Here is a 56,900-nt window from a genome sequence, read left to right on the forward strand (position 1 = left end):
CACGAAGTGGGAGGGGATGAGAAACGCCCCCGCCCCTACTTCGATTCCCCCTTCCCGCCTCTCTGGTCCTTCCTGCGCTTTCGCTCTCGAAGCACTGCCACCCGCGACGCATCGGCCGGCCGCCACCCGCCTCGCACCCCCCGCGGTTCCGCCGATTAGACGCCTATAGAGTTATTTTTAGGCCCGACTAATATCAGGCCGTCGGCCATCACTTGCGGGAGGAGCATGCATGACCACGGCTGAGACCACGTCCACGGCATCTGCGAACGGCAGTGCGAAAGCGCTTGGCTTCGGCTTCCTCGCACTCGGGGTGGCCATGGTGGCGATGGCGTTGCTCGCTCCCGTCGATTCGGGTGCGCGAGCCGCAGAGGCCGTCGGCGGAGCGTTGGCGGCAATGGGAGGCGCGTTGCTGCTAGCGCGCGGCGCGCACGCAGGGATGACGGCGGGAACGCTCACGCTGGCGGCCTCGCTCGTCTATCTCGCGGTCACGAACGACGAGTTCCACCAAGGCGGCGTCGGATACTCCATCGCGGTCGCTCAGTTCGTGACTGTCCCGATCGGCTTGGTGCTTGGCGGGATCGCCTTCGCACTTACCCCGGGGCCGCGGACAACCGGGCGGGTGGGGGACTTCATTCCGGACGGCGTGGTCCTCGTCGTCGGCACGATCTTGCTCGGGATCGGGCTCGGACAGATCGGCAACGAACGCCTGATGACGCCGATGTGGAACTGGATCAGCTTCCTCGGTCTGACTGTGACCGGGATGCTCGTGCTGGTCGTCGCGCGCGGGGCGCTGAAGGCCGCGGTCGGTGGAGAGCGACGGAGCAGACCCGCGTTCCGCTTCCTCGGCGCGCTCGCGACGGAGCTCCTGCTCGTCGGCGGCCTTGCCTTGATGATGTACGGGGCGCTGAACAATCTCGTGCTCGGAGCGAACGGATTCCGCACCGGATTCAAAGGCAACGGCGGCGGGCTGGCGCTCTGGATCGGGGCCGCCCTCTTCCTCGTCGTCGTGCGAGGAGGCTTCAAGTTTGTAGCGCGGAACCAGCAGGGCGCCGCACAAGCGGTCGTGAGGGAGCTTCTCTACTTCGCAGGCGTTTTCGCATTCATCGTCGGCGAGCGCTCCGTGCTCAGCGGAAAGCCGCCGGGCGTGCCGATCGGTGGTGCATTGCCGGCGGCGGCAGTCATCCTGCTCGGCGCGCTCTTCCTCCTCGTACCGGTGCGAATGGCCGCAAAGCAGGGACGACTGCGAGCTCGGCACGGATAGGTTGCAGCGTGCAGCGCGCCGCCACACCAGGATCTCGCCTTCCGTTGGTCGCTTTATCGGGGCGGACGGCCTCAGGTTCGGTGATCTGTGAGTGACCGACTCGTCGTGTGCAAACGAATGGGACGAGCCGCTTTGCTATCGCTACTGATTTCCCCTCGCCGGCTCAACGAAGTGAGAGACGAAGTGGGAGGGGATGAGAAACGCCCTGCCCTAGTTCGATTCCCCTCCCCGGCTCTGAGCGCAGCGACCCCTGCCTACTTCGATTCGCCTCCCCGCTCTGAATGCGCACGGCGCTAGAGGAGACCTTCGTCGAAGTCGCGCACCAGCTTCTTCGGCGCCTTCCGCCGCCACGACTCGATCAATACTTCCCGAAGCTCGTCGTCCGCGATGGCAGATAGCCGCGCCAGCATCGCGGGGTACCCGTCGTAGTGCGGGGTCGTGAAGAAGACCTCCGGCTCCGCCGCCAGCATCGCCTCCTTCTCATCGAGGTCGACCATCACCACGATCACATCGTCCTCTTTCAGTCGGACGAATGACTTGTCACGGACCTTCAGCGAAGGCGTCCTGAACCAGGTGGATTCCTCGACCTCTGGCAGCGCCAGTCCGATGGACCTGACGGTTTCCCACGTCGCCACCTACCCATCCTCCACTGTTCGCCACCGCGGGTCTTGGGCGACGTTCCTAGATCCGTTGCGCGTCCGGGAGGCGTGGGGGCGGGATCGGCATCACTCGAGGGCGGTGGTCACGACGATCCCGCAAATGAGCAGCAAGGTGACGCTGGCGACGATCACGCTAGCGCCGCCGACGAGCGACCGCAGCACCACTACTTTGTGCCAGAACAGCTCCGTGATCCCCAGGGCTAGCGCGACGCAGCCGCACGCGTAGAGCCAGAAGAATCCGACGAAGAAGCCGGCGCCTCCGGCGTCGAGGGTGCAACCCCACCCGATCCCGTAGCAGGTCGGCGGATTGACACGGTGCTCGAGCCACGTCCCCAAGATCGCAAGCAGCGCTGCGGGGACTGCCATGAGCGCGGCGATCCCCAACGCGATCCACGGAAACCACCTGGTTCGCAGCTTTGGGCGGAGCCAAGCCCACACGCGCCCGGGGCCAGTCGCTGTTGGAGGCGGTTCCACGGTTCTTTGGGGCGTGGGTTGCGCTGAGCGACCGCGTTGTCCCAAAGAACCCTCCACTTCGAAGTTAGGCGGCGCCTCCGGTGGGCGGCTTGATCTTGTCGCGCGCCATCTGGCGGGCGGCGCCGGCGGCGGCGCCGGTGAGCGCGATCCATGCGGCCTTCTTGCCCGCAGGCACGTCCATGTCCACCTGGGGTGGGTCCTCCCGCGTCACGAGGCGCCACAGGGTGGTGGCTACGTAGGTCGCCAGCTTGACCGCCAGCATCCCGGCGATCATCGCCCCGATCGTCTGGGCCAACGTGGGCTTCACGGGGATCGACCCGTCGGCCTGGACACCCGCGTCCTTCTTGATCTTGTTCTTCCCGATCTTGTGTTTGGCCATCACTGCTCCTTTCGCGGAGCAGTATGCCCGCCTTGCTTTGGACCTATGCCTCCGCGAGCTCGCGCTTCATGCCGACGAGGTTGTCGAGCTCCTCGGCCCCCTCGGCGGGCCCGACCGCGATGATGCGGTCACCCGGACAGAGCGTCAGCCCCGGCTTCGGCCGGTAGGTCCAGCGCCGCCCACGCTGCACCGCGAGGACGAACATGCCGGTCTCGGTCTCGATCGACAGCTCCTTGATCGTCTTTCCCTGGGCGGGCGAACCCTCGCCCACGATCGTCTCGTGACCGAACTCGTCGGATTCGACCAAGGCTGCGGCGATCACGGGATGGAGCTCTTCACCTTGCTCGACCAGCCGCGTCATCTCGCGCGCGGAGTCGAAGATGATCTCGGACGCGTGGGCGAGATGCAGCAACCCCCGGAGGTCGTCGGGGTTACGCGCCTCTTGCGAGCTCCGCAGCACCCACGATTCCAGCTCGTCGTGCACCGCGTCGGAACGCGCTTCGAGGTTCCCCACCTCGGCCGCCAGCGCGGGATCGTTGAAGAGCAGCGCCGAGTAGGCGAGCCCGACCGCTACTTCCGCCGAGTTCTTCATCTCGACCAACAGGTCGACGGCGCGATCGAGATCCGACAGCACGACGGCGGGAGGCTCCGGCGTCTCCGGCAGCTCCGGCGCGCCGAACAGCTGGCGCGCTAGCGCGACGCCGTCTTCGGGACCCTTGATCAACATCACGTCGTTCGTAGCAACCACGTAGTCGGGCCCGGGATCGAGATCCCAGTCGCCGCCGCGGCGGGTCGCGATGACCCACATCCCGATCTCCACCGGCATCGACAGGTCGCGCAACGAGCGCCCCACCGCGCCGCCGCCGTCGCGGACCTTGATACGCGACACGATCTCGTCGGCATACCTGAGGTCTTTCCGCAGGTCATCGAGGATGCCCATCCCCGAGTTGACGACGTGCGCGATGTCTTCGGCCGCGTCGGCGATCTTCTCGACGGCAGACGCGATCTCCAGCACGCCCGCCATGTGCTCCGCATCTTCTGGACTCCGCGCAGACAGGATGACGAGCTTTCGGAGTTGCCGGAGGTCCGAGAACATCCGTTCCTCTAGGCCCACGACCTCCTTGGCGAGGTCGGCATCCGCGTAGAAGACGGACGCGTAAGCGAGGTCCACCATGAGCTCCGACGAGTCTTTGATCTCAGCGAGGAGCCCCTTGACGGTGTTGGTACTTCGACCTTCTCCTGTATCCATGCCTCTCCGTTCCCCCTTCCGCATCAGGCTACTCCGAAGACGACGAGCGCGATCACGAGACAGATGACTCCGAGCAGGTCCATGCCGCTGGTTACGAGCGGGATCGTGTGGTTGTCGGGATCGAACCCGAACCGGTAGGTCGTCGTCGCCGCGTAGTAGCCGATGACCGCAGCCAGCAAGGTCGCCAGCGCGCCTCCCAGCAACGTGATCCCGACGAAGCGGAACGCGCCCGGGTACTCCGCGCCGATCACCTCCGCGAGGCCAAGAGTGCTGACGGCGGTGATCACGTACACCGTCAGCCCGAGCGCGAGCACGATGGTCGCGTCGAGCAGAGCTGCAGCCTCGGGACGGGCGCGAGGCGTCACGGCTCCCAGGTGCAGCTTCGAGCCGAGACGCGCCGCCAGCACAGAACCCAGCGCGCCCGTGTTCTCGAGGAAACCCGGCACCACGATCAGCAGAGCCGGGAACACGAGGAAGACCTCTTCGACGCGCGGCTGCACCACCGCACCCGCCAGGAGGTCCAGGACGATCGCGATGCACAACACGGGGAAGCTCTCGCGCACGATCCGGCGCGATACGACGCGCGCGGAGGACCAACCGCGCCATAACGAGAAGACCGCGATCGCCACGGCGAGCCCGCCCAGGATCGGGGTCAGGTAGTTGATCCCGACGAGGAACGAGGCGAGCAGGAGGAACGGCAGGGTAACCACGTCGCCGATCGCGGTGATCAGAGGAGAGCCCACGGAGTCGAGGTCCCAGCCGCGCCTGTAGGACACGATCGAGAGGTAGATCGTCACCGCCAGCACCACGGCGGACGACAGGAGCCCCCCGACGACGGCGATCACGACGAAATCCCACACCGACACGGTTTCGAGCCCCAAGAGCCCGCCGATCGCCCTCCCCAGCACCCCCATGGTGGCGGAGGTGGCGATCGTCAGCAGGGTGGCGGCGTATGCGTTCTGGTACAGCATCCCCTCACGGTCGTTGGAGACGTCGAAAAGACCCGAGTGGATCGAGGTGCCGAGTCGCGCCGCGAGGCCGCCGAAGATGTTCCCTCTCATCCCGATCGATACCGGGATCAGGATGAACAGTCCCTCCACGGCGTCGATCCGGTTGCTCATCCCGGCGAGCGTCACGCCCGCGATCAACGAGGTGAGCGAGGCGATGCAGACCGCGATGAAGCCCTGGCGCATCGTGACGCGCTCCGACGCCCAGTAGTCGACGACCTGGCGGGCCGGGTCGCCGACGATCCTGGCGCCGCCTCGGACCGCTCGTCCGGGCGCGCCCAGCATCGCCCGCGCCACGAGGCCGACCCAGCGGATCGGCAGCGCGAACCGGTCGAGTTGAGGGCGGCGGGGGCGGTTCATGGCCACATTTAATAGGCAACTCCAAACCGCTCGGCGGCGTCGAACCGAATAGAGGTCAAGAGACGCCGCCGCGCAGAGCGCGGCGCCGACGAGGTCTGGAGAGGAGCTCTGGGATGAGCAACGACAACGCGATCCGCGGGTCTCGCCCGCAGGCCGTGCCGCGGGCATCGCGCAAGTTCCCGGAGGGGCGGGTGTGTGCCGCCCCCGACTGCGTCACGAGATTGTCGACGTACAACAAGCGAGACAGGTGCTGGGCCCACGCGGAGATGAAGGTTCCCCGCCTCCGAGGTCGCAAGCCCGCAGCCGGATCGGCCTAGCGCTCCAGCCGTCGCTCGAACCTTCGTAATGCCGCGGTAGTCGCGAGATATCCTGCGCAGGTCCACTCCCGACGAAGACCGGAGGATCGCAACCGGATGCGCTGCCGGCTCGCACTTCTGCTCGTTGCCGCTCTCACGACCGCGGGCGTGCTCGCGCCCATTGCCCACGCTGCGCCGACCGTCTCAGCTCAGGTCGAGTCCGAAGCCGGACAAGATGTCGAGAACGAGGGGGGCGACCAGGCCGACGTTGGCACCGACACCGGTGAGGGCGCCGACACCTCCGAGGGCGAAGACGATCTCGGCGAGGGCGGCGAGGGCGAGCCGAGTGCCGAAACGGGCGCGGGCGCGGGCGAGCAGCTAGAGACCGAAGAAGAGGGACCGCAGTGGACCTACCAGATGTCCAAGATCACGCTCGTGCTGCTGTTGCTGTTGTTCCTCGCGATGGGCGGCCTGTACTACAAGATGATCGGCAGCCGCCAGCGCGGCCGGGTTTAACCCCCACTCCGGGGGGCAGCCCGCAACCTCTGATGAGGACCGTGCCATGGCGCGCCTGATCGAGCCGCGCATCGCCGTGGCCGTTGCCCGGCGCGTCGCGGGGTCGTCGGAGATCGACGACTCGTTTCTCCTCGAACGGTTGAAGCGGGATCTCTCCGATGCGGTCCCGCGCTCGGAGCAGCTGGTCGCCGAGTTCAGCGGGATTCCGGCCCCCCCACCCGTCGACTGGGGCATCATCGACCGCGCCACCTGGGCCGAGGTGAACATCAAGGGCATGACCGCTCTGCTCGCGCCGATCCACGAGAAGATCGGGCGTCGCCTCGACAGCGTGCCGTTGCCGGCCCGCCTCCTGCAGACCACCGCGGTCTCCGCCGAGATCGGCCTGCTTCTCGGCTACATCTCCAAGAGGGTCCTCGGCCAGTACGACCTCTTGGTGTCGGAGGAGGCCGCGCCGACGCCGGCCTCGCGCCGCGGCACGGCCCCCGGGCCCAACCTGTACTTCGTCGGCCCGAACATGGTCGAGACCGAACGGCGCTTCGGTTTCGTACCAGAGGAGTTCGCCCTGTGGGTGGCGCTGCACGAAGTCACCCACCGCTTCCAGTTCGAGGGCGTCCCGTGGCTGCGCCCCCGGTTCCTCTCGCTCGTGCACGACTACCTCGGAACGGTCGACCTGGATGCGAAGGGGCTCGCTCAACGGCTGGCGGGAGCGGGCCGGAAGCTCGTGTCCCGCTCGATCCCCTCCGAGGAGAAGAGCCCGATGTATCTGCTTGCGAGTGACGAGCAGAAGAAGGTCCTGGACGAGATCCAGGCGCTCATGGCCGTCATCGAAGGACACGGAAACTTCGTGATGGACGCGATCGGAGAGCGTGTGATCCCGTCGTTCCGTCAGATGCGGCACGTCTTCCAGCGCAGGCGGCAGCAACAGACGGTGGTTCAACGAGTGGTCGCGCAGGCGATCGGTCTCGAGATGAAGCTGCGCCAGTACGAGCTCGGTCAGGCGTTCTGCGAGGGCGTTGCGGCGCAGGGCGGCGTCGACGCGCTCCGTCACCTGTGGGTGAGCGAGTCCCACTTCCCGACTCTGGTAGAGCTACGGGCGCCGGCGTCATGGCTCACACGGGTAGCGGCATAAAAAGCGTGGACGCTGCCGGCGGACGTCCTTTGGGAGGCCCCGGTTTCGACCTCGTCGACTCCGTCCTCGCCTCGATATTGCGCCGGAGGATGCTCGCCGGTGGCGAATCCGTTCTCGTGGCGGTGTCGGGAGGGCCGGACTCGGTCTGCTTGCTGGACGTCCTGGCGCGGCTCGAGACGAAGCTAGACCTCGAGATCGCGGTCGCTCACGTGGATCACGGTCTCTCCGAGGAGTCGGCCGGCGTTTCGGCTCGCGTTGCTAGAGACGTCGCGGCTCTCGGCTACGACGTGCACGTGGCGCGGGCTAAAGACCTTGCCGGGCCGAACCTGCAGGCCAGAGCGAGGGACTTCCGGTACGCCTTCTTCACGACGATCGCCCAGGACATCGGCGCCGATCGCATCGTGACCGGCCACACGCTCGACGATCGCGCCGAGACGACGCTGGCGCGCCTGATCCACGGCGCGGGGACGCGCGGCCTCGCCGGTCTACCGGCCGTCGACGGTCCTCGGATCCGTCCGCTGATCGACGCGCGCCGAAGCGAGACGAAGGCGTACTGCGAGGAGGTCGGTCTCTTCTTCTACGAAGACCCGGCGAACCACGACGAGCACTTCGAACGAGTGCGGGTGCGGTCGCACCTCGTTGCTGCGGTGGAGGCGCAGTGGGGATCGGGCGCGGTGAAGGCGATCGCGAACTCCGCGGAGAAGCTGGCCGAGGACGCCGCCGCGTTGTCCTTGCTGGGCGAGCGTTTGGCCGCAGACCTCGTCCTTGCTGGGGACGAGGGGCCACGGATCAAGCTCGAGCCTCTGCTCGGGCTGCCCCGCGCGCTGAGGCGGCGGGTGTTGGAGGCCGCGCTCGGACGGGTCAGAGACCGATCGGGCGGGATCGACGCCGCTCTGGACGCTCTGGACGATGAGCACCTGGTGGCTCCTCTTCGGTTCGCGGTCGCGAGCGGCAAAGAGATCGTGATCGAGAAAGAGGAGCTCGTCGTTCGCGAGGCTCAGGACTAGGATGCCGCGATGACCGCCGAGGTACACCCAGATGTCGATCAGGTACTGATCAGCGCGGACGAGATCCAAGACAAGATCAACGAGCTGTCGAAGCAGATCACCGAGGACTACAGAGGCCGAGACCTTCTCTTGGTCGGCGTCCTCAAGGGTGCGTTCGTGTTCATGTCGGATCTGGCCCGAGGCATACAGCTTCCACTGGAGTTCGACTTCATGGCGGTGTCGTCGTACGGCTCCGCAACCAAGTCTTCGGGCGTCGTCCGCATCTTGAAAGACCTCGATTACGAGATCACCGACCGCGACGTGCTGCTGGTCGAAGACATCATCGACTCGGGACTCACGATCTCGTACCTCCTGCGCTACCTGGAGGCGCGACGACCCGCGTCGTTGGAGATCTGCTCTCTGTTCTGGAAGAAGGGCGAGCAGGCGGTTCCGATGGACGTGAAGTACCCGGGCTTCGAGATCCCTCCGGTGTTCGTCGTCGGATACGGCCTCGACTACAACGAGAAGTACCGCAATCTGCCGTATATCGGCGTGCTGAAGCCGGAGGCGTACGCGTCTCACAGCGCCTGACGTAGCCGGACTGCGCTGGTTTCGTACGTACTAGGGACTGCTACCCTTCAGTGACGATGAATCGCATATTCAGATCCGCCGTCTTCTACCTCGTTCTCATCGTTGCGGTCGTCTGGGTCTTCAACATCTACCGGCACGGTGCGGAGAAACCTCAAGAGCTCGCGTCGGTCAACGAGTGGGTCCGGCTGGTCGAAGACGACCAGATAGAGACCGCTCAGTTCCTCACCCGCGACGAGAAGGTCGTGGGCGATCTGCGCGACGGCGGGAGCTACGAGATCCACCTCCCGACCGACACGATCGATGAGTACCAGACACTCGCGATGGAGAACGAGGTCGCGGTCAGCGCCGACCCGCAGCAGGGCTCCCCGTGGCTCTCGTTCCTGTTCCAGTTCCTGCCCATCCTGATCATCGTCGGGTTCTTCTTCTTCCTGATGCAGCAGATGCAGGGCGGCGGCAACCGCGTCATGTCGTTCGGCAAGTCGCGCGCGAAGCTGGTGACGAAGGACCAGCCCAAGATCACGTTCGCCGACGTCGCCGGTCTGGACGAGGCGGTCGAGGAGCTTCAGGAGATCAAGGAGTACCTGGAGGCCCCTCAGAAGTTCCAGGCGATGGGCGCCAAGATCCCCAAGGGCGTGCTCCTGTTCGGCCCGCCGGGAACCGGCAAGACGTTGTTGGCCCGCGCCGTTGCCGGTGAAGCCGGCGTCCCCTACTTCTCCATCTCCGGGTCCGACTTCGTCGAGATGTTCGTAGGCGTCGGCGCCTCGCGCGTGCGCGACCTGTTCGAGCAGGCGAAGGCGAACGCTCCCGCGATCATCTTCATGGACGAGATCGACGCGGTCGGTCGCCACCGCGGCGCGGGACTTGGTGGAGGCCACGACGAGCGGGAGCAGACGCTCAACCAGCTCCTGGTCGAGATGGACGGCTTCGACGTCAAGAGCGGCGTGATCCTGATCGCCGCGACGAACCGCCCCGACATCCTGGATCCGGCCCTGCTGCGTCCGGGCCGCTTCGATCGCCAGATCGTGGTCGATCGCCCGGACCTCAACGGTCGCACGGGCATCCTCAAGGTCCACACGCGGGGCAAGCCGATCAACAAAGAGATCGACATCGAGGTGCTGGCGCGACGCACCCCGGGCTTCACCGGCGCCGACCTCGCCAACGTGATCAACGAGGCGGCATTGCTCGCTGCACGCTTCGGCAAGAACGAGATCGGCATGCAGGAGCTCGAGGAGGCGATCGACCGCGTGCTCGCCGGCCCAGAGCGCCGCAGCCGCGTCATCAGTGACAAAGAGAAGAAGGTCATCGCCTACCACGAGGCCGGTCACGCTCTCGTCTCGCACGCGCTGCCGAACGCAGACCCCGTCCACAAGGTCTCGATCGTCTCCAGGGGCCGCGCGCTCGGATACACGCTGACCCTTCCGACCGAGGACCGCTTCCTCGTCACTCGCTCCGAGCTGATCGACGAGCTCGCGATGCTTCTCGGGGGCCGGGTCGCGGAGGAGCTCGTCTTCGACGAACCGACGACCGGCGCGCAGGACGACATCCAGCGCTGCACCCGCATCGCGAAGCAGATGGTGACCCAGTTCGGCATGTCCGAGCTCGGCCCCCTCGCGCTGGGCGAGAACGAGTCGCAGCCGTTCCTGGGCCGTGACTTCGGTCACGTGAAGGACTACTCCGACGTTGTCGCTGCCAAGATCGACGAGGAGATCCGGAGACTGGTCGAAGAGGCGCACGACGAAGCGCGCGAGATCGTGATGAAGCACCGCGACAAGCTCGATCTCATGGTCGAAAGGCTCATCGAGAAGGAGTCGCTCGAGAAGGAAGAGGTCGCCGAGATCTTCGCCGAGGTTGCGAAGCAGTCGCCGTCGAACCCGCTCGAGCGCACGCGCATCCGTCGTCAGGCGCGCGACGCAGCCGATGCAGACGCCGCGGGGCAGGTGCCCGAACGCAAGCGTCTACCGCGCCCCCGCCCGACGCCACGTCTCGGCGAAGCCCCGAGTTAACCTCCGCACCTTTCTCGAGTTCACACGGCGCCATCCCACTGTCGAGCCCGCTCCGGGGCCGCCACCCGCGCCGAAATGCGGTAAGCGCAAAAACCGCGCCAACCGCAGCCGACCCGGGTCGCACGCCGCGGCTGGCCACTTAAGGTGGGGCCATGAGTGATCCCGAGAACGTTCAGCCCCTTAGGCGCGAGGGTGTCGACAAGGCCCGGATCGAGCGTGCCGTTGCCGAGATCCTCGATGCGATCGGCGAGGACACGTCTCGGGATGGACTACTCGAGACGCCGCGCAGGGTCGCGGAGATGTTCGAGGAGCTCTTCGCCGGGCTGCACAGGGACCCCGTCGAGGAGCTCGACGTGCTGTTCGAGGCGGGCCACGACGAGATGGTCATGGTGCGCGACATCCCGCTCTACACCGTTTGTGAACATCATCTGATCCCGTTCGTCGGCAAGGCCCATGTCGCCTACATCCCGAACAACAGTGGTCAGATCACGGGGCTTTCGAAGCTGGCGCGCCTCGTCGACACGTTGTCGAAGCGACCCCAGGTCCAAGAGCGGTTGACCACGCAGATCGCCGATGCGATCGAGCAGGCGCTGGAGCCACGCGGCGTGCTGGTCGTGATCGAGGCCGAGCACCTGTGCATGAGCATGCGCGGTATCCGCAAACCGGGCAGCACCACCGTCACCTCCGCCGTGCGCGGGCAGTTCCGCAAGAGTGACGCCACTCGAGCGGAAGCCATGGGCTTCATCGACCGGCGGTGACGCCCAACAGGAGACTTCGGTGCGGCCCTAAGACGTTGTCCCTCGACCGGCCGTTGTTGATGGGCGTGCTGAACGTGACACCCGACTCGTTCTCCGACGGCGGTATGTGGTTCGACCGCGATCGGGCGATCGACCACGCGCTAGAGATGGTGGGTCAAGGAGCGGACATCCTCGACGTCGGCGGAGAGTCCACGCGTCCGGGGGCGGAGTACGTGCCCGAGGAGGAAGAGCTCCGGCGGGTCCTGCCGGTGATCGAGGCTGTAGCGGATCGGGTGGACGTCCCCATCTCGATAGACACGAGGAAAGCATCGGTCGCGCGAGTAGCTGTCGACGCCGGCGCGACGATCGTCAACGAGACGGGAGGCGAGGATGCCGACGCGGAGATGCCCGCGGTCGCCGCCGAAACAGGGGCGGCGGTCGTCTTCATGCACTCTCGCGGCACGCCGGCGACGATGCGCTCGCTCACGGACTACGACGACGTCGTCGCAGACGTCGCGGCTTTCCTGGTGCGAGCCGCCGAGGGCTTGAAGGCGGCCGGAGTGGCCGAAGACTCGATCGTCCTGGACCCCGGCTTCGGTTTCGCGAAGACGCCGCAGCAGAACCTAGAGCTGCTCGATCGCCTCGACGAGATCGTCGCGTTGGGATACCCCGTCCTTGCCGGCACCTCTCGAAAGTCCTTCATAGGCGCGGTGCTGGACCTGCCCGAGAACGAGCGGGTCGAAGGAACGGCTGCAACCGTGGCCTGGGCCATCGCCAGGGGGGCGGACATCGTGCGCGTGCACGATGTCGGGCAGATGTCTCGCGTCGTTCGGATGTGCCAGGCGATCAGAGACCGCGGGCGCAGCTGATGGACTCGATCATCGTGCGCGACCTGCGCGTGCGGTCGCGCATCGGCGTCACGGAGGAGGAGCGGGCGGAGCCCCAAACCGTCATCATCGGCATCGAGATCGCCAGCGACCTGCGCCGACCGGGTATGAGCGACGACCTTGCGGACACCGTGGATTACGGGCAGGTGACTCAAGAGATAGAGGCGCTGGTTTCGTCTACGACCTCCGCGCTCTTGGAGAACCTGGCGGAGAAGATCGCGGGGCATATTGCAGCCATGCCAGGGGTGAACGGGGTTAGCGTAGAGGTGGCGAAGGAATCACCGCCGATCCAGCAGAGCGTCGGTTCTGTGGCAGTCAGGATCGAGAGGCTGTAGATGACGACCTCCTATATCGGAATCGGATCGAACGTCGGAGACCGGGCACGATTCTGCCGGCAGGCGGTTCAAGCGCTCGCCGACGCCGAAGGGATCGAGGTAGAGGCGGTGTCGAGCCTCTACGAGACGTCTCCGGTCGGCGGCCCTCCACAGCGGTCGTTCGTGAACGTGGTCGTGAAGATCGACACCACGCTGGGGCCGCGCGACCTCCTCGAGGCGTGCAAGCGGATCGAGCACAGGATGGGGAGGGAGCCGAGCGACATCCGGTGGGGGCCGCGCGTCGCGGACCTCGACGTCCTGCTCTACGGAGACGAGAAGGTCGGCGAGCCCGATCTGGAGATCCCGCACCCGCGCCTCAGGGAACGGCGTTTCGCGCTCGTCCCGTTGCTCGAGGTAAGCCCGGACGTAACCGACCCGTGGGACACGCGTCTGGCCGACAGTCTGGACGAGGCAGAAGGGGATGCGCAGCTCCTAGAGCCTTTCTGAGCCGCGTGCGCCTCCTCGTCGCGGCGCGGCCCTTCTATGCTCGTCGCTCGACCGGTACCCCCGAGGACTGGAGCGACGAGGATGACCCGCCTTCCTTCTGGCCGCCTGCGCGTCGCGCTCCTGGGGGCCGGAAGCGTCGGCACCGCGGTTGCTGCGTTGTTGAAGCGAAGCGGTCACGAGATCACCGGCGTGTCGTCCCGCACGTCACAGAGCGCGGCTCGCGCGGCCGACCTTCTGGAGGCGCGGGCGTTCGCGCTTTACGACCTGCCCCCGGCGGATGTCGTCCTGATCGGTGTACCCGAACCGGCTCTATCCGCGGTAGCTACCTCGCTCGCGGGGCGCCGCGACGCGGTGGCGGTGCACTTCGCGGGCTCTGCCGGCATCGCCCCGCTCGCATCGCTTCCGGCCGGCATCGCCCGCTGCGCGCTGCACCCGGTCCAAGCCTGTCCCGATGTCGTGACCGCGATACAGAGGCTCCCCGGCTCGGCCTGGGGCGTCACCTGCTCCGACGGCTCCACCTCTTGGGCGACCGAGCTGATCGAAGACGACCTCCAAGGGACTGCCTTCGAGGTAGCCGAGGAACACAGGCCCCTGTGGCACGCGGCCGCGGTCACGACCTCCAACGGTATCGCCGCCCTCATAGCGACGGGCGAAGCGCTGCTGCGGTCGCTGGGCGTGGATAGGCCCGGTGACGTGCTGGGGCCGATAAGCGCGGGGACCGTGGCGAACGTACGGGCGGCAGGCGGGGGCGCCGTGGCCTTGACCGGACCGGTCGTGCGCAAGGAAGCCGCGGCGATCGAGCGGCACGTCGCCGCTGTTGCCGGGACCGCACCGGACTTGCTGGCGCCCTACGTCAACGCGCTGCGGATGATCGTTTCCAGCGCCCGCTCGGCCGGGCGCATCGACGCAGCTGACGAGACGGCGCTGCTGAAGTCGCTGGAGGTTCGGTGAAGGTCGCGCGCACGGAGACAGAGCTGCGAGGGGCTCTCCGCGGGTCGCGCGCTCGCGGACGTTCGATCGGCTTCGTCCCGACGATGGGGGCGCTGCACCCGGGCCACCTGTCGCTCGTCGCGGCGGCGCGAGCGGAGACCGATGTCGTGGTGCTGAGCATCTTCGTGAACCCACTTCAGTTCGGTCCCAGCGAGGATCTGGCCGCTTATCCGCGTCCCGAGGGGCGCGACCTGCAGCTCGCTGAGCAAGCAGGTGTCGACGTAGCTTTCCTCCCGCCGGTGTCGGAGATGTATCGGCCGGGACGTTCGACCACGCTGTCGCTGGCGGGACCCGCAGTCGTCCTGGAGGGAGCTGCGAGACCCGGGCACTTCGACGGGGTCGCTACCGTGGTCGCCAAACTCTTCAACCAGGTCCAGCCGGACCGCGCCTACTTCGGACAGAAGGATGCGCAGCAGGTCGCCGTCATCAAGGCGATGGTGCGCGATCTGTCGATCCCGGTCGAGGTGGTTGTATGCCCGACGGTGCGCGAGCCGGACGGGCTGGCGCTGAGCAGTCGCAACGCGTACCTCGTGGGATCCGAGAGGACCGCCGCTACGGTGCTGTGGCGGGCGCTGCAGGCCGGCAGCCGCGCGGTGGAAGAGGGCGCCGCGTGGGAGGTCGCGGAGAAGACGATGGAGCAAGTGGTGGCAGGTGAGGCGGGTGTGTCGCTGGAATACGCGCGCGCCGTGGATCCAGAGACATTCGAGCCAGCTAGCGGTCGCGCAGCCTTGCTGGTGATCGCGGCGCGGGTCGGTCGCGCCCGTCTGATCGACAACCTCCCGATTGCGCGGTCCTAGTGCTGCTCGCGATCGACGTAGGGAATACCCAAACGCACCTCGGCGTCTTCGAACGCGAGAAGCTGATACACGAGTGGCGGGCCGCGACCGACCAGCGGCGAACCGCGGACGAGCTCGCGTTGATGTTCGGCGAGTTCTTACGCTTCGCGGACCTTTCTTTCTCCCGAGAGATAACCGGTGTCGCGATCGCGTCGGTCGTGCCTCGGGCTACACAGGAGCTACGAGCGATGACCGTGAAGTACTTCGGCTTCCCGCCGGTTGTCGTTGAACCCGGGGTCAAGACCGGGATCGTGATACGCATCGACAACCCCAAGGAGGTCGGAGCCGACCGCGTGGCGAACTCGGTGGCAGCGCGAGAGCTATTTCCGCATGAACCTGTGATCGTCGTCGACTTCGGTACCGCGATCAACTTCGATGTAGTCACGCGCGTCGGCGAATACATCGGGGGCGCTCTCGCTCCTGGTCTCGAGAGCTCGGCGACCGCGCTTTTCCAGGCGACCGCCCGTCTGCCGCGCGTGGAGCTGGTCGCACCGCCCACCACGATCGGCAAGAACACGGTCTTTGCGGTTCAGTCCGGGATCGTCTTTGGCGTTGCTGCACTGGTCGACGGGCTTGTGCAGCGCACGATGGCGGAGCTGGACGACGATGCCCGGGTCGTGGCGACCGGAGGACACGCAGAGACGGTGATCGAACACTGCAGGACGATCGAGAGGGTCGAACCAACCCTGACCTTGCTCGGACTGCGTCTGATCTTCGACCGCAATCCTCGGGGGGCCGCGTGACCGACTCCTATCCCTATAGGTACGAGCGGGACTCGACGATCGGGGATCTGAGGAGCCGGTTCGGCGAGCTCGAGTCGGGCGCCGAGACCGGGGCCGCGGCCCGCATCGCGGGCCGCATCATGACGATCCGCTCGCACGGCAAGGTTGCCTTCGCCGACCTGATGGATGGATCCGGGCGCATGCAGCTGTTCGCCCAGCACGCGGTGCTGGGAGACGACGGGATGGAGGCCTTCACCGGGCTCGGCGTCGGCGACATCGTCGGAGCCTCGGGAGAGGTCGTGATGACGCGGCGCGGAGAGCTGTCACTGAAGGTCACGCAGACGACGCTGCTCGCCGAGTGCCTCCGGCCCATGCCCGACAACTGGCACGGGATGAGCGACGTCGAGTCGCGCTACCGCCAGCGGTACCTCGACCTGCTCCTGAACGAAGACGCCCGGCGCGCGGTCCAGGCTCGCTCTGCCGCGAACTCGGCCATCCGCTCCTTCTTCGCCGAGCGCGGCTTCCTCGAGGTCGAGACGCCTCTTCTCCAACCGCTCGCGGGAGGCGCCGTCGCCAGACCGTTCGTCACGCATCACAACGCGCTGGACATCGACCTCTATCTGCGGGTCGCGCCGGAGCTGTACCTCAAGCGGCTGCTCATCGGCGGCCTCGAGCGCGTCTACGAGCTGAACCGCAGCTTCCGGAACGAGGGCGTCTCGACGCGGCACAACCCGGAGTTCACGATGCTCGAGGCCTACGAGGCATTCGTCGACTACGACGAGACGATGGCCTTGGTCGAAGATCTCGTGAGGGCGATCGCGCTGGCGGTCACCGGCTCTTCCGCCATCGATCTCTACGGCCAGGCGGTCGATCTCGCCGCGCCCTTCGAGCGGATCACGATGTTCGAGGCGATCGAGCGCGCAACGGGTCGCGACCTGTTGCCCTTGTGGAACGAGGCGGACGAGGATGGGCTCCGGACGGCGGCGGGAGAGCTCGACGTGCGGGTGGACCCCGAGTGGCCGCTCGGCAAGGTGGTGGCGGAGATCTTTGAGGGGGCCGCGGAGAAGACGCTGATCGCGCCCACGTTCGTGGCCGGGTTTCCGAAAGAAGTCTCTCCTCTGGCTAAGGACCATCGCACCATCCGGGGCTTCACGGAGCACGCCGACCTCATCATCGGCGGCGTCGAGGTCGCCCCCATCTACTCCGAGCTGAACGATCCCGCGGAGCAGAGACGGCGCTTCGAGCAGCAGGCGGCGGCGCGAGCCGCGGGTGACGAAGAGGCGACGGTTCGGGATGAGGATTTCCTCGAGGCTCTCGCCTATGCGATGCCTCCCGCGGGCGGGTTCGGCCTGGGGGTCGACCGGTTGCTCATGTTGCTCCTGGGCTTCGCCTCCATCAGAGAGGTCGTCCTCTTCCCAACGCTGCGACCGCTCGACCGCTAAGCTCACCGGCGCCGCGCGGAGCGCTGCAGCACCTCGTTGCTGCGGTTCGGTGGCAGGATGCCTTCGATGCGCTCGAGAGGGGTCGCGGCCGCGGCGTGTCTGTTGCTCGCGGCCGGAGGTTGCCGGGGGGGCGGGGACGCGGAGGGCTTCCCGTCGCGTTCGCCCGCGGCGTCTCCGACCAGCTCGAACACACTGGTGGTCGCCCTGGTCGGAACCTTCTCGGGACCCGGCGCCTGGCGCGGCGACAGTGCCTTCCGGGGCGCCGACCTGGGCGTCCACGAGCTGAACCAAGCTCGCGGTGACGATGACCCGGTGGTGGAGCTGGTGACGCTAGACGACGCAGGAGACGCCCGAACGGCAACAGAGCTCGTGATCGATCAAGCGGCGTCCACCCGCACGATAGGGATCGTCTATGCGGGACCTCCCGAGGGACTTCCACCTGCCGAAGACGCGTTGGCCGCCGCCGGGATCCCCGCACTCCTCTGTTTCGGCGATCTTTACGGCGCACGGCTGCTGAGCGAGCACGTCTTCCAGGTCTCTCCGTCTTACGTGTGGGAGGCACGCCGCATCGTTCGATACCTCCTGCAGGACAGGCGCTACCGGACGATCGGCGCCATCACCACCGACTCCTTCAGCGGCGAGGTGGCGCGACGGGCGCTGACCGAGGCGCTGGCGGAGGTGGGAAGCAAGCTCAGCATCTCGGAGCTCCACCCACCTGAAGGCGGTTCGTACGAGCGGCTGCTGGGTCGGTTGAAGCGGAAGCAGGTCGAGGCGGTAGTGGTGGACGCGCCACCCCCGCTCGGGGTAGCGACGCTTGACGCTCTCGAGGAGATGGGCGCTTCCTACCGGAACACCGCCGCGGCGAGGATCGCGTCGGCTCGGCGCAACGGCAACGGCAACGGCAACGGCAAGGCGCGGGCGGGGGCGCGTGCACGTGCATGGCGCCCGCAGGTGGTCGGATTCGACGGCTTGTTCGCACCGTTCCCCGAGGACTCCGTTCCTCCTCCAGGCACCGCGGTCGCGGCGAGCTACGCCCGCGGCGCGCACTACCTTCCCGTCCCCAGCTTCCGATCCTTCAGGCAGGCGTACCTCGACTGGTGGGAGAGCGAGCCGCTCGAGTGGGAGCGCCCTGCATACGAAGCGGTGCAGATGATCGGCTGGGCCCGTAACAACACCGCCGGCCGCGGCGACTCCGCTGCCACCTTGGAGACGCTCCGCGGTCTGCGCTTCGGGGGCCTCGACGTCACTTTCGGCCCCGAAGATCACGCGTCGATCGACGAAGCCGCGGTGGGTCTGTGGGTCGTGCCACGCCCGGGCGCCGCTCCGGAGGCAGCCCAGCTTCCGCGGGAGCTGCCGTGGGTGCCGCTGGGAAGGGGCTTCTCGCGCGATGGCGTTACGACGGCGATCGCACCAGAGGACTGGCGCTTCCTCTTCAGGGGGAGACCACACGCCAAGAGCCCACCACCTCCGATCGCGCGAGCCCGGTTCGGTGTCCGCTCCGGCCGAGCCGACCCGGTTCACTGACGCCGGAAGCCACTTGTTTTCGCGGCCCCGGATGCCGATATAGGCAGAGGAGTCGTGGAACTTTTTCGACCTCTCTGGTGTTCTTAGGACTGCACCAAGAAGGCGGAGGGTAAAAGCACCCTCTTCCTATAATGAGGAACCGGAGCGGCTGGCAGTCAGCCTCTCCGAATGTAGACAAGGAGGCCTGGCTTGTTCGAACGGTTCACGGACCGGGCCCGCAGGGTGGTCGTCCTCGCCCAAGAAGAGGCGAGACTTCTCAACCACAACTACATCGGCACCGAGCACATCCTGCTCGGGCTGATCCATGAAGGCGAGGGCGTCGCCGCCAAGGCGCTCGAATCACTGGGGATCTCGCTAGAGAAGGTCCGCCAGCAGGTGGAAGAGATCATCGGAGCGGGTCAGTCACCGCCATCGGGGCACATCCCCTTCACACCTCGCGCCAAGAAAGTGCTCGAGCTCTCGCTGCGGGAGGCGCTGCAGCTGGGACACAACTACATCGGCACCGAGCACATCCTGCTCGGTCTCATCCGCGAGGGTGAGGGCGTCGCCGCGCAGGTCCTCGTCAAGCTGGGCGCGGATCTCAGCCGCGTGCGTCAGCAGGTCATCCAACTGCTGTCCGGCTACAGCGGCAGCAAGGAGTCTCCGGGTGGCGGTGGAACCGAGACGCCGCAGGGTTCGCTCGTGCTCGACCAGTTCGGCCGCAACCTGACCCAGCTGGCTCGCGAGAACAAGCTCGACCCAGTCATCGGGCGCGAGAACGAGATCGAGCGTGTGATGCAGGTTCTCTCTCGCCGCACGAAGAACAATCCCGTTCTGATCGGGGAGCCCGGCGTCGGCAAGACCGCCGTCGTCGAGGGCCTGGCCCAGCGGATCGTCAAGGGCGAGGTGCCCGAAACCATCACCGGAAAGCAGCTCTACACGCTCGACCTCGGCGCGCTGGTCGCCGGCTCCCGCTACCGCGGTGACTTCGAGGAGCGCCTGAAGAAGGTGCTGAAGGAGATCAAGACCCGCGGCGACATCATCCTGTTCATCGACGAGCTGCACACGCTCGTCGGCGCAGGTGCGGCCGAGGGCGCCATCGACGCGGCCAGCATCCTCAAGCCGATGCTCGCTCGGGGTGAGCTGCAGACGATCGGCGCGACGACGCTGGACGAGTACCGCAAGCACCTCGAGAAGGACGCGGCTCTGGAGCGGCGCTTCCAGCCGATCAAGGTGCCCGAGCCGACCGTCGCGCACACGATCGACATCCTGAAGGGCCTGCGCGACCGGTACGAGGCGCACCACAGGGTGCAGATCACCGACCAAGGATTGGTGGCGGCAGCGAACCTCGCCGACCGCTACATCTCGGACCGCTACCTGCCGGACAAGGCGATCGACCTGATCGACGAGGCCGGTTCGCGTCTGCGGATCCGTCGCATGTCCGCGCCGCCCGACTACCGCGAGCTCGAGGAGAACATCGCCGACATCCGCCGCAAGAAGGAAGAGGCGATCGAGGCTCAGGACTTCGAGCGCGCGGCCGCGTTCCGTGACGACGAGAAGCGTCTGACGACCGAACGCTCGGCGCGCGAGTCGGAATGGCGCGAGGCCGAGGGCTCTGCGTTCGCCGAGGTGAACGAGGAAGAGATCGCAGAGGTCCTGGCTTCGTGGACCGGCATCCCCGTGACGTCGTTGACGGAGGAGGAGACCGCAAAGCTCCTCCGTATGGAAGATGAGCTGCACAAGCGCATCGTCGGTCAGCACGACGCGATCGGCGCGGTGTCTCGCTCGATCCGCAGGACGCGCGCTGGCCTGAAGGACCCGAAGCGTCCGGCCGGTTCGTTCATCTTCCTCGGGCCCTCCGGTGTCGGTAAGACCGAGACGGCGAAGACCCTTGCCGAGTTCATGTTCGGCGACGAGGACGCGCTGATCCAGCTCGACATGTCGGAGTACATGGAGAAGCACACCGTGAGCCGGCTTGTCGGTTCGCCTCCGGGTTATGTCGGTTACGAGGAGGGCGGCCAGCTGACCGAAGCGGTGCGCCGCCGTCCGTACTCGGTGGTTCTGCTCGACGAGATCGAGAAGGCCCACCCCGACGTCTTCAACACGCTTCTGCAGATCCTGGAAGACGGACGTCTGACCGACGCGCAGGGTAAGACGGTCGACTTCAAGAACACCGTCATCATCATGACCTCGAACCTCGGCACGCAGAACCTGCGCAAGCCGGCGATGGGCTTCGGCGCCGGCGGTTCGGAGATGAACTACGACAAGATGCGCGAGCGCGTGAACGAAGAGCTCAAGCGCAACTTCCGCCCCGAGTTCCTGAACCGCATCGACGAGGTCATCGTGTTCCACGAGCTCGAGACCTCGGAGATCAAGTCGATCGTGGATCTCTTGATCAGGCGTGTGTCGCAGCAGCTCGAGAGCCAGGACGTCGGCATCGAGTTGACCGATGAGGCGAAGGGCTTCCTGGCAAAGGTCGGTTACGACCCGGCTCTGGGTGCCAGGCCTCTGCGTCGTGCGATCCAGCGCCTCATCGAGGACCCGATCTCCGAGAAGATCCTGTGGAAGGAGTACGAGGCGGGCGAGATCATCGTCGTCGACGTCGGCATCAAGGACGACGGCGAAGAAGGCATCGTCTTCAAGAAGGGCGATCACGTGAAGGCGCCTGATCACCCACCCGTCGAGCTTGCAGGAGCGGGCGGTCCGGGAGAGGAAGCTCCACCCGAGGCCTAGCTCTTGCTAACAAGGCGACCAGACCCGGTCCTCGAGGGGGCCGGGTCTCTTCGCGTCCGGGCTAACGGAGCTTCGTGCGCAGGCCCTCGATCATCACGTCCAGCGCGAACTCGAACTCCGCGTCGTGGTCGCAGCCGGCGATCGTGGGCAACAGCTCGATGAGGTTCGGGAACCGCGCCTGGTCGAGGTCATCGACGGCGATCACGCTCGGCGTGTCGGGGGGCCGGTGCTCGCCGAAGAACCCACCGGTCTCGGCGAGCGTGTAACCGCTCACGAAGCTCATGACGGTGCGCAAGCCGTGGAGCGCGGCGGCGTCATCAAAGCCGGCTCTTCGGAACACCGCAAGTCCCCGCTCCAGGGGGTCGAGTGCGGCGAGGGTGTTGAACGGCCGCATCACGATCAGGGGAACCACCCGTGGGTGTTCCAACGCCAGCCGCCGGTAGCCATGCGCTAGGTCGCGCACGTCTTCCTCCCAGCGCTCCCTCGGCGGACGAGGCTCTACCTGGGCCATCACTTGCTCGACCAAGCCGTCCAGCAGGGCGGCCTTGTTCGGGATGTGGTTGTAGAGAGACATCGCCTCGACGCCCAAATCTCGCCCGAGCTTGCGCATGCTGAGCGCTTCGACGCCGCCCTTGTCTACCAGGCGGAGCGCGGCGTCGAGCACCGCCTCGCGCGTTAGCGGGGCTCTACTACCGATCGCGGGTGGGGTGGAGCGGTTAGTCATCGCGGCCCATTCCTGTCCTGATCAACGGCGATGTCGCTCGGAACCTGCCCTGACCTTACATCGTAAGGAGTGGGTGCGTCGGCTTCACGCTCGATACCCCGATCGCCGCGGATCCGATCTGTCGCTCGTCACCTCCCCCGCGCGGAAACCTGTCGTAGGTGGTGGCTAGCCTGGACCCTATGAAGACGGCGACGCTGTTCGAGTGTGGCGCGTGCGGCCATTCCGCGCCGCGATGGTTCGGTCGCTGCCCCGCGTGCAACGCGTGGGGAACGGTGGACGCGGGAAGCCCCAGGTCTACGGGGAACGGATCACACGCTGTGCTCGAGGTCCGAACGCTCGAGAGCATCGGGGACGGTGTTCCTCGTCTGGAGACGGGCGTGGGGGAGCTGGACCGAGTGCTCGGCGGCGGCGTCGTCCCGGGCTCGGTCGTGTTGATCTCCGGCGACCCCGGTGTCGGCAAGTCGACGCTCGTCCTCCAGATGATCGACGGACTCGTGCAACGGGGGCATCAGACGCTGTTGGTCACCGGCGAGGAGTCGCTGGATCAGGTCTCGCTGCGCGCTCTTCGCCTTGGTGTTGACGCAACCGCTCTGCGTGCCGCCGCGTCCACCTCGCTGCACGCGGTCCTCGACACCGCGCGCGCAGAACGTGCCTCGGTGTTGATCGTCGACTCGATCCAGACGCTCGAGGACCCAACGCACGGGTCCGCCGCGGGATCCGTCGTGCAGGTCCGAGAATGCGCCGCGGCGTTGGTGCGGTTCGCGAAGTCCACGGGCACGGCGGTGGTCATGATCGGCCACGTCACGAAGGAGGGCACGGTCGCTGGGCCGCGCACCCTCGAGCATCTGGTCGACGCGGTGTTGTCCCTCGACGGCGACCGAAGCGGGACGTTCCGATTGCTGCGGACGACCAAGAACAGGTTCGGATCATGTGACGAGGCGGGCGTCTTCATCATGGAAGCGCGCGGACTGCAAGGGGTGGACGATCCTTCGGCGATGCTGCTCGCCGACAGGTTGCCGGGGGTCCCCGGTTCGATCGTGTTCCCCGCTCTGGAGGGGGCGCGGCCTGTGCTGATGGAGGTTCAAGCTCTGGTGGCGGCAACGAAGCTCCCTCAGCCTCGACGGGTGGCGATCGGGTGTGATGCGAAGCGACTGGCGCTTCTGGTCGCGGTCTTGGGCCAGAGGAGTCTTGCGCGGCTCGGTGAGGACGACGTCTTCGTGGCGGCCGCCGGCGGCTTGCAGGTGCGGGAACCTGCAGCCGACCTCGCGGTGTGCTTGGCCCTGCTCTCTTCGAAGTTCGACGGCCCCTTGCCCCACCGGACGGTAGCGATCGGCGAGGTCGGGCTCGCGGGAGAGGTCCGACGCGTCCCCGGGATGCAACGACGGGTCGCAGAGGCAGAACGACTCGGGTTCACCGAAGCGATAGTTCCACGCGGCTCGTCTGCCACGCCGAAGAACGTGAGAGTCGTCGAGGTCGACGACCTCGCGCAGGCGCTCGCGGCGGCGTCGCGGCGGCCCGCGGCGTGACCGCCAGCACGGGATCCCGAGTAGCGACGTGCTACCCTTGGTTCCGGACACCAAGCCTCGATGCGGGGCCAGATCTGTGTCTGTGTCGCCTCTTCAGGCGACCTGGTTCGACTCGCAGGGAGGGTTATCCGGAGTGACGCGTTCTTTTCGAGTAGGTGACAAGGTCGTCTACCCACATCACGGTGCGGCAGTTATCGAAAAGCTGGAGCACAAAGAGATGTTCGGCGAGAAGCGCGAGTACTTCATCCTCAAGCTCGCGTACGGGGAACTCACTTTGATGGTTCCGACGGACTCCACCGAGGAGGTCGGGCTCCGCCAGGTCACCCCCGCGAAAGAGGTTCCCAAGGTCCTCAAGGTGCTCAAGAAGAACGAGCCCACCACGAACACGACCAACTGGTCTCGCCGCTTCAAGGCCAACGTCGAGAAACTGCGGTCCGGCGACATCTATCAGGTGGCCGACGTGGTCCGCAGCCTCCACCAGCGCGACCGGGAGAAGGGCCTCGCGGCCGGCGAGAAGCGCATGCTCACCAAGGCGCGCCAGATCCTCGTCTCGGAGCTCACCTTCTCGAAGAACTGCGACGAAGAGGCGGCCGAGAAGATGCTCGACGAGGTTCTCGGATAGCCGACGTCCCTCTGGACGCCGCAGCGATCCTCGCTGCGGGCGGCAGCGGCGTACGCGCCGCGGCCAACCTCCCGAAGCAGCTCCTGGACGTCGGAGGCCGCCCCATCATCAGGTGGAGCTATGACGCGGTCGTCGCTGCGGGCATCGCCGACATCACGGTCGTCGCTCCCGTCCTTCACCTCGACGAGGTGAAGGATCTGCTTCCGGAGGCATCTCGCGTCGTTCCGGGAGGCGCGACGCGTCAAGCCAGCGTGCGCGCCGGTCTCGACCATGTGGCGCACCCGGTCGTGGTGGTCCATGACGCGGCACGTCCGTTTGCCCCGCCCGCGGTCTTCGCGGAAGTGGTGCGTGCTCTCGACCAGGCGGATGCGGCAGTCCCCGGGCTCCAGATGAAAGAGACGGTGAAGCTCGTGCGACAAAGGCGTGTGGTCGAGACGCTCGACCGCGAGCTGGTGTGGAACGTCCAGACTCCGCAGGCGTTCACAACGCGACGTCTCCGCGAGGTCCATGCTCTCGCGCTGGCGGACGGGATCGAGGGCACGGATGACGCCCAGTTGATCGAGCACTACGGGGGCGTCGTCGCGGTGGTCGACGGCTCTCCTGCGAGCTTCAAGATCACCGATCGACACGATCTGGAGCGCGCTGCCGCGCACGTGCGGGAGATGCAGCGGTGAGGGTCGGTCTCGGCGTGGATTCGCACGCTTTCGCGCCCGGACGAGACCTCGTCATCGGTGGAGTAGTGATCCCGCACGAGGCTGGGTTGGCAGGCCATTCGGATGCCGACGTTCTCTGCCACGCGATCGGCGATGCGTTGCTGGGCGCGGCGGGGTTGGGTGACCTCGGCGCCATGTTCCCCGCTTCTGACGAGTGGCGGGGCGCATCCAGCCTGTCGCTCCTGGAGCACATCGCGGCTGCCGTTGCGGAGGCTGGGCGTCGGGTGGTGAACGTCGACTCGACCGTGATCGCCCAAGCTCCGCGCCTGAGTCCACACACGCTGGAGATGGCCACCAACGTCGCGTCGGCCTTGGGAGTCGAGCCGCGCATCGTTTCGGTGAAGGCGACCACGACCGACGGGCTGGGTTTCGCGGGTCGGGGTGAAGGCGTCGCAGCGATGGCCGTCGCGTTGGTCGAACCCGTAGTCTGACCCGCATGCCGATCCAGGTCTACGACTCCATGGCGCGGCGCGCCGTTCCCTTCCAGCCACGCGACGAAGGGAAGGTCGGCATCTATTGCTGTGGGATGACGGTCTACAACTTCGCCCATATCGGCAACATGCGCACGATCATCTGGTTCGACCTGATCCGGCGGTACCTCGCCTACCGCGGGTTCGACGTCACGTTCGTCATGAACTACACCGACGTCGACGACAAGATCATCGAGCGGGCGAACCTCGAGGGGTTGTCGCCGGACGAGATCACGGCGAAGTACGAGCAGGCGTTCGAGGAGGATCTGAAGGGCCTCGGAGGGCGGGAGCCCGACGTCCTTCCGCGCGCCACGACGCACATCGACGAGATGATCGAGGCGATCTCGGGGTTGGTGGAGAAAGGTATCGCCTACGCGGCCGAGGGCAACGTCTGGTTCTCAGTCGAGAGCTTCGACGGGTACGGGAAGCTCTCCGGGCGAAGCCTCGACGACATGCGCGCCGGGGAGAGGGTCGAGCCGCATCCCGGTAAACGCCACCCGCTCGACTTCTCCTTGTGGAAGGCGGCGAAGGAGGGGGAGCCTGCGTGGGAGTCGCCCTGGGGGCCGGGACGTCCGGGCTGGCACATCGAGTGCTCTGTCATGTCCGACAAGTACCTGGGGATGGGTTTCGACATCCACGGTGGCGGAAGCGACCTGATCTTCCCCCACCACGAGAACGAGATCGCGCAAGCAGAAGCGCTCGCGGGGACGGAGCCCTTCGCGCGCTACTGGTTGCACGCCGGGATGGTGCAGATGGAGTCCGAGAAGATGTCCAAGTCCCTCGGCAACGTCGCTCTTGCGCGCGAGGTGTTGCAGCGCTATCAGTCCGAGGCGGTCCGCTACTGGATGTTGCAGGGCTCCTATCGGAGCCAGGTGGTTTTCTCCGAGGGTGCGCTAGAGGACGCGACGCAGAGCTACGAACGGTGGCGCACCTTCATCATGTCGGCCCGCGATCTGCTAGACGAGCTCCCGTCGCCCCCGCGCGAACGGACGGCGGGCGAGAAGCTCGCGGACGCGCCGGCCGCGGTGGGAGGTTTCATCGCGGCGATGGACGACGACTTCAACTCCGCCGAAGCCTTTGCCGCGATCCACGAGCTTGTCCGCGAAGGGAACAAAGCGTTGACGGACGCGCAGTCCGGCACTGCGTCTGCGCGCGACGAACTGTCGCGACATGTCGCGTCGTTCTTGGAGCTGACCGGTGTCCTGGGCTTCGCCTTCCCGGAACCCGAGGGTGCCGGATCCGAGTTAGCCGGCGAGTTGATCGAGTACCTCTTGGAGCGGCGCGACCGGGCGCGCGCCAACCGCGACTTCGCGGAGGCGGACGAGATCCGGGCGAAGCTCACAGACCTCGGCGTCTTGATCGAAGACACGCCGACCGGCGCGCGCTGGCGGATAAGTGCCGCGTCCAACTGAGGGAGACGCACACGCGAATTCGTCCGTCCTGTGCGGGCGTAGGCCCGTCTTGGAGCTGCTGCGCGCGCGTCGCCCCGCAGAAAGGATCTTGCTCGCGGCAGGCCTCGGGCCGTCCGCGGTGCTCGGGGAGATAAGGCGACGCGCCGAGGACGCCGCGATCCCGGTGAAGGTCGTGCCCCGGGCGGAGATAGATCGGATCACCGACGGCGAAAGCCATCAGGGAGTGGCCGCGATCACCGGGCGCTACCGCTACGCGAGCCTCGAGAGTCTCTTCGGCCCCGCTGCGGCCGTCTTGTTCCTGGACGGTGTCACCGACCCCCACAACCTGGGCTCGTTGATCCGCAGCGCCGAGTGCTGTGGCTTCAACGGTGTCGTGGTTCCGACGCATCGCTCCGCGGGCGTCACGGGCGCGGTGCGACGCGTGGCCGCGGGAGCGGCCGAGATCCTGCCCGTCGCACGGGTCACAAACCTGGGTCGCGCCCTCGACCAGGCGAAGGAGGCGGGGCTTTGGATAGTGGGCCTCGCAGGTGAGGCCGACCACGATCTGTGGTCTTCGGACCTGCTCGAGCCACCGCTCGGGTTGGTGCTCGGCGCCGAGGGGAGCGGGCTCTCCAAGAACATCCGCGAGCGGTCCGACGGGCTGGTCAGGATCCCGCAAGAGGGCCGGATCGGGTCGCTGAACGTCGCCGTCGCCGGTGCCATCGCCATGTTCGAGGTAGCTCGACGCAGGATGTCTTCCGCTACGCTGTGAGGCATTCAGCTCCATCGCGGCATCGTCGCCGCGATTCGGCACGAGGACGGGTGCGGTAGTGCAGCCTTTAAAGGAGATCGAGGACGACGCGCTGGTCGAGCTCGCGCGCGGCGGGCAGGACCAGGCGATCGACGAATTGCTCCACCGTTACCGCCACTACGCGAGGGCGAAGGCTCGCTCCTACTTCCTAGCCGGGGCCGACAAGGAAGACATCGTTCAGGAAGGGATGATCGGGCTCTTCAAGGCGGTCCGCGACTTCCAGGCGGACAAGAACACCGCCTTCCGGGCGTTCGCCGAGCTCTGCATCACGCGTCAGATCATCACGGCGATCAAGACCGCCACCCGCCAGAAGCACATCCCGTTGAACTCTTACGTGTCGCTGAACAAGCCGGCGGGATATGACGACGACCGGCCGCTGGAGGATGCATTGGTCCAGCGGACGGTCGACCCCGCCGACCTCGTCATCTCGGCCGAGGAGATCGCCAGCATCCGATCCTCGATGGGGCGGTTGCTCTCCGATCTGGAGACCGAGGTCCTCCAGCTCTACATGGACGGCAAGTCGTATCAGCAGATCGCGGACATGATGGGCCGCCACGTGAAGTCGATAGACAACGCGCTCCAGCGCATCAAGCGCAAGCTAGAACAACACCTAGCAACCCGCGACGTAGAGGTCGTCTAACAGCCGAAACCTGTCACACCTGCTCGCTACATTGAACCCGTGGCGTACGTCGGTGATCAACATCCGGTTGCAGTTGGCGATCAAACCACCGCGATGGTCTTGGCGCGCCTCGTGCAGGTGTACCCGCAAGTCCTTATCCCGTTCGGCGAGAACCAGCGTTACGACCTTCTGATCGAAGATGGGGATCTCTTCATCCGTGTCCAGTGCAAGACGGGTCGTCTCAGAGACGGCGCGATCCGGTTCAATGCCTGCAGCGTGAACTATCACCACCCGAATAACCGCGGGTCGAAGCCCTACCGACACGACTACCGAGGAGCTGCGGATGTGTTCGGCGTTTACTGTCTGGAGACGGACGGTGTCTACCTGGTTCCCGTAAACGAGGTAGGACGTAACTTAGGCGCGCTCAGGATCGAGCCCACGAAGAACTCGCAGCAGAAGAAGATACGCTGGGCCGCCGACTATGAGTTAACAAACGCCGGGTTAGCTCAGCTGGTCAGAGCAAGGCTTTTGTAAAGCCTAGGCCGTCGGTTCGAATCCGACACCCGGCTCTATGGAAACAGAGCCCGTCGACGTCCCCGCGCAGACAGATCCTTCGCACGACACCGCGTGGGAGACGGCGCTGGCGCAACTGGATGAGGTCGCCGAGCTGATGGGGCTCGCGCCCGGCGTCCACGCGATCCTCCGCAGCCCCAAACGATCGCTGAGCGTCTCGGTCCCGTTCCGGATGGACGACGGCTCGACGCGCGTCTACCAGGGCTACCGCGTGCACCACAACGTCACCCGCGGCCCCGCCAAAGGCGGGATCCGCTATCACCCGGACGTGGGGCTCGACGAGGTCAAGGCGCTCGCGATGTGGATGACGTGGAAGTGCGCCATCGCCGGCATCCCGTTCGGGGGCGCCAAGGGCGGCGTCGCTGTCGACCCGAAGGAGCTGACGCGCAGCGAGCTCGAGCGGATGACGCGCCGTTACGCGTCCGAGATCCTCCCCTTCATCGGGCCCGAGAAAGACATCCCGGCGCCCGACATGAACACGAACGAAGAGATCATGAGCTGGATCATGGACACGTACTCCATGAACTCCGGCTTCTCCGTTCCGGGAGTCGTCACCGGCAAGCCCGTCAGCATCGGCGGGTCGAAGGGCCGCGCGGGCGCAACGTCGCGCGGCGTCATGTACATGATCTTCTCGACGTTGAAAGCTCTCGGCGTGGGGATCGACGAGGTCTCCGTCGCGATCCAGGGCTACGGGAAGGTCGGCGGGCACGCGGCCCAGCTACTACACGATGCCGGATGCCGCGTGGTCGCGGTTTCCGACGCGGAGGGCGGGCTGCATCGGGACAAGGGCCTCGACCCCGAGGCGATCAACCGCCACAGCCGCGAGGCGGGAACGGTCGCAGGGTACGGAGCGGCGGAGCCCATCAGCAACGCCGATCTGCTGGAGATCGACTGCGACGTGTTGGTCCCGGCCGCGATCGAGGGCGTGATCACCGTGAAGAACGCCGACAAGGTGAAAGCCAAGGTCGTGTGCGAGGCGGCGAACGGCCCGATCACCTTCGAAGGCGACAAGATCCTGCACGACAAGGGTGTTTTCGTGGTGCCCGACATCCTCGCGAACTCGGGCGGCGTGACCGTCTCTTACTTCGAGTGGGTGCAGGACATCCAGGCGTACTTCTGGGACGAGGAGGAGGTCAACGACCGCCTTCGCCTGATCATGGAGCGGGCGTTCGCCGAGGTCTACGAGCTGGCGACGTCGAAGGCCTTGTCGATGAGACAGGCGGCGCACTGGATCGGCGTCGGCCGGGTCGCGGAGGCACACCTCACGCGCGGCCTGTTCCCCTAAGCACGGACTCGCGAACGACGCGCTAAATCCGGGGCCCCGCCGGGGGTTCGGACTACCCTGGCCCCATGGAACAGCTCGACGAACGGGAGCAGGCGGTACTTGATTTCGAGCGATCCTGGTGGAAGCACGCCGGGGTCAAAGAGCAAGCGATCAAGGATCGCTTCGACATGTCGGCGACTCGCTATTACCAACTGCTGAACGAGCTCCTCGAGAAGCCCGGTGCGATGAGCTACGACCCCATCCTCGTCAAGAGGTTGAAGAGACTGCGCGTCTATCGTCAGCGGCAACGGGTGGCCCGCCTTCTGGGCGCGGAATACTCCCCCAGCAAGAGGTAGGACCTCCGCCCGATGGGCAGGCATTCGGCAAGAGAGCAGGGCCCTTTCATTCGCTCGGTGCTGGGATGGTTCGTCCCGTGGCTCCTGATCGCGGTGGTGGTCGGGGCCGCCGTGTGGGTACTGGTGAACGCGCTGGGCGGTGAGGAAACCAAGCCGGTAGCAGCTGGTGGGAGCCCCTCGCCGTCGGCAAGTACGACGCCCTCTCCAACCGAAAGCAAACCGAAGGTCGCGGTCGCCTCTCCTTCCGCCAAACCGTCTGCAAGGCCCGCGAAGAAGCCGAAGCCGACGAAGAAGAAGTCACCCGGCCCCCCCGCGCTGATCACCGCAGGTATGAACGTGCAGGTCTTGAACGGGACCTCGGACACGGACGCTGATGACGCCGTTGCCGCCCGGCTAGAGGGGCTCGGCTTCCGCATCGAAGCGATCGACGAATCATCCGCCGCGTATGACCGCACGACCGTCTTTTGGTCCTACCCCGAGGCTCAACGCGCAGCTCAGGTGCTGGCAGAGCGGCTGGGATGGGTGGCGCAGCCGAAGCCAGACAACCTCTCGGACACGGTCGCGCTTCACGTCGTCGTGGGAGTGGACGAGGTCTAGCTACTCCGCGACCGGGCCCTCCAGCTTCTGGAGCGTCAGATCCAGGTCCAGCCTCAATCTGCCCACGATCGGCGCTTGCTCGCTCCCCGGCTCGATGCGAACGTCGAACTCGCCTCTTGTCGAAGACGTAGCCCTGCGCAGGAAGCCGCGGTCGATGTCGACCTCGGCGTCGCTGCGCGTCTCGGCCGAGCCCGTCAACTCCGCCTCGCCCTGCGGCAACGTCGTGGCCCACACCAGCGGCCCCGCTCCTGAATACGCGACGTCGGCCACCTTTCCGGCCGCGTCGCGCCGGAGTCCCACGAGCCGTCCGGTCGTCAGCACCTGTTGGAACACCGCCTCGAGATCGACCTGCTGCTGCGCGCGCCAGGTGTCCCTCAGCCGCACGGGCTCCAGGGGAAGCGGAGGACGGTAGGTCCCGATGAACGCCAGCTCGTCGGGATCGAGAGCCTGCGCCGGAACACCATCGACCTCGAGCACCTCGAACACCTCACCGTTCGGGCCGATGCGCAGCGCGAACGAGCGTTGCCTGGAGCCGGGCGACGGCAGCCCTCGTTCCTCGACCTCCAGCGGCACCATCTGGACCGACACGACCACGCCGCCGGCGTCGCTCGACTCGACGGTCTCGGTCACCTCGAAGGTGACGTCGTAGGAGCCCTCCCCGGGTCCACCGATGTCCCAACTCGCGGTCGCATGAGCGTGCATCTGATAGACGTTCGTTGCATCTGCGGGGTACTGGTAAGCGAGCCGAACGGTGTCCGGTCTGCACGCGGACATCGCCGCTAAGACGAGCGGCAGCGCGAGAAGGCGCCACGGCTTCATCCGAAGAGTCTAGAAGGCAACGTCTACGCTCCCGGACGTGCGAGCGACATTGGAGGACCTGAAGCGCGGCGCGCATCAGGCCGGCATCTTCCTCGACTTCGATGGGACACTCTCGGACATCGTGCTCATTCCGTCCGAGGCGCGTCCGGTGGAGGGAGCCACCGACCTGCTGCGGGAACTGGCGAGGTCGTATCGCGTGGTGACGATCGTCTCCGGCCGCTCGGCTCACGAGCTCCTCGAGTGGGTCGGGCCGGACCTCGACATCTGGGGCGTGCACGGCGCGGAGCGGGTGGTCGATGGGCGCGTCACGTCCTCGCCGCTCGTAACTTCCTGCACCGAGCTCATGCGGCGCGTCCTTGATGAAGCACAGGACGGGGTTGCTCGTTTGGATCTTCCCGGAGTGGTGGTCGAAGACAAGGGCGTGATCATCGGGCTTCACTTCAGGGCCGCTGCGGATCCCGATGAAGCCTCCGCGCAGCTAGATCGTCTGGCGGGGGAGCTTGCCGAGAAACACGGGTTGTGGCGGGCCGGCGGACGACTTGCTTACGAGTTGCGCCCTCCGGTCGCTCTATCCAAAGAGACCGTCGTGCTGGACGTCGTAGAAGAGTCGGGTGTGCGAGCAGCGCTGTTCGCCGGCGACGACCGGGTCGACCTGCCCGGTTTCGATGCCCTGGACGTGCTCGATCAGAGAGGACTCTCCACCCTGCGTGTGGGCGTTGTGTCCGACGAAGCGCCGCCCGAGTTGATCGAGCGCGCCGACGTGACGGTCGATGGGCCCGCAGGGATGGTCGAGCTGTTGCGCCGGCTTCTTTAAGTGCGGGGCGGAGGCGTCACGGGAGCTCCGCCGCCTTTGATCTCGCAGAGATCCTCTAGCTGCGCATGGATCCAGTCGGCCGGCCGGCGGGCCGCCGCCGCCTCGCGCAACGCCTCCGCTCTCGCGGTCCGCTCCGCGGGCTCCATCGCGAGAGCCCGTTCCAGAGCGTCGGCGGTGGCTTCGACGTCCAGAGCATCCGCGATCTCGACCGCGTGGCGGCCGAGCTCGTCGAACGACCCTGCGCCCCGAGACAACACGAGGATGCCCGAAGCATCGTTCACGACCGGCCCCTCCTTCGAGACGAGGTTCATCCCGTCCATGATCGGGTTCACCAGCAAGACGTCGTAGATGCTGAGCGCGGCCAGCGTCCGGTCGAAGTCGTTTTCGAGGAAGAGTTGGATCGAGCCGGGGTGGCGGCTCTTGACCTCGTCGACCACCTGTTCGATGCGGTCGCTGTACCGGCGGTACTCCGGCATCGACTGTCGCGAGGGGTAGAGGCAAGCGATGAACCGCGTGGTCGCCGCTAGATCGGGCCGCCGGTCCAGCAGCCGCCCGAACGCCTCGAAGCCTCTGATGATGTTCTTCGAGGGCTCGGTGCGGTCGGCTCGGACGATGAGCCGTCCGGGAGAGGGGGGTCCGTGGGTCCATCCGCTGAGGAAACGTTCTCTCCACACCACAGCCGGTTCGCTCTCAGCGCGTTCCCGAAGGCCTTCCGGATCGATCGGGATCGGATAGGTGCGGATCCAGCTCCGGCGGCCGTGATGATCGACCGAGCCGGAGGTTCTATCCACGTTTGCGCCGATCCGCTCGCAACAGGCCATGAACCCGTTCGCCCAATCCGGCACGTGGAACCCGACGAGGTCGGCGCCGAGCATCCCCTCGATCACGCGTTTGGGAAGCGGACGTGGAAGACGTTCGAGTCCGTCGGGCCCGCAGAACGACGAGTGCGTGAAGTGGAAGATCGTCTGTTCCGGGTGGAGCTTGCGGAGGTAGAGCGGAGCGGTGGCCAGGTGGTAGTCCTGGAACAACACGACTGAGTCGGGATCGGCGTGATCAGCCGCGGCCCGAGCGAACATCTCGTTCACGGGTTCGTAAGCCTCGTCCCACGCCGCAAGCTCGTCCTCGCCGAATTCTCGGATCTCCAACTCGTCCCAGAGGCAGTGGTTCGCGAACCACAGCATGCGGTTGGAGACGACGTCGTAGTAGCGGCTGTAGCGACGGGGCTCGATCTCCAACATGTGAACCGGATACCCGAGCAGATCCTCGAGCGAGTCGGCCTCACCCGCGGCCAAAGCCTTCCGATCTGCCTCAGACGTCGCCGCTGAGATCCAGACCGCCTTTTGTCCCAACTCGCGGGCGACGGGATCGAGGGCCCCGGCGAGTCCTCCCGCGCCTCTCTTCTTGTCGAAGCCGTCGGAGGTTTCGATGAAGGAGACCGGGCCCCGGTTCGAGACGAGCGCGACCTCCATCTCGTCATCCATGTCCTCGTATCGTAGGTGGCCGTGCGCGCGCTCATAGCCCCGGACAAGTTCAAGGGAACGCTGTCTGCCCCCGCCGCAGCGCTTGCGATCGCAGAAGGAGTACGAGAAGCCTTGCCGAGCGCGGTCATTTCTCTGTGTCCGCTGGCAGATGGCGGTTCCGGAACCGTAGACGCCTTGCTGGACGCGGTGGATGGGCAGAAGCGGTACGTCTCGACGACGGACCCGTGGGGGGTCCCGATCCGCGCACCGGTGGCAGCGCTCGCCGACGGCAGCGTCTGCATCGAGACGGCCGCGCCGGAGATGCGCGACGCCGTCGCCGCCGATTCGGGCGGGACCGGACGGGCTCTCATCGAGGCGGCTGCTCTCTCGCCGACGCGAACGGTCCTCGTCGCCGTGGGCGGAACCGCGTCCACCGATGGAGGCGTGGGGCTCGCGCGCGCCCTGGGGTGGCGGTTCGTCGATGCGCACGGCCAGCCCCTCCCGCCCGGCGGCGGCGCGCTTGCAGAGCTCGCGCGGATCGAGGCACCGACCGAGCGGATCGACGCGAACGTCATCGGATTGTGTGACGTCGATACCCCCCTGCTCGGTGCGGCGGGGGCGGCCAGGCGCTTCGGCCCCCAGAAAGGGGCGTCACCCGAACAGGTCGAGCTGCTGGAACGGGGGCTCACGACCCTCGCCCGGGTGATCGAGCGCGACCTGGACCTTGACGTGGAGCGCTTGCCTCACGCGGGCGCCGGCGGCGGGCTCGCCGCGGGCCTGTCCGCATTCCTCGGGGCGGAGCTCCGGTCCGGCTTCGGCTTCGTCGCCGAGAAGCTCCGGCTGGAGCGACTGGTGTCGGAGGCGGACGTGGTGGTGACCGGCGAAGGCCGCTTCGACGAACAGAGCCTCGACGGGAAAGCACCCACGGGGCTGGCGCTGATGGCGCGCGGCCTTGGCGTCCCGTGTCTCGGGATCTTCGGGAGCATCGCCCTCGCGCCGAAGGTCGCCCTGACGGCAGGGTTCAGCGACGTCGTCGATCTGACGGATCCGCGCGAAGCGGCGCCAGGTCCGCAGGATCCGTTCGCGACGCTCGCCCGCGGGGCCCGTGCACTCATGCAACGTCTCCCCGCATAAAGCAGCTCTCGGGTTCGTTGCCGGTGGATACTTCTTCTATGTCCACGCCTCAGCTCCCTCGGCTTCCCGCCGGCGAGCGCCTGCGTCGGGCGGGGGTGGCTGCATGGTCGATCATCGGGCTGCTCATCGTCGGCGCGATCCTGGTGTGGGTCCTCTTCAAGATCCGGATCATCTTTCCGCCGCTCGTTCTCGCGTTGCTGATCATCTATCTCATCAACCCGATCGTGACGCGCCTGGAGGAGAGGCGCGTGAAGCGGACGCTCGGGACCTTCCTCGCGTACGTGGTGGTGCTCGGCGGCCTCACGCTGCTCGTCATAGCGATCACTCCGTTCATCTCGCGGCAGGTGGACAACTTCAGCAGCCAGTGGCCCCAGTTCAAGCTCGAGCTGGCGGACTCGATCGTCGGCTTCGGTGAAGGCGTGAATGACCGCTTCGGCGTCAACCTCGATACCGCGCAAGTGAGTTGCCTGCTGGATGCGGATCAGACTCTGGACGCAGATGCCCCATCACACGCGAGGTGCGACGAGGTCACCCAGCGGTTCCGCGAGAGGGTCGCGGCGTCGGCGGACAGGATCACCGAGCTCGGCTCGTCTGTGCTGGAGGTGCTGTTCATCTTCATCCTCGGCCCCCTGCTCGCGTTGTACCTCTTGATCGACCTGCCCCACCTGCAGCGAGACGTCTTGAACCTCGTGCCCGAGGCGCATCAGAAGGAGGTGGCGGATCTCGGGTCGAAGGTCGGACGCACCGTCGGCGGCTTCTTCAAAGGCCAGTTCCTGGTCGCGCTGACCGTCGGCGTGATGGCGTCGATGGGCTTCGCGCTCATCGGCCTGCCTTTCTGGTTGATCATCGGCGCGATCGCCGGGTTTACGAACCTGATCCCGTTGGTAGGCCCTTTCATCGGCGGCGGTCTGGGCGTCGTGATCGGCCTCATCACCGGAGGCACCGCGTTGGGGCTAAAGGCAGCTCTCGTAGCTCTCGCTGTTCAGCAGATCGACAACCACATCATCAGCCCGAACGTCATGAAGCGCACGGTGCAGCTCCACCCGGTAACCGTCATGCTCTCGATCCTCGCCGGCGGCACGCTCGCCGGGTTCTGGGGGGTTCTTCTGGGCGTCCCCGTGGTGGCGGTCGCGAAGCTCCTGCTCAGCCATCTGTGGACCACGCGCGTCCTGGGGATCGAGCCCTCGCCCTACGCGGTCGCGGCGGGGGTCACGCCTCCCTCGGTCGTGCCGGAGACGCCCGTGGTCGTGGCGCGGGGGCGAGAGCCCGACGCCGACGAACCGCCGGCGGTGTCCGACCCGCCGGACAAGCCGGGGCCGTTCAGGCCGCTCAAAGGACGCTCTTCATAGGCGGTAGCTCCGTGACCTGAAGGTCGTGCCCGATCGCGGCCGCACCGCCCGCGGTGGGGGCGAACTGCACGAATCGCTCCGGCCACTCACCCTCCAGCTTCAGACGGCCCATCTCCTGCGCTCGTTGCGTCATCACCTGCATGATCTGGAACGACATCCGACCGAGTGCCAACACGTCCTGGTTGCGGTGCATGCGAGAGCCGAGGTCCACCTGCGCCGTCGAAGCCAACCCATGCTGCGACACCAGGTCGATCAGCAACCCGATCTCGATCCCGTACCCGGTGAAGAAGGGGAGAGCTCGCAGAGTGTCACGGTAGGCCGCGTACTCACCCGAGAGAGGCTGGATGAATCCGGTGAGCTCCGGGAACAGCAAGTGGCACAGCGGCCGTACGACCAGCTCCGTCACGCGCGCGCCGCCGGTACGAAGCGATTGCTCCCCCGTAGCGAAGGGTCGTTCGTAGAACGCTTTCGTGTGGATCACCGAGGGGTCGCTCAGCAGCGGGCCGATCAATGTCGTGACGAAGTCGCTGCTGAAGTTGCGCGTGTCGGAATCGACCCACACCACGACGTCTCCCCGCAACACCGCCAAGCTCTTCCACAGAGCGGCTCCCTTGCCGCCATCGGGCGCGATCTCGGGCAGCACATCTGCGGTCCGGTACACAGCGGCCCCCGCCCCTAGCGCCGCGGCCACGGTGGCGTCGGCGGAGCCGGAATCCACCACCACCAGCTCGTCGACCAGTCCCGCCTCGGCCAGTGGCGCGATCCGGTTGCAGATCTCGCCGATGGTCGACTCCTCGTTCAGCGCTGGGAGGCAGACGCTGATCGCTATCTGTCGGGACCTCTTGAGGTCGATGAGAGCGGGCAGCGGAAGCGGCTCCGCGGTGTGGATCCTCGGCTCCAGATCCGCGGGGAAGCCCAGGTCGTCGGCCATCGCCGGCAGGGTAATGCGCCTGTAACCTCGCACGCGTATGAGGCGTCCAAGCGCTCACCGGGAGAAAGCGTCGTTCGAGAAGGTCTCCGCCGAGGTCGTCGAGCGGTGCAAGAACGGCGACGAGCGGGCTTGGGCCGAACTCGTCGATGCCACCTACCGGGACGTTTACACGTTGTGTCTCCGCATCTTGGGGGACCCGCACGATGCCGCCGAGGCAACGCAGGACGCGTACCTCAAGGCGTGGCGGGGACTGAAGAGCTTCCGCGGCGACGCGATGTTCGAGACGTGGCTGTACCGCGTTGCCAGCAATTCCGCGTTGAGCAAGCACCGCGGCCGGGGACGGAGGCAAGGGCGCGAGGCGGTGATGGAAGACGAGGCTCTGATGCAGCTTCCGGCGTCGGGTTCGGTCGAGGAGACGGCCGGTGCTCGCGTCGAGGTGCAACGCTTGGAGGCAGCTCTAGCCACGCTGCCGGAGCAGCACAGAACCGCAGTGGTGTTGAGGGACGTGTACGGGATGACGATCCAGGAGATCGCGAAGCAGCTCGGGATCTCGGAGACGGCAGCGAAGGTGCGGGTGCACCGAGCCCGCAAGAGGCTGAGGGACCTGGTGTTCGAAGGAGACGAGCGATGAGGTGTGAAGAGGTCAGAGAGATCCTTCCGGCGTACGGCCGCGACGGCGAGACAGGGCTTCCCGTCCGCAGGCACCTGTCGCGCTGTCCCGATTGCTCCGAGGAGCTGGCGCGCTACACCTCGCTGTCTCGTTCGTTGAGTGATCTGAGGACGCACGCGGTGGAGCCTCCGCCGGAGCTCTTCCATCAATTGGCGTCGATCCCTTACCGCACGTCGCGGGCTCAAGAGGTCCGGACGCACGTCACCCGCAACCGCAACAGGTACGCGACCGGAGTCGCCGTCGCGGTCGTCGGAGCCGCCGGCGCAGCGCTCTGGAAGACGCGCCGCGGCCGGATGGCCACCGCCTAAACACGACTAGACTCGCCGCATTAGGGCGGTAGCTCAGTCTGGTCAGAGCGCTGGTCTCCAAAACCAGTGGCCGGGGGTTCGAATCCCTCCCGCCCTGCTACGGCAAACCATGGAATCCCTCCCGCCCTGCTACGGCAAACCATGGGATCCCTCCCGCCCTGCTACGGCAAACCATGAGCGCTGGTCTCCAGCCGTGCCCATGGGCCGGGGGTTCGAATCCCTCCCGCCCTGCTGCTGCGTGGTTCCGGTAGCAGGCGACCCACTTCGCGCCTAGATCTTCACGAGGTGTGAAGGTTTCCGCTGGCGCAGAAACGGGCAGAAACTATGGTTTTTCTCCATTGACTAGTTAATCCCGGCGGGCTTTAAATGGCCCCGGGTGAGACAGCTTCCGGTCGTCGCGGGCCATTTCGGACACTTCTTTGTCCAGCCGTGAGTTCGTCGCGCCGACTCGTCTCCGGGCCGTCCCGCCGCTCGCGAGATGACGCACCTCTCCACCGGTAGCAGCGACTAGTCCCGTACGAAGAGAAGGGAGGCTCTATGCGCAAACGTAGAGGATCGTGGGTCGGCGTGATGTGTTTGATCGCAGCGCTGATCGTGCCAACGTCGGCCGGTGCGCACCCGGAGGAGGGTGACGGGATCCACGACTTCGAGGACTTCAGTGGTGGCGCCTACGGCTCGTCACACGGCAACGCAGATCTAGCTAGTCCGAACATGTTCCACACCGCGAACCGTCCGAACCCGTTCCGCACGAACTCGGATCTAGCTTTCTGGAAGGAGGGTGCCGTTCGCGGCCCCCACCAGGAGCTGGCCGCCGCCGCCAACTACAACGGCTTCCGGATCTTCGACATCCAGGACCCGGACAACCCGGTCCTCGTGAGCGAGATGCGGTGCCGAGGGCCGCAGAACGACGTCTCGTTCTACCGGGCCGAGGACCGGTTGCTGTTGATCCTGTCGGTGGACCGGCCGCAGACGACCGCCGAGTGCCCCACCAGCCAGGACACACCGGTCGGGTCCGGCGTACCGGCGTGCGAGGGCACGCCCGAGATCCCCGAACCGGAGTGTCCCTCGGCTGTCCGGCGGCTGGCCCAGCCCGGCTTCGAGGGTTTGCGCATCTTCGACGTCACTCGACCCGAGACCCCGGTCCACATCGCATCGGTACCCACCGCGTGTGGTTCACATACGCATACGACCATCGACGACCAGGACGACCACCGCGCCATCATCTACGTCTCGTCGTATCCGACGGGATTCAGCCCCACGCCTGCAGGCGCGGCAGATTTCGGCGGCCCCCGCTGCACGATCCCGCACGCACGCATCTCGATCGTGGAGATCCCGGACAAGGACCCGGAGGGCGCGCACGTACTAAAGGAGCAGTTCCTCCACGCCGACACGCTGCCGTTCCTCGGGACGGTCGGCTCCGGCGGGACCGGCGCGATCGGGTGTCACGACATCACCGCCTACTACGAGGACCAGAAGCAGGCTCCTGTGGGGGTGCAGGCGGCACAGGTCGAGAGCCCGCGCAGGGTGGCGGGCGCGGCCTGTCTCGAGGAGGGCCAGATCTGGGACATCACTCAGCCGGAGAACCCCACGACGCTGGGGCCGCACACCCACATCCGCAACCCGTTCATCACCTCGGGTGTCCCCGGCACGTTCAAGGGGTTGTTCCATACCGCCTCGTTCACGTGGGACGGCGAGATCCTGCTGTTCACCGACGAGTGGGGAGGCGGCGGCGCGCACGGCTGCGACGGGCCGCAGGACACCCGCGGCAATGTGTGGTTCTACAAGAACGTCGTACCGGGCACTCCGGAGGCTCCCACCTACGGGCGCTACATGATCCCGCGTCCCCAGCCTGCGCAGGAGGCCTGCACGCTGCACAACGGCAACGTGATCCCCACGAACGACGGGTATTTCGGAGTCTCGGGTGCCTATGAGGGGGGGACGTCCGTCTACGACTTCACCGACGTGCAGGACAACCCCGAGATCTTCCTCCAGCACGGCCCTGAGCCGGCGGACGCCCCGCCGGTTGTCGCGCGGGAGATCGCGTTCTTCGACGCACAGGGCGTCGACGGGCGCGGCCGGGACGACGTGTGGTCGTCGTATTGGTACAACGACCGCATCTTCGTGAACGGCGGGCTCGGGCGTGCGCATAACCCGGGTGGCCGAGGCTTTGACGTGTACAAGTTGCTGACCATCGGGGGCCGTTTGGTGGACGACAGCGGCAACCCAACGTTCCAACAGGGTGACGATCCCAATGATCCGCGGGTCCAGGAATACAAGACCCGCAAGCAGCCCTACTCGAACCCGCAGACGCAGGACACCTTCCTGAAGGTGGGAGGCTCCTAAGTCCCTGCGGGATCATCAGGAGTCGCAGCAGAGAGGCGGTCGCACAGCGCGGCCGCCTCTCCGTTCGTCATGTGACGACGAGCCTTGGTGCCTGAGACAAGTCTGTTGGAGTTGGCTAGGCACCGACCTGCCATCTCTAGGACGGTCGGAGGACTCGGCGGTGTTCGGTCGAACCCTTGCAGCATGAGCGGACGGTTCCGCCGCGTCGCGGGCGCGGCCCTGGCAACTCTGGTGGCCACATCGGCCTATTCCGCCACCGCGTCTCCCGTTGACGTCAGCGGCTCGATCCTGGAGGTCTCGAAGAAGGCGGGCCTCGGCCGGGTCGAGGTGCACGGCCGCATAGGTGCGGTCCTCCAACGGGACGAGGGCACGGTCGCGATCTTGGACACGAGCGATCCCGCTTCCCCGAAGGTGGTTGGGCGCTACGACACCGCCAAGGACTCGCTCGACGGCGAGCTCGCCTTCTCAAACGACGGCAAGTGGCTCTTCTATGCTCGCCAGACGAAGACCTTCGACGAGGAAGGTCTCCACGTTCTGGACGTCTCTGACCCGAAGAGCCCCAAGCTCGCCTTCTACCAGCCGGCCGGCGGGTCATACCGGGTCGAGTACGTGAAGCAGGGCGACGCCGAGTGGGTGGTCCTGCTCGACGCGATCGACGGTCTCGTGGTCTATCGCTTCAACAGCCAGACGGGTGCGCTGGTGCCGGTCCACGTCGATGCGCTCCCGGCGCTGAAGGTGGGGGGTCCTGCCTCCGCCGACATCGTCTACGACCCGAAAGACGACGTCACCGGAAAGCCTCTCCTCTATGTGACGACGGGCAAGACCGGCCTCCAGATCTTCGACTTCTCGTCTCCCGCGGCCCCGGTAGAGGTATCGAGTTGGGAGGAGGTCGGACTTGCCGAGATCGAGGTTGCGGCGACGAAGCGCTCCCGCACCGTGTACGCCGCCACCGAGTACTGGTTCAACAAGTCGCTTGCTCCCGAGGTCATCGCGCTTGACGCGACCGACCTCGGCAAAGTCGTCGAGCGGCGACGGCTGAGCCTGAAGCTCCCTCCGGAGGAGGGGACGTTCGTTCAGGGCATGGCTCTGGATGGTGACCGCCTCTACGTGGCCCACTCGACGAAGGGCCTGGTCGTGTTCGACACCGCTTCCGGCAAGGTCGTCGGCCGTCACATCCAGAAGGGCCAGCGCAACGAGATGGCCGGCGTCATGGCGTCCCCTTATGCGATCGACGTCGACCTCGTCGGCCGGGACCACCTCTACCTGACCGACGCCGCCACCGGGATCCTGGCAGCGCTGCGCCGCTAGCGAGCGCGCTCGATATACCGGCGTCCGAGACCGACCGTTGGGGGAGTGTGACCCGATGCTCCGGTCCCGCCGCCGTGCTAATCTTCTGGCTCATCCCCCCGCACCAGACCTTGTTTAGCGCGTCTGGCAGCGGATGAACGACGAAAGGGTCTGGCCGTGAACAGGCAGTACAAGCGGATGATGAAGAAGGAAGAGGACCGCAAGAAGGCCGCTCCTCGTCCGGCCGTCAAGGCTCCGGGAGCTCCAACCAAGAAGGAGCGAACGAAGCCGGGCCAGTTCTTCAAAGAGGTGGTCGCCGAGTTGAAGAAGGTCGCGTGGCCGACCCGCTCCGAGGTCGTGGCTTATTCGATCGTCGTTTTGGTGTCCTCCATCGTCGTCGCCGCCATCATCTTCGGCATGGACTACGTGTTCACCCAAGCCGTCCTTGCTCTTTACGGAGTAGAGCTATGACCGAGACGACGCAGACCGAGACGGACCTGAACGAACGAGAGCTCGTCGGGGACATCTCCGATGACACCACCGATACGGGTCAACCGCACGAGGACGCGCCGTCGCCCGGGGCCGTAGATCCTTCCGATGTCGTTGCGCCGCAGCCCGAGCCCGACGCGGACGCGACCAGCGCCGACGCGTCCGACGACGACTCGCCTTCGATCGATCCCGCCACCGCGCGCGCCGAGACCGGCGGCTCAGACATCCCCTCGGACGCCGACGTTCCCCGTGATGCCGGACCGCTGACGGTCGGCGTGGTCGGTGCGGGAACCGACAGCGAGGCCGCGCTTCCCGCGACGAAGCAGGAGGAGGTCGAGGCGGACGCGTCGGAGGGCGGCGTTGACGACGAGGCGGTGGCGGAGCTTGACGAGGACCAGCCTGCCGAGTTCTACGAAGACGACCAGCGCATCCCGCCGAACGAGCGACCCGGCGACTGGTACGTCATCCACACCTACGCGGGCTACGAGAACAAGGTGAAAGCCAACCTGAAGTCGCGCATCCAGTCGATGAACGTCGAAGACTCGGTCTTCGAGGTCGTCATCCCCATGGAAGACGTGATGGAGATCAAGCAGGGCAAGAAGCAGATCGTCCAGAAGAAGGTCTTCCCCGGCTATCTGCTGTGCCGCATGTACCTCGATGACGACTCCTGGTACGTGGTGCGCAACACCCCCGGCGTGACCGGCTTCGTCGGGTCCGGCGCCAAGCCGACACCGCTGTCGGACAAAGAGGTTGACCGCATCCTGCAGGTGAAGGCGGACCAGAAGAAGCTCAAGCCGCGCCTCGAGTTCGAGGAGCAGGAGAGCGTGCGCGTGACCTCCGGGCCGTTCGCCAACTTCACCGGCTCCATCTCCGAGATCAACGTGGACCAGAGCAAGCTCAAGGTCCTGGTCAACATCTTCGGTCGTGAGACCCCGGTCGAGCTCGGCTTCGACCAGGTCGCGAAGCTCTAGAAAGGAACACGATGGCTGGCCCACGCCGCAAGAAGGTCGCGCAGGTATTGAAGCTCCAGATCACCGGAGGCCAGGCAACACCCGCCCCTCCGGTCGGTCCTGCGTTGGGCCAGGCTGGGATCAACATCATGGAGTTCTGCAAGCAGTACAACGCGGCGACGCAACAGAACACCGGCACGGTGATCCCGGTCGAGATCACGGTCTATGAGGACCGCTCTTTCACGTTTGTCACCAAAACGCCGCCCGCGGCCGTCCTGCTAAGGCAGAAGGCAGGTGTGGACAAGGGTTCGGCCGAGCCGCACAAGACGAAGGTCGCCACGATCAGCCGCGACCAGGTCCGCGAGATCGCGGAGACGAAGATGCCGGACCTGAACGCGAATGACATCGACGCCGCCGTCAAGATCGTGGAGGGCACCGCCCGCAGCATGGGGATCACCGTTCAGTAACCACCCTTAGGAAGTGGGAGGAGGGCTAGCGCGCTCTCCGTTGACCACGAAGGAGGAGCAACATGCCGCACGGCAAGCGCTACAAAGAGGCAGCGACGAAGATCGACCGCGACCACCTTTACTCGCCGCGCGAGGCGATGAGGATCATCAAGGATCTCCCGTCGTCGAAGTTCGATGAGACGGTCGAGCTCAGCATCCGGCTCGGCGTCGACCCGCGCAAGGCAGACCAGATGGTGCGAGGCGCGGTCACGCTTCCCAAGGGCACCGGCAAGACGATGCGCGTCGCCGTCTTCGCCAAGGGCGAGAACGCCCGCGCGGCTGAGGCGGCCGGTGCCGACGTGGTGGGAGCCGACGACCTGGCCGACCGGATCTCGGGGGGCTGGTTGGAGTTCGACGCGGTGGTCGCGTCCCCGGACATGATGCCGGTTGTCGGGAAGCTCGGCCGAGTGCTCGGCCCGCGCGGCCTCATGCCGAACCCGAAGTCCGGAACCGTTACCGACGACGTGGGGCGGGCCGTTGGCGACATCAAGGGCGGTCGTATCGAATACCGCACCGACAAGCACGGCAACCTGCACCTGATCGTTGGGAAGAAGTCTTTCGACGAGTCTGACCTGATCGAGAACTACGCGGCGATCATCGACGAGGTCGTACGGGCCAAGCCGGCGGCGTCCAAGGGGCGGTACCTGAAGGGCATCGCGATCTCCACCACGATGGGGCCGGGCATCAGGATCGATCCTCAGAAGTCCAAGGACCTGCCCGACGAAGAGGTCGAAGCCGCATCTGCCTAAGCCGCCTCGACCTGCAGGGCATCTCACTGCACCTTCTCGTGGTGCGCTGCGGCGCGGCGCCGGGCGCTGACGAATGACGGACGGCGACGCCGAGCGGATAGTGGCCGCTCTGGCCGACAGGGACCGGCTGCGTGTCGTGGCTGCTTTGCTGCTGGATTCGTGCACGATCTCAGAGATCGAAACGACCAGCTCGCTCGACCTGAGGTCGATAGAGAAAGCGTTGAGCAGGCTCATCGCCGCGGGCTTGGTGACGAAGGATCGCCGCGGCTACCGTTTCGCCACCGAGGAGGTCCTCGCCGCCGCACGCTCCGCCGCAGAGCGTCGTTCGACCGAGGAGGGGCTCGGCCATCCACCGGCCGCGTCCAGCGTTCTACGCACGTTCATCCGCGACGGCCGCCTGATCACGATCCCGGCGGTTCGGGCGAAACGCCTGGTGGTTCTCGACCACCTCGCGCAAGAGTTCGACCCGGGACTGCGCTATCTGGAAAGGGACGTGAACCACATCCTGGCGCAGTACCACTCCGACGTGGCATCGCTGCGGCGCCACCTTGTGGACGAGGGTTTCATGGAACGAGAAGCGGGCGAGTACTGGAGAGCCGGCGGCACCTACACGATCGAGTGACCGGGTCCTCCGGCGGCTTTGGTAATCTCGCCTCCGCAATACAGCCCCAGACCGCCGGCGGGACCTAGTCCACTAAGCCCTCACGGGACCGGCGCAGGCGAAGAGATCGGCGCAGCTTTCTGGCGCGGTCACTCCTCCGCTGGGGTGACCGGTTTTTTGATGCCGAGAAAGGAAGCTGATGCCCAAACCTGACAAGGTGCAGGCGGTCGAGGACATCACCGGCCGTTTCCAGGAATCCACCGCGGCGTTGCTGACGGAGTACCGAGGCCTGTCGGTCTCGAACATCGGCGAGGTTCGCAACGCCTTGCGCGAGGTCGACGCGGATTACAAGGTCCTAAAGAACACGCTGGCCAGGATCGCAGCGCGCGAGGTGGGGATGGAGGATCTCGTCGCGCTGCTCGAGGGGCCGACCGCCATCGCCTTCTGCAAGGGCGACGCCGTCGCCGCGGCCAAGGCGCTCGACGAGGCCGCCAGGAAGTACCCGGTGCTGGTGATCAAGGGCGGCATCCTCCGGGGCAAGATCATGAACGCCGACCAGGCGAGGGCGCTCGCCAGCCTGGAGCCGCGCGAGGTCCAGCTGGCGAAGATCGCCATGATGATGAACACCCCGCTGCAGCAGACCGTCAACGTGTTCGCGGCGGCGCTGCGAGACCTCGGCTCGATGCTCGCTCAGGTGCTCTCGAAGAAGGAGTCGGGAGAGTTGCCGAGCGGTGACGGTGCCGCTGCAGCCGCCCCGGAGGCACCGGCCGCAGCATCGGATGCCGCGGCAAGCGACGAGACCGGCGACAGGGGGGCGGCCGAGGTCGCCGAGGTCGCTGCCGACACCGAGAGCGACACCTCGGATGAGGCCGCCGCCTCCGTCGCGGCCCCGAACGAAGCCACAGATGAAGAGTCAACCGAGACCGAGGCCGCCGCGGGCGGCGAGGATCAGAAGGAGGAATAGGGATGGCGCTTTCCCAAGAAGATGTTCTCGATGCAGTAGCTGGTTGGACGGTCCTCGAGCTCTCCGAGTTCGTGAAGGCCTTCGAGGAGAAGTTCGGTGTCACGGCAGCCGCTCCGGTCGCGTTCGCAGCTCCCGGCGCGGGTGGCGGAGCCGGTGACGGCGCCGCGGCGGTCGAGGAGGAGAAGGACGAGTTCGACGTCGTCCTGACGGCTGCAGGGGACAAGAAGATCCAGGTCATCAAGGAGGTCCGTGCCCTCACGAGCCTCGGCCTGAAGGAGGCCAAGGATCTGGTCGACTCGGCTCCGAAGCCGGTCCTGGAGAACGTAGCGAAGGACCAGGCCGAAGAGGCGAGGGCCAAGCTGGAGGGCGCAGGCGCGACAGTAGAGCTCAAGTAGCTGCGGCGTGAGTGACAGAGGGGCTTCGATAATTGCAGCCGCGCTCGTGGTCGCCGCGGTGATCGTCGGTCTGGGGCTTCGTGCGGTTGCTTCGGAGATAGACGACTTCAGCAGGATCGGCATCTACCAAGTGGAGCTCGTCAACCAATAGCGAGGGGTTGATTTCGCGGTCTGCCGGGCATATTGTCCCGGTAGCCGCCGGCCCCGCAGCCGGTCCACCTCGTTTCTGAGGGGTGGTTGACGGCGGCATTGGCGTGCGCCTATACTGCCTCTCTGCTGTGTCCAGCCCCCGATCGTTCGATTCGCCTTGTCGCGCGGCTAAGAACCGCCCAATGCGAGCCGGTCGAGGCAGGTCGAGAAGGGTTTAACGGGGCCCCTTCTTGACCCGATTCTCAGACCCCACGAAGGCAACTACAGGAGGCACGTTTGTCGTCTAACGCGCTGCGCGAACGCCGTTCTTTTGCCAAGCTCCAGGAGGTCCACCCGCTCCCCAACCTCATCTCAGTCCAGAAGGAATCGTTCGATTGGTTCCTCGAGGTGGGCCTGGGCGAGACGCTGAAGGACATCTCCCCGATCGAGGACTTCACCGGGAACCTGGCCCTGCAATTCCTCAGCCACCGGTTCGAAGATCCCAAGTTCGACGAGGACGACTGCAAAGAGAAGGACATGACCTTCTCCAAGCCTCTGTTCGTCACCGCCGCCTTCATCAACAAAGAGACGGGCGAGATCAAGGAGCAGACCGTCTTCATGGGGGACTTCCCGATGATGACGGCCAAGGGAACCTTCATCATCAACGGCACCGAGCGCGTTGTGGTGTCGCAGCTCGTGCGGTCACCGGGCGTCTACTTCGATCGTTCGATCGATAAGGCCTCGGACAAGGACATCTTCGCGTGCAAGGTCATCCCCGCCCGCGGCGCGTGGCTCGAGTTCGAGACCGACAAGAAGGACATGGTCGGGGTCCGCGTCGACCGCAAACGCCGCCAGAACGTCACCGTTCTGCTGAAGGCGCTTGGCTACGGTGGCGATGACGACATCCTCAAGCTGTTCGACGGTGCGGAGTCCATCGCGCTCACCCTCGAGAAGGACGCGATCCAGACCGAGGAAGACGCCCTCATGGACATCTACCGGAAGCTCCGTCCGGGTGAACCGCCGACGGTGGAAAGCGCCCGGGCTCTGCTGGACAACCTCTTCTTCAACCCCAAGCGCTACGACCTCGCTCGGGTCGGCCGCTACAAGGTCAACAAGAAGCTTGGCTTCAAGTCGGACGAGAAGACGATCCAGGAGTATGGCTCCGTCCTGCGCAAGGACGACATCCTGGCGACGATCAAGTACCTGGTCGAGCTCCACGCGGGGAACCCCGACTACGAGACCGACGACATCGACCACTTCGGCAACCGCCGGATCCGTCCCGTTGGAGAGCTGATCCAGAACCAGATCAGGGTCGGGCTGTCCCGGATGGAGCGCGTCGTGCGGGAGCGGATGACGACCCAGGACGTCGAGGCGATCACTCCTCAGACGCTGATCAACATCCGCCCGGTCGTGGCGTCGATCAAGGAGTTCTTCGGCTCAAGCCAGCTTAGCCAGTTCATGGACCAGACCAACCCGCTGGCGGGCCTGACGCACAAGCGCCGTCTGTCGGCCCTCGGTCCCGGTGGTCTGTCGCGCGAGCGCGCCGGCTTCGAGGTGCGAGACGTGCACTCCAGCCACTACGGGCGCATGTGCCCGATCGAGACGCCCGAGGGACCGAACATCGGTCTGATCGGCTCGCTGTCGACCTACGCGCGCCTCAACCGCTACGGCTTCATCGAGACCCCCTACCGGATCGTGAAGGACGGAAAGGTCTCGAACAAGATCGAGTACCTGACCGCGGATGAAGAGGGGCGGGCTGTGATCGCCCAGGCGAACGCCGTGTTGAACGACGACGGCACCTTCGGCGAGGACAAGGTCCTGGTCCGTGGGCGTCACAACGAGGTCGAGTACGTCGACCCGTCCGAGGTCGACTTCATGGACGTCTCGCCGAAGCAGATCGTGTCGGTCTCCACCGCTTGCATCCCGTTCCTCGAGCACGACGACGCCAACCGCGCGCTGATGGGGGCGAACATGCAGCGCCAAGCGGTTCCGTTGCTGCGTCCACAGGCGCCGATCGTGGGAACCGGGCTCGAGCGCCGCGCCGCGGTCGACGCCGGTGACGTGATCGTCGCCGACTTCAACGGCACGGTCGAGGAGGTCACCGCGGAGCGGATCGTGCTGGCGCCCACCGGCAGCGGTGCGGGCGAGCGCAAGGTCTACAAGCTCGACAAGTTCCGCCGCAGCAATCAGTCCACCTGCATCAACCAGCGCCCGGTTGTGACCGAGGGCCAGAAGGTCAAGAAGGGCGACATCCTGGCCGACGGCCCCTCGACGGACAAGGGCGAGCTTGCGCTCGGCGCGAACCTGCTGGTCGCCTTCATGTCATGGGAGGGCTACAACTTCGAGGACGCCATCATCCTGTCCGAGCGCCTCGTGAAGGACGACATCCTCACCTCGATCCACATCGAGGAGCACGAGGTCGATGCTCGCGACACGAAGCTGGGCGCCGAGGAGATCACGCGGGATATCCCGAACGTCTCCGAGGACGTGCTGGCCGACCTCGACGAGCGCGGCATCATCCGCATCGGCGCAGACGTCGGCCCCGGCGACGTCCTGGTCGGAAAGGTCACTCCCAAGGGAGAGACCGAGCTCACTCCGGAGGAGCGCCTGCTGCGCGCGATCTTCGGCGAGAAGGCCCGGGAGGTGCGCGACACCTCGCTGAAGATGCCCCACGGCGAGACCGGCAAGGTCATCGGCGTCCGTGAGTTCAGCCGCGACAACGGCGACGAGCTCCCGCCGGGCGTCAACGAGCTGGTGCGCGTCTTCGTTGCCCAGAAGCGCAAGATCTCCGAGGGCGACAAGCTCGCCGGACGCCACGGCAACAAGGGCGTCATCTCGAAGATCCTTCCGGAGCAGGACATGCCGTTCCTCGCCGACGGGACACCGGTCGACATCATCTTGAACCCGCTGGGAGTCCCGTCGCGGATGAACCTGGGCCAGGTGCTGGAGACACACCTGGGCTGGGTAGCCAAGCAGCGGTGGGAGGAAGAGCTCGCCGAGCCGGCGCCCGCGGGCGCATGGCGCAAGACGGAGGCGACGCACGTCGAGACGCCGGTGTTCGACGGTGCCCAGGAAGACGAGCTGCTGGCGGCGATGCGCACGACGGCTTCCAAGCCGAGCGAGTACGCGCTCGTGAATGAGATCGGCAAGGCGCAGCTGTACGACGGTCGCTCGGGCGAGCCGTACGACGGGCTCATCACGGTCGGCTTCAAGTACATCCTGAAGCTCAGCCACCTGGTCGACGACAAGATCCACGCTCGCTCAACCGGCCCTTACTCGATGATCACGCAGCAGCCTCTGGGCGGAAAGGCGCAGTTCGGCGGGCAGCGCTTCGGCGAGATGGAGGTGTGGGCGCTCGAGGCATACGGCGCCGCCTACTGCCTGCAGGAGCTGCTGACGATCAAGTCCGACGACGTGCTCGGCCGCGTGAAGGTCTACGAGGCGATCGTCAAGGGCGAGAACATCCCCGAACCGGGCATCCCCGAGTCCTTCAAGGTGTTGATCAAAGAGATGCAATCCCTCTGTCTGAACGTCGAGGTGCTGTCGGCGGAGGGCGAGGAGATCGAGATGAAAGAGATCGACGAAGACATCTTCCGCACCGCGGAGGAGCTGGGAATCGATCTGTCCCGTCGTGAGCCGTCATCGGTCGAGGAGGTTTAACCACTTTGTTAGACGTCAACTACTTCGACGAGCTGCGGATCGGTCTCGCTACCGGAGACCAGATCCGAGCGTGGTCGAACGGCGAGGTAAAGAAGCCGGAGACCATCAACTACCGGACCCTGAAGCCGGAGAAGGATGGCCTCTTCTGCGAGAAGATCTTTGGCCCCACGAAGGACTGGGAGTGCTACTGCGGTAAGTACAAGCGCGTTCGCTTCAAGGGCATCATCTGCGAGCGGTGTGGCGTCGAGGTCACGCGGGCGAAGGTCCGTCGCGAGCGCATGGGTCACATCGAGCTCGCGGCCCCCGTAACGCACATCTGGTACTTCAAGGGCGTTCCGTCCCGCCTCGGTTACCTCCTCGACATCGCTCCGAAGGAGCTCGAGAAGGTCATCTACTTCGCGGCGTCGATCGTCACGGACGTCAACGACGACAAGCGGCACAAGGACCTGCCGCGTCTCGAAGAAGAGGTCGGCAAGGAGATCGCCAAGATCGAGGGCGACCGCGACCGCCGCCTCGAGGAGATCCTGAAGGAGACCGAGGGCCGTCTCGAAGAGATGGAGGCGCGCAAGGCGCGTTCTTCCGAGAAGACCGCGGCGAAGAACCAGTCCGAGCGTCAGCAGAAAGAGGTCCGGGACCGCGCGGACCGGAACATCGGTCTCGTCCAGGCCACGCTCGACAAGTTCCGCGACCTGCAGCCCAAGGAGATCGTCGAAGACGAGGTCCTGTGGCGCGAGCTGAAGGATCGTTACGGCGACTACTTCAAGGGCGGCATGGGCGCGGAGTCGATCAAGGACCTGCTCGCGTCCCTCGACCTCGACACCGAGGCCGAGGAGCTGCGCGACCTCATCAAGACCGGTAAGGGCCAGAAGCGCCAGCGTGCGATCAAGCGTCTGAAGGTGGTCGCGCCGTTCACCGACGTGAACAAGAAGAACTCGCCGCTCGGCATGGTGCTGGACTGCGTCCCCGTGATCCCGCCCGACCTCCGCCCGATGGTGCAGCTGGACGGTGGCCGCTTCGCTACCTCCGACCTGAACGACCTCTACCGCCGCGTCATCAACCGCAATAACAGGTTGAAGAGGCTCCTGGACCTCGGCGCCCCCGAGATCATCGTGAACAACGAGAAGCGCATGCTTCAGGAGGCGGTCGACGCTCTGTTCGACAACGGCCGTCGCGGCCGCCCGGTCACCGGACCGGGGAACCGTCCGCTGAAGTCGCTCTCGGACATGCTCAAGGGCAAGCAGGGCCGCTTCCGTCAGAACCTGCTCGGCAAGCGCGTGGACTACTCCGGTCGTTCCGTGATCGTGTCGGGGCCCACCCTGAAGCTCCACCAGTGCGGCCTGCCGAAGCAGATGGCGCTCGAGCTCTTCAAGCCGTTCGTCATGAAGCGACTGGTGGACCTCGGTCACGCGCAGAACATCAAGAGCGCCAAGCGGATGGTCGAGCGCAGCCGCGCCCACGTGTGGGACGTGCTCGAGGAGATCATCCACGAGCACCCCGTGCTGCTCAACCGCGCTCCGACGCTTCACCGTCTCGGCATCCAGGCGTTCGAGCCGGTGTTGGTCGAGGGTAAGGCGATCCAGATCCACCCGTTGGTGTGTGTGGCCTTCAACGCCGACTTCGACGGGGACCAGATGGCCGTTCACGTGCCGCTTTCATCCGAGGCGCAGGCGGAGGCGCGGCTACTGATGCTCTCGGCGCACAACGTGCTGTCGCCCGCGAACGGCGACCCGATCGTCGCGCCGACCCAGGACATCATCCTCGGCGTCTACTACCTGACGGTCGACCGTGAGGGCGAGCAGGGTGAGGGCAAGGTCTTCTCGTCCGCCGAGGAGGTCTACAAGGCCTACGACGCGAAGGTGATCGGCATCCACGCCCCGGTGAAGGTGAGAGGCCTCAAGCGCTTCGAGGACGAGCCGGCCGAGGAGTTCGACGCGAACCCCAAGCGCATCAAGGAGACCACCGTGGGGCGCGTCATCTTCAACGAGGCCTTCCCGGAGAACTTCCCCTTCCAGAACACGGTGTTCCGCAAGAAGGAGCTGTCGGCGCTGATCGACCGGATCGCGCGCACCTACGACAAGAAGGAGCTGTCGGAGACCCTCGATGCTCTGAAGAACACCGGTTTCCGCTACGCCTCCAAGGCCGGTGTGACCGTCGGTCTGGAGGACGTCACGACGCCCGCCAAGAAGCCGGAGATCATCGCCACGCACGAGAAGATGGCAGACAAGATCGAGAGCCAGTACCGCAAGGGGATCATCACCGACGACGAGCGTCGCCAAGAGCTGATCGAGGTCTGGACCGAGGCGTCCGAGCAGGTGAAGGACGAGATGGAGAAGTCCTTCGAGGCCGACGTCTTGAATCCCATCTGGATGATGGCCCACTCGGGAGCTCGAGGAAACATCATGCAGATCCGTCAGATCGCGGGTATGCGAGGCCTCGTCGCGAACCCGCGCGGCGAGATCATCCCGCGGCCCATCCGCTCCAACTTCCGCGAGGGATTGACGGTTCTCGAGTACTTCATCTCCACCCACGGCGCCCGTAAGGGTCTGGCCGACACCGCCCTCCGCACCGCAGACTCGGGGTATCTGACCCGGCGGCTCGTGGACGTCAGCCAGGAGGTCATCGTCCGCCAGGACGACTGTGGCACCGACCGCGGGATCACGCTCGACGTGCAGGCGGAGCGCGCTCACCTCAAGCAGAAGCTGATCCACCGCGTACTGCTGGAGGACGCGACGGCACCGGATGGCTCCACGGTCGCCGCGGCCGGCACCGAGGTGGCCGCGGCTCTGGCGAGCGAGATCGCCGAGGGCGGCGTCCAGAAAGTCGTCGTCCGCTCCGTCTTGACGTGTGAGGCCAAGTACGGCGTGTGCCAGAAGTGCTACGGGGTTTCGCTGGCGACCGGTCGGCTGGTCGAGATGGGCGAGGCCGTCGGCATCGTGGCCGCGCAGTCGATCGGCGAGCCCGGAACGCAGCTGACGATGCGTACCTTCCACACCGGCGGCGTGCGTTTCAGGGGCGGCTCGGACATCACGAGTGGTCTGCCGAGGGTCGTCGAGCTGTTCGAGGCTCGCACGCCGAAGGTCAAGACCGAGATCGCCCGGGCGTCGGGTCGGATCCAGATGCACGAGGACGAGCGCACTCGCTCGATCGAGTTGATCCCCGACGACGGGAGCGAGCCGATCACCTACAAGATCGGCCGTTACGACGACGTGCTGGTGAAGGACGGCCAGACGGTGAACGTCGGGGACTCGCTGACCGAGGGCTCGAGGGACCCCGATGAGGTGCTTGAGGTCATGGGTACCCGCGATGTGCAGCTGTACTTGGTGAACGAGGTCCAGCGGGTCTACCGCAACCAGGGTGTCCCGATCCACGACAAGCACATCGAGCTGATCGTTCGCCAGATGCTGCGCAAGGTGAACGTGATCGAGCCCGGCGACACGGAGTTCCTCCCGGGCCAGCTGGTCGACGCGAAGACCTTCTCGGATGCGAACGAGGCAGTGGTCTCGGGCGGCGGCGAAGCCGCAACGGCTCGTCCCATCCTGATGGGCATCACCAAGGCCTCGCTTGCCACCGAGTCCTGGCTGTCGGCGGCGTCCTTCCAGGAGACCACCAGGGTGCTGACGGAAGCGGCGATCAACGCGAAGTCCGACCCGCTGTTGGGCCTGAAGGAGAACGTCATCATCGGCAAGCTGATCCCAGCCGGCACCGGGATGAGCCGCTACCGCTCGATCCGGGTCGTGACGACCGGCGAGGGTGCGATGTCGGACGACGAGGCGAGGGCGATGTTCGGTCTTCCGCCCCGGGAGCAGTCCGACGACGACATGGCTTCCTTCATCGGCCTGTCGGCGGTGCCTTCGGGCGACGGCGACGAAGAGGTGAACGTGGCAGAGGAGGCGACCTCGGCCGCCGAGTAGTCACGGTCGGCGAAGCCGACCGTTCGTGCTGCGAGATCCTCGGCTCACGCCGAGTTTCTCGGAGTAGTCCGGGTCGGCTAACCGCCGACCATTCGTGCTGCCAGGTCCCTGGCTGTCGCCAGGGCCCCGGGAGTAGTCCGGGTCGGCTAACCGCCGACCATTCGTGCTGCCAGGTCCCTGGCTGTCGCCAGGGCCCCGGGAGTAACAACGACAAGCGCTAGAAGAGGCCCCCGGGAGACCGGGGGCCTCTTTCTTTCACGGCCGTCGCATTTCGGAGCAGCGAAGCGCGAGGCTGGGGCGTCATGAACGAAACGGCTAAGAACATCAGGAGGGAAACGATGAGCGGAGGGCGGGGGCTACTCAGCCTCGTCTCGGTTGTGGTGGCGGCAACCTCCCTGACCCTGACGCCGGCGGCAGCGCAAACGCCGACGTGCTTCGGGCGCGAAGCGACGATCGTGGGCGCCGGCTACGTCAGGGGAACCCCGGGTGACGACGTCATCGTGACCACCAACGGCGGGAACCTCGTGGACCGGATCAACGGGCGGGGCGGGGACGATCGCATCTGCTCCGGCGACGGCAAGGACTTCGTGCGCGGGGCGGCGGGTAATGACCGCATCCGAACCGGCGGACGCCGCGATGACATTCACGGCGGGCGCGGTAAGGACGTCATCTTCACCGAGCGTTCAGAGGATTGGATCAAGGGCGGTCCAGGCGGGGACCGGATCGACGGCGGTCTCGACAGCGACACGATCGAGTCCGATGACGGCAACGACGTCGTGGACGGCGGCTCAGGGCACGACATGATCCTGGCGAATCCGGGCGACGACTCCTTCGAGGGGGGAGACGGTGCCGATTCGCTCTGGTACCAGAAGAGATGGGAGAACTATGACTACGACGCCGGCTCCGTCACGGTCGATCTAGAGGCTGGTACCGCGGCCACCCCCGACGGCGACGACCGCGTGTCGGGGTTCGAGACCGTTGCGGGCACAGAGGGCGACGACAGACTGCTCGGGTCCGCCCTGTCAGAACGTCTGCTTGGCTACGCGGGTGCGGACACGATCAGGGCTCGTGGGGGCGACGACGTGTTGGTCGGGGACGAAGAATCGGACAAGGTTGGGAGCGATGTGCTCGACGGCGGCGACGGGGTGGACATCGTCGACTACGCGGGGGCATACGAGTTCGGAGTCACGGTCGATCTGGCAGAGGGAACGTCGACCGGGCAGGGAACCGACGCCTTGGTGGGGATCGAGAACGTCGGCGGCACGACGCGAGCCGACACGATCAGGGGAGACGACGGGGCGAACCTCCTTGATGGCGAGGGCGGTGACGATGTCATCGACGGTCGTGGAGGTGACGATGTCCTCCTCGGCGGTACGTCCGACGATCAGCTGGACGGAGGCGCCGGGGTAGATAGTGCCGATGGTGGCGACGGGATCGATTCCTGTCAGAACGCCGAGACCGTCACCGCCTGCGAGCAGCCTTAGCACGCACGGGTCAGGGGGTTTGACCGCCTAGTACCCGTGTCGTATCCTTGCCCGTCGCGCCCCTGAGGGGGCGCCATCCGCGCCGCCGGACGGTGCGGAACCCTAGCAACAGCCCGAGCTCGGTGAGCTTCGGCAGGCCCGGTTGCCCCGGGAACCGTCGGAGTCGGGGTACATCGCTGAGCGACGAGTCGTCTGGAGGACAAACCGGCCTACGCCGGCTCCTATCTCCGGGCTAGACCGTGAAAATGCGCCGATCTCGGCGTGCATAGAGGTGAGGTGCGCCTGCCCACAGGCAGGCGAAGCGGAATGCCGGGCGCGAGCCTGGCTCGAGAACGAAGGAGCTGTCTAGGTGCCGACCATCCAGCAGTTGGTCCGCCAGGGACGTGAGTCCAAGCGCGAGAAGTCGAAGTCGCCCGCCCTCAAGGGTTCGCCACAGCGACGGGGCGTCTGCACGCGCGTCTACACCACGACGCCTAAGAAGCCGAACTCGGCCCTTCGGAAAGTTGCCCGCGTACGCCTCACCTCCGGCATCGAGATCACCGCATACATCCCTGGGATCGGTCACAACCTGCAGGAGCACTCGATCGTGCTCGTCCGCGGGGGCCGAGTGAAGGACCTCCCGGGCGTCCGCTACAAGATCATCCGGGCAGCTCTGGACACCGCCGGCGTCCGCGACCGCGTCCAGTCGCGCTCGAAGTAC

Annotated in this window: 56 protein-coding genes and 2 tRNA genes (1 of these 58 running past the window's edge); 48 read left to right on the forward strand and 10 right to left on the reverse strand. The window is 66.1% G+C overall.

Annotated features, from left to right (window positions below):
* Window positions 1–229 precede the first annotated feature (229 nt).
* Window positions 230–1,261, forward strand: coding sequence for a hypothetical protein (locus M3N53_09040; protein ID MDP9068467.1), 1,032 nt, complete (start codon window positions 230–232; stop codon window positions 1,259–1,261).
* 293 nt (window positions 1,262–1,554) lie between these two features.
* On the opposite strand, the gene M3N53_09045 is transcribed toward M3N53_09040, so the two are convergent.
* The 5 genes from M3N53_09045 to M3N53_09065 all read right to left on the reverse strand — a co-directional run bounded on the left by M3N53_09045 (window position 1,555) and on the right by M3N53_09065 (window position 5,389).
* Window positions 1,555–1,896 (reverse strand): MmcQ/YjbR family DNA-binding protein, encoded by a 342-nt coding sequence (locus M3N53_09045; protein ID MDP9068468.1) that lies wholly within the window; start codon window positions 1,894–1,896, stop codon window positions 1,555–1,557.
* A gap of 90 nt (window positions 1,897–1,986) precedes the next feature.
* Entirely contained in the window at window positions 1,987–2,286 is a 300-nt protein-coding gene (locus M3N53_09050; GenBank protein ID MDP9068469.1) for a hypothetical protein, read from the reverse strand.
* 172 nt (window positions 2,287–2,458) lie between these two features.
* Window positions 2,459–2,773 (reverse strand): DUF4235 domain-containing protein, encoded by a 315-nt coding sequence (locus tag M3N53_09055; protein ID MDP9068470.1) that lies wholly within the window; start codon window positions 2,771–2,773, stop codon window positions 2,459–2,461.
* A gap of 43 nt (window positions 2,774–2,816) precedes the next feature.
* Window positions 2,817–4,022 carry a potassium channel protein gene (locus M3N53_09060; GenBank protein ID MDP9068471.1) on the reverse strand — a complete coding sequence of 402 codons (1,206 nt, stop codon included), beginning with the start codon at window positions 4,020–4,022 and terminating at the stop codon, window positions 2,817–2,819.
* Between the two features lie 23 nt (window positions 4,023–4,045).
* A complete protein-coding gene (locus tag M3N53_09065) occupies window positions 4,046–5,389 on the reverse strand; it encodes a magnesium transporter (protein ID MDP9068472.1) in 1,344 nt (447 codons plus the stop codon).
* A gap of 113 nt (window positions 5,390–5,502) precedes the next feature.
* Here M3N53_09065 and M3N53_09070 point away from each other — a divergent pair, with 113 nt between their 5' ends.
* From M3N53_09070 to M3N53_09145, 16 genes are all read left to right on the forward strand, one after another.
* A complete protein-coding gene (locus M3N53_09070; protein ID MDP9068473.1) occupies window positions 5,503–5,706 on the forward strand; it encodes a hypothetical protein in 204 nt (67 codons plus the stop codon).
* A gap of 96 nt (window positions 5,707–5,802) precedes the next feature.
* Window positions 5,803–6,201, forward strand: coding sequence for a hypothetical protein (locus M3N53_09075; protein ID MDP9068474.1), 399 nt, complete (start codon window positions 5,803–5,805; stop codon window positions 6,199–6,201).
* A gap of 46 nt (window positions 6,202–6,247) precedes the next feature.
* Window positions 6,248–7,330 carry a zinc-dependent metalloprotease gene (locus M3N53_09080; GenBank protein ID MDP9068475.1) on the forward strand — a complete coding sequence of 361 codons (1,083 nt, stop codon included), beginning with the start codon at window positions 6,248–6,250 and terminating at the stop codon, window positions 7,328–7,330.
* Complete coding sequence (gene tilS / locus M3N53_09085) at window positions 7,306–8,337, forward strand: tRNA lysidine(34) synthetase TilS (protein MDP9068476.1); 1,032 nt, start codon at window positions 7,306–7,308, stop codon at window positions 8,335–8,337. Before M3N53_09080 ends, tilS begins: the two co-directional genes overlap by 25 nt.
* A gap of 9 nt (window positions 8,338–8,346) precedes the next feature.
* Window positions 8,347–8,907 carry a hypoxanthine phosphoribosyltransferase gene (gene hpt, locus M3N53_09090; GenBank protein MDP9068477.1) on the forward strand — a complete coding sequence of 187 codons (561 nt, stop codon included), beginning with the start codon at window positions 8,347–8,349 and terminating at the stop codon, window positions 8,905–8,907.
* A gap of 56 nt (window positions 8,908–8,963) precedes the next feature.
* Window positions 8,964–10,910, forward strand: a complete 1,947-nt coding sequence (gene ftsH, locus M3N53_09095) for an ATP-dependent zinc metalloprotease FtsH (GenBank protein MDP9068478.1) — start codon at window positions 8,964–8,966, stop codon at window positions 10,908–10,910.
* A 152-nt stretch (window positions 10,911–11,062) separates the two neighbouring features.
* The gene (gene folE / locus M3N53_09100) at window positions 11,063–11,668 is read left to right on the forward strand and encodes a GTP cyclohydrolase I FolE (GenBank protein MDP9068479.1); all 606 of its coding nucleotides are present in this window, start codon (window positions 11,063–11,065) and stop codon (window positions 11,666–11,668) included.
* A gap of 59 nt (window positions 11,669–11,727) precedes the next feature.
* The gene (gene folP, locus M3N53_09105) at window positions 11,728–12,516 is read left to right on the forward strand and encodes a dihydropteroate synthase (protein MDP9068480.1); all 789 of its coding nucleotides are present in this window, start codon (window positions 11,728–11,730) and stop codon (window positions 12,514–12,516) included.
* Window positions 12,516–12,869, forward strand: coding sequence for a dihydroneopterin aldolase (gene folB, locus M3N53_09110; GenBank protein ID MDP9068481.1), 354 nt, complete (start codon window positions 12,516–12,518; stop codon window positions 12,867–12,869). The genes folP and folB overlap by 1 nt, the downstream gene beginning before the upstream one ends.
* Window positions 12,870–13,355 (forward strand): 2-amino-4-hydroxy-6-hydroxymethyldihydropteridine diphosphokinase, encoded by a 486-nt coding sequence (gene folK / locus M3N53_09115; GenBank protein MDP9068482.1) that lies wholly within the window; start codon window positions 12,870–12,872, stop codon window positions 13,353–13,355.
* An 81-nt stretch (window positions 13,356–13,436) separates the two neighbouring features.
* Window positions 13,437–14,306, forward strand: a complete 870-nt coding sequence (locus tag M3N53_09120; protein ID MDP9068483.1) for a DUF2520 domain-containing protein — start codon at window positions 13,437–13,439, stop codon at window positions 14,304–14,306.
* Window positions 14,303–15,142 (forward strand): pantoate--beta-alanine ligase, encoded by an 840-nt coding sequence (panC, locus tag M3N53_09125; protein MDP9068484.1) that lies wholly within the window; start codon window positions 14,303–14,305, stop codon window positions 15,140–15,142. The genes M3N53_09120 and panC overlap by 4 nt, the downstream gene beginning before the upstream one ends.
* On the forward strand, window positions 15,142–15,924 hold the full coding sequence (locus M3N53_09130) for a type III pantothenate kinase (GenBank protein MDP9068485.1): 783 nt from the start codon (window positions 15,142–15,144) through the stop codon (window positions 15,922–15,924). The genes panC and M3N53_09130 overlap by 1 nt, the downstream gene beginning before the upstream one ends.
* Window positions 15,921–17,345, forward strand: a complete 1,425-nt coding sequence (gene lysS, locus M3N53_09135) for a lysine--tRNA ligase (protein MDP9068486.1) — start codon at window positions 15,921–15,923, stop codon at window positions 17,343–17,345. The genes M3N53_09130 and lysS overlap by 4 nt, the downstream gene beginning before the upstream one ends.
* Before the next feature lie 66 nt (window positions 17,346–17,411).
* The gene (locus M3N53_09140) at window positions 17,412–18,869 is read left to right on the forward strand and encodes an ABC transporter substrate-binding protein (protein ID MDP9068487.1); all 1,458 of its coding nucleotides are present in this window, start codon (window positions 17,412–17,414) and stop codon (window positions 18,867–18,869) included.
* Between the two features lie 189 nt (window positions 18,870–19,058).
* The gene (locus M3N53_09145; GenBank protein MDP9068488.1) at window positions 19,059–21,581 is read left to right on the forward strand and encodes an ATP-dependent Clp protease ATP-binding subunit; all 2,523 of its coding nucleotides are present in this window, start codon (window positions 19,059–19,061) and stop codon (window positions 21,579–21,581) included.
* A 61-nt stretch (window positions 21,582–21,642) separates the two neighbouring features.
* Here the strand turns inward: M3N53_09145 and M3N53_09150 are convergent, their stop codons facing one another.
* A complete protein-coding gene (locus M3N53_09150) occupies window positions 21,643–22,305 on the reverse strand; it encodes a TetR/AcrR family transcriptional regulator C-terminal domain-containing protein (GenBank protein ID MDP9068489.1) in 663 nt (220 codons plus the stop codon).
* A 179-nt stretch (window positions 22,306–22,484) separates the two neighbouring features.
* Between M3N53_09150 and radA the strand changes: the two genes are divergently transcribed.
* The 7 genes from radA to sigH all read left to right on the forward strand — a co-directional run bounded on the left by radA (window position 22,485) and on the right by sigH (window position 28,478).
* Window positions 22,485–23,831: a DNA repair protein RadA gene (gene radA / locus M3N53_09155; GenBank protein ID MDP9068490.1), complete on the forward strand. Its 1,347-nt coding sequence runs from the start codon at window positions 22,485–22,487 to the stop codon at window positions 23,829–23,831.
* Between the two features lie 133 nt (window positions 23,832–23,964).
* Window positions 23,965–24,453 (forward strand): CarD family transcriptional regulator, encoded by a 489-nt coding sequence (locus M3N53_09160; GenBank protein MDP9068491.1) that lies wholly within the window; start codon window positions 23,965–23,967, stop codon window positions 24,451–24,453.
* Between the two features lie 26 nt (window positions 24,454–24,479).
* Complete coding sequence (gene ispD / locus M3N53_09165; protein MDP9068492.1) at window positions 24,480–25,127, forward strand: 2-C-methyl-D-erythritol 4-phosphate cytidylyltransferase; 648 nt, start codon at window positions 24,480–24,482, stop codon at window positions 25,125–25,127.
* The gene (ispF, locus tag M3N53_09170) at window positions 25,124–25,597 is read left to right on the forward strand and encodes a 2-C-methyl-D-erythritol 2,4-cyclodiphosphate synthase (GenBank protein ID MDP9068493.1); all 474 of its coding nucleotides are present in this window, start codon (window positions 25,124–25,126) and stop codon (window positions 25,595–25,597) included. The genes ispD and ispF overlap by 4 nt, the downstream gene beginning before the upstream one ends.
* A 5-nt stretch (window positions 25,598–25,602) precedes the next feature.
* The gene (gene cysS / locus M3N53_09175; protein MDP9068494.1) at window positions 25,603–27,048 is read left to right on the forward strand and encodes a cysteine--tRNA ligase; all 1,446 of its coding nucleotides are present in this window, start codon (window positions 25,603–25,605) and stop codon (window positions 27,046–27,048) included.
* A 49-nt stretch (window positions 27,049–27,097) separates the two neighbouring features.
* Window positions 27,098–27,799: a 23S rRNA (guanosine(2251)-2'-O)-methyltransferase RlmB gene (gene rlmB / locus M3N53_09180; GenBank protein MDP9068495.1), complete on the forward strand. Its 702-nt coding sequence runs from the start codon at window positions 27,098–27,100 to the stop codon at window positions 27,797–27,799.
* Between the two features lie 58 nt (window positions 27,800–27,857).
* The gene (gene sigH / locus M3N53_09185; GenBank protein MDP9068496.1) at window positions 27,858–28,478 is read left to right on the forward strand and encodes an RNA polymerase sporulation sigma factor SigH; all 621 of its coding nucleotides are present in this window, start codon (window positions 27,858–27,860) and stop codon (window positions 28,476–28,478) included.
* Here sigH and M3N53_09190 read toward each other — a convergent pair.
* A complete protein-coding gene (locus M3N53_09190; GenBank protein ID MDP9068497.1) occupies window positions 28,449–28,748 on the reverse strand; it encodes a hypothetical protein in 300 nt (99 codons plus the stop codon). The two genes, sigH and M3N53_09190, sit on opposite strands and share 30 nt — an antisense overlap.
* Window positions 28,749–28,952: 204 nt before the next feature.
* On the opposite strand from M3N53_09190, the gene M3N53_09195 reads away from it, so the two are divergent.
* From M3N53_09195 to M3N53_09210, 4 genes are all read left to right on the forward strand, one after another.
* A tRNA-Thr gene (locus M3N53_09195) sits at window positions 28,953–29,026 on the forward strand.
* Window positions 29,027–29,127: 101 nt separating this feature from the next.
* Window positions 29,128–30,315: a Glu/Leu/Phe/Val dehydrogenase gene (locus M3N53_09200; protein MDP9068498.1), complete on the forward strand. Its 1,188-nt coding sequence runs from the start codon at window positions 29,128–29,130 to the stop codon at window positions 30,313–30,315.
* Window positions 30,316–30,380: 65 nt separating this feature from the next.
* The gene (locus tag M3N53_09205; protein MDP9068499.1) at window positions 30,381–30,650 is read left to right on the forward strand and encodes a DUF3263 domain-containing protein; all 270 of its coding nucleotides are present in this window, start codon (window positions 30,381–30,383) and stop codon (window positions 30,648–30,650) included.
* Window positions 30,651–30,707: 57 nt separating this feature from the next.
* A complete protein-coding gene (locus tag M3N53_09210) occupies window positions 30,708–31,247 on the forward strand; it encodes a LytR C-terminal domain-containing protein (GenBank protein MDP9068500.1) in 540 nt (179 codons plus the stop codon).
* Here M3N53_09210 and M3N53_09215 read toward each other — a convergent pair whose 3' ends face one another.
* Complete coding sequence (locus tag M3N53_09215) at window positions 31,248–32,066, reverse strand: hypothetical protein (GenBank protein ID MDP9068501.1); 819 nt, start codon at window positions 32,064–32,066, stop codon at window positions 31,248–31,250. It abuts the gene before it with no gap.
* 37 nt (window positions 32,067–32,103) lie between these two features.
* Here M3N53_09215 and otsB point away from each other — a divergent pair, with 37 nt between their 5' ends.
* Window positions 32,104–32,880: a trehalose-phosphatase gene (otsB, locus tag M3N53_09220; GenBank protein ID MDP9068502.1), complete on the forward strand. Its 777-nt coding sequence runs from the start codon at window positions 32,104–32,106 to the stop codon at window positions 32,878–32,880.
* On the opposite strand, the gene M3N53_09225 is transcribed toward otsB, so the two are convergent.
* Window positions 32,877–34,361 carry a trehalose-6-phosphate synthase gene (locus M3N53_09225; GenBank protein ID MDP9068503.1) on the reverse strand — a complete coding sequence of 495 codons (1,485 nt, stop codon included), beginning with the start codon at window positions 34,359–34,361 and terminating at the stop codon, window positions 32,877–32,879. The genes otsB and M3N53_09225 overlap by 4 nt on opposite strands.
* 21 nt (window positions 34,362–34,382) lie before the next feature.
* Between M3N53_09225 and M3N53_09230 the strand changes: the two genes are divergently transcribed.
* Both M3N53_09230 and M3N53_09235 read left to right on the forward strand, forming a co-directional pair.
* Window positions 34,383–35,474 carry a glycerate kinase gene (locus M3N53_09230; protein MDP9068504.1) on the forward strand — a complete coding sequence of 364 codons (1,092 nt, stop codon included), beginning with the start codon at window positions 34,383–34,385 and terminating at the stop codon, window positions 35,472–35,474.
* A 38-nt stretch (window positions 35,475–35,512) separates the two neighbouring features.
* Window positions 35,513–36,823 carry an AI-2E family transporter gene (locus M3N53_09235; GenBank protein MDP9068505.1) on the forward strand — a complete coding sequence of 437 codons (1,311 nt, stop codon included), beginning with the start codon at window positions 35,513–35,515 and terminating at the stop codon, window positions 36,821–36,823.
* On the opposite strand, the gene M3N53_09240 is transcribed toward M3N53_09235, so the two are convergent.
* A complete protein-coding gene (locus M3N53_09240) occupies window positions 36,804–37,754 on the reverse strand; it encodes a glucosyl-3-phosphoglycerate synthase (GenBank protein ID MDP9068506.1) in 951 nt (316 codons plus the stop codon). The genes M3N53_09235 and M3N53_09240 overlap by 20 nt on opposite strands.
* Before the next feature lie 37 nt (window positions 37,755–37,791).
* Here M3N53_09240 and M3N53_09245 point away from each other — a divergent pair, with 37 nt between their 5' ends.
* From M3N53_09245 to rpsL, 17 genes are all read left to right on the forward strand, one after another.
* On the forward strand, window positions 37,792–38,385 hold the full coding sequence (locus tag M3N53_09245) for an RNA polymerase sigma factor (protein ID MDP9068507.1): 594 nt from the start codon (window positions 37,792–37,794) through the stop codon (window positions 38,383–38,385).
* Window positions 38,382–38,732, forward strand: a complete 351-nt coding sequence (locus tag M3N53_09250) for a hypothetical protein (GenBank protein MDP9068508.1) — start codon at window positions 38,382–38,384, stop codon at window positions 38,730–38,732. Before M3N53_09245 ends, M3N53_09250 begins: the two co-directional genes overlap by 4 nt.
* A 22-nt stretch (window positions 38,733–38,754) precedes the next feature.
* A tRNA-Trp gene (locus tag M3N53_09255) sits at window positions 38,755–38,829 on the forward strand.
* Between the two features lie 440 nt (window positions 38,830–39,269).
* Window positions 39,270–41,075, forward strand: a complete 1,806-nt coding sequence (locus M3N53_09260; protein ID MDP9068509.1) for a hypothetical protein — start codon at window positions 39,270–39,272, stop codon at window positions 41,073–41,075.
* A 183-nt stretch (window positions 41,076–41,258) separates the two neighbouring features.
* Window positions 41,259–42,383 carry a hypothetical protein gene (locus M3N53_09265; protein ID MDP9068510.1) on the forward strand — a complete coding sequence of 375 codons (1,125 nt, stop codon included), beginning with the start codon at window positions 41,259–41,261 and terminating at the stop codon, window positions 42,381–42,383.
* 156 nt (window positions 42,384–42,539) lie between these two features.
* A complete protein-coding gene (gene secE / locus M3N53_09270) occupies window positions 42,540–42,833 on the forward strand; it encodes a preprotein translocase subunit SecE (protein ID MDP9068511.1) in 294 nt (97 codons plus the stop codon).
* A complete protein-coding gene (gene nusG / locus M3N53_09275) occupies window positions 42,830–43,822 on the forward strand; it encodes a transcription termination/antitermination protein NusG (GenBank protein MDP9068512.1) in 993 nt (330 codons plus the stop codon). The genes secE and nusG overlap by 4 nt, the downstream gene beginning before the upstream one ends.
* 11 nt (window positions 43,823–43,833) lie before the next feature.
* The gene (rplK, locus tag M3N53_09280) at window positions 43,834–44,268 is read left to right on the forward strand and encodes a 50S ribosomal protein L11 (GenBank protein ID MDP9068513.1); all 435 of its coding nucleotides are present in this window, start codon (window positions 43,834–43,836) and stop codon (window positions 44,266–44,268) included.
* A 62-nt stretch (window positions 44,269–44,330) separates the two neighbouring features.
* On the forward strand, window positions 44,331–45,056 hold the full coding sequence (gene rplA, locus M3N53_09285) for a 50S ribosomal protein L1 (protein MDP9068514.1): 726 nt from the start codon (window positions 44,331–44,333) through the stop codon (window positions 45,054–45,056).
* 73 nt (window positions 45,057–45,129) lie between these two features.
* Window positions 45,130–45,678 carry a DUF2087 domain-containing protein gene (locus tag M3N53_09290; protein MDP9068515.1) on the forward strand — a complete coding sequence of 183 codons (549 nt, stop codon included), beginning with the start codon at window positions 45,130–45,132 and terminating at the stop codon, window positions 45,676–45,678.
* 178 nt (window positions 45,679–45,856) lie between these two features.
* The gene (rplJ, locus tag M3N53_09295) at window positions 45,857–46,621 is read left to right on the forward strand and encodes a 50S ribosomal protein L10 (GenBank protein MDP9068516.1); all 765 of its coding nucleotides are present in this window, start codon (window positions 45,857–45,859) and stop codon (window positions 46,619–46,621) included.
* Window positions 46,622–46,623: 2 nt separating this feature from the next.
* Window positions 46,624–47,016, forward strand: a complete 393-nt coding sequence (rplL, locus tag M3N53_09300; protein ID MDP9068517.1) for a 50S ribosomal protein L7/L12 — start codon at window positions 46,624–46,626, stop codon at window positions 47,014–47,016.
* A gap of 7 nt (window positions 47,017–47,023) precedes the next feature.
* Window positions 47,024–47,167: a hypothetical protein gene (locus M3N53_09305; GenBank protein ID MDP9068518.1), complete on the forward strand. Its 144-nt coding sequence runs from the start codon at window positions 47,024–47,026 to the stop codon at window positions 47,165–47,167.
* Window positions 47,168–47,442: 275 nt separating this feature from the next.
* The gene (rpoB, locus tag M3N53_09310; protein ID MDP9068519.1) at window positions 47,443–50,805 is read left to right on the forward strand and encodes a DNA-directed RNA polymerase subunit beta; all 3,363 of its coding nucleotides are present in this window, start codon (window positions 47,443–47,445) and stop codon (window positions 50,803–50,805) included.
* Between the two features lie 5 nt (window positions 50,806–50,810).
* Window positions 50,811–54,716 (forward strand): DNA-directed RNA polymerase subunit beta', encoded by a 3,906-nt coding sequence (locus tag M3N53_09315; GenBank protein ID MDP9068520.1) that lies wholly within the window; start codon window positions 50,811–50,813, stop codon window positions 54,714–54,716.
* 338 nt (window positions 54,717–55,054) lie between these two features.
* Window positions 55,055–56,200: a hypothetical protein gene (locus tag M3N53_09320; protein MDP9068521.1), complete on the forward strand. Its 1,146-nt coding sequence runs from the start codon at window positions 55,055–55,057 to the stop codon at window positions 56,198–56,200.
* A gap of 349 nt (window positions 56,201–56,549) precedes the next feature.
* Window positions 56,550–56,900, forward strand: partial view of a 30S ribosomal protein S12 gene (gene rpsL / locus M3N53_09325; GenBank protein ID MDP9068522.1) — the 5' portion only. Its footprint extends 24 nt past the window's final position; the window shows 351 of its 375 coding nt (coding positions 1–351); it begins with the start codon at window positions 56,550–56,552; its stop codon lies off the right edge, out of view.

This window comes from Actinomycetota bacterium, assembly GCA_030776625.1.
Lineage (GTDB): Bacteria > Actinomycetota > CADDZG01 > CADDZG01 > WHSQ01 > MB1-2.

Bases quoted from the DNA above. Each gene is read 5' to 3' on its own strand.
- M3N53_09040 (MDP9068467.1), top strand. From the start codon at position 230: ATGACCACGGCTGAGACCACGTCCACGGCATCTGCGAACGGCAGTGCG.
- M3N53_09050 (MDP9068469.1), bottom strand. From the start codon at position 2,286: ATGGCAGTCCCCGCAGCGCTGCTTGCGATCTTGGGGACGTGGCTCGAG.
- M3N53_09055 (MDP9068470.1), bottom strand. From the start codon at position 2,773: ATGGCCAAACACAAGATCGGGAAGAACAAGATCAAGAAGGACGCGGGT.
- M3N53_09060 (MDP9068471.1), bottom strand. From the start codon at position 4,022: ATGGATACAGGAGAAGGTCGAAGTACCAACACCGTCAAGGGGCTCCTC.
- M3N53_09065 (MDP9068472.1), bottom strand. From the start codon at position 5,389: ATGAACCGCCCCCGCCGCCCTCAACTCGACCGGTTCGCGCTGCCGATC.
- M3N53_09070 (MDP9068473.1), top strand. From the start codon at position 5,503: ATGAGCAACGACAACGCGATCCGCGGGTCTCGCCCGCAGGCCGTGCCG.
- M3N53_09075 (MDP9068474.1), top strand. From the start codon at position 5,803: ATGCGCTGCCGGCTCGCACTTCTGCTCGTTGCCGCTCTCACGACCGCG.
- M3N53_09080 (MDP9068475.1), top strand. From the start codon at position 6,248: ATGGCGCGCCTGATCGAGCCGCGCATCGCCGTGGCCGTTGCCCGGCGC.
- tilS (MDP9068476.1), top strand. From the start codon at position 7,306: ATGGCTCACACGGGTAGCGGCATAAAAAGCGTGGACGCTGCCGGCGGA.
- hpt (MDP9068477.1), top strand. From the start codon at position 8,347: ATGACCGCCGAGGTACACCCAGATGTCGATCAGGTACTGATCAGCGCG.
- ftsH (MDP9068478.1), top strand. From the start codon at position 8,964: ATGAATCGCATATTCAGATCCGCCGTCTTCTACCTCGTTCTCATCGTT.
- folE (MDP9068479.1), top strand. From the start codon at position 11,063: ATGAGTGATCCCGAGAACGTTCAGCCCCTTAGGCGCGAGGGTGTCGAC.
- folP (MDP9068480.1), top strand. From the start codon at position 11,728: ATGGGCGTGCTGAACGTGACACCCGACTCGTTCTCCGACGGCGGTATG.
- folB (MDP9068481.1), top strand. From the start codon at position 12,516: ATGGACTCGATCATCGTGCGCGACCTGCGCGTGCGGTCGCGCATCGGC.
- folK (MDP9068482.1), top strand. From the start codon at position 12,870: ATGACGACCTCCTATATCGGAATCGGATCGAACGTCGGAGACCGGGCA.
- M3N53_09120 (MDP9068483.1), top strand. From the start codon at position 13,437: ATGACCCGCCTTCCTTCTGGCCGCCTGCGCGTCGCGCTCCTGGGGGCC.
- M3N53_09140 (MDP9068487.1), top strand. From the start codon at position 17,412: ATGCGCTCGAGAGGGGTCGCGGCCGCGGCGTGTCTGTTGCTCGCGGCC.
- M3N53_09150 (MDP9068489.1), bottom strand. From the start codon at position 22,305: ATGACTAACCGCTCCACCCCACCCGCGATCGGTAGTAGAGCCCCGCTA.
- radA (MDP9068490.1), top strand. From the start codon at position 22,485: ATGAAGACGGCGACGCTGTTCGAGTGTGGCGCGTGCGGCCATTCCGCG.
- cysS (MDP9068494.1), top strand. From the start codon at position 25,603: ATGCCGATCCAGGTCTACGACTCCATGGCGCGGCGCGCCGTTCCCTTC.
- M3N53_09200 (MDP9068498.1), top strand. From the start codon at position 29,128: ATGGGGCTCGCGCCCGGCGTCCACGCGATCCTCCGCAGCCCCAAACGA.
- M3N53_09205 (MDP9068499.1), top strand. From the start codon at position 30,381: ATGGAACAGCTCGACGAACGGGAGCAGGCGGTACTTGATTTCGAGCGA.
- M3N53_09215 (MDP9068501.1), bottom strand. From the start codon at position 32,066: ATGAAGCCGTGGCGCCTTCTCGCGCTGCCGCTCGTCTTAGCGGCGATG.
- M3N53_09225 (MDP9068503.1), bottom strand. From the start codon at position 34,361: ATGGATGACGAGATGGAGGTCGCGCTCGTCTCGAACCGGGGCCCGGTC.
- M3N53_09235 (MDP9068505.1), top strand. From the start codon at position 35,513: ATGTCCACGCCTCAGCTCCCTCGGCTTCCCGCCGGCGAGCGCCTGCGT.
- M3N53_09240 (MDP9068506.1), bottom strand. From the start codon at position 37,754: ATGGCCGACGACCTGGGCTTCCCCGCGGATCTGGAGCCGAGGATCCAC.
- M3N53_09245 (MDP9068507.1), top strand. From the start codon at position 37,792: ATGAGGCGTCCAAGCGCTCACCGGGAGAAAGCGTCGTTCGAGAAGGTC.
- M3N53_09250 (MDP9068508.1), top strand. From the start codon at position 38,382: ATGAGGTGTGAAGAGGTCAGAGAGATCCTTCCGGCGTACGGCCGCGAC.
- M3N53_09260 (MDP9068509.1), top strand. From the start codon at position 39,270: ATGCGCAAACGTAGAGGATCGTGGGTCGGCGTGATGTGTTTGATCGCA.
- M3N53_09265 (MDP9068510.1), top strand. From the start codon at position 41,259: ATGAGCGGACGGTTCCGCCGCGTCGCGGGCGCGGCCCTGGCAACTCTG.
- nusG (MDP9068512.1), top strand. From the start codon at position 42,830: ATGACCGAGACGACGCAGACCGAGACGGACCTGAACGAACGAGAGCTC.
- rplK (MDP9068513.1), top strand. From the start codon at position 43,834: ATGGCTGGCCCACGCCGCAAGAAGGTCGCGCAGGTATTGAAGCTCCAG.
- rplA (MDP9068514.1), top strand. From the start codon at position 44,331: ATGCCGCACGGCAAGCGCTACAAAGAGGCAGCGACGAAGATCGACCGC.
- M3N53_09290 (MDP9068515.1), top strand. From the start codon at position 45,130: ATGACGGACGGCGACGCCGAGCGGATAGTGGCCGCTCTGGCCGACAGG.
- rplJ (MDP9068516.1), top strand. From the start codon at position 45,857: ATGCCCAAACCTGACAAGGTGCAGGCGGTCGAGGACATCACCGGCCGT.
- rplL (MDP9068517.1), top strand. From the start codon at position 46,624: ATGGCGCTTTCCCAAGAAGATGTTCTCGATGCAGTAGCTGGTTGGACG.
- M3N53_09320 (MDP9068521.1), top strand. From the start codon at position 55,055: ATGAGCGGAGGGCGGGGGCTACTCAGCCTCGTCTCGGTTGTGGTGGCG.